Source organism: Paenibacillus sp. GXUN7292 (assembly GCF_050864975.1).
Classification (GTDB): Bacteria; Bacillota; Bacilli; order Paenibacillales; family Paenibacillaceae; genus Pristimantibacillus.
On sequence record NZ_JBOZWO010000047.1, the window covers coordinates 1 to 44,072 of the forward strand.

Here is a 44,072-nt window from a genome sequence, read left to right on the forward strand (position 1 = left end):
AATTTAACTGATGCATAATTTCCTAAACAAAAATAAAAAAGGATGCTCCGCAAACAGAGCATCCTCCTTTCACTTCGCGATCAGCTCGCTTCAGTAATTAGTTGAAATCTTTCATATTGTAAAATGCTGCTTTGCCGCCATATTGAGCAGTAGCGCCCAATTTGTCTTCGATGCGAAGCAATTGGTTGTACTTCGCAACGCGGTCTGTACGGGAAGGAGCACCTGTTTTGATTTGTCCAGCATTTGTAGCAACTGCGATATCAGCAATTGTGCTGTCCTCGCTCTCGCCAGAACGGTGAGAAATAACAGCCGTGTAGCCCGCACGTTTAGCCATTTCGATTGCATCGAATGTTTCAGTAAGTGTACCGATTTGGTTCACTTTAACAAGGATGGAGTTACCCACGCCTTGCTTGATGCCGTCAGCTAGACGCTCAGTGTTTGTAACGAATAGGTCATCGCCAACTAGCTGTACTTTGCTGCCAAGCTTGTCAGTTAGAAGCTTCCAGCCTTCCCAATCGTCTTCTGAACAGCCGTCTTCGATCGAGATGATTGGGTATTTGTCTACCCATGAAGCTAGCAAGTCAACGAACTCAGCAGATGTGAAGGATTTGCCTTCGCCTGCAAGCACGTATTTGCCATCTTTGTAGAACTCAGTGGAAGCAACGTCCATACCTAGGAATACGTCAACACCCGGCTTGTAGCCTGCGCGCTCAATCGCAGAGATGATAGTAGTAATCGCTTCTTCGTTTGAACCAAGGTTAGGAGCAAAGCCGCCCTCGTCGCCAACAGCAGTGTTAAGGCCTTTGTCATGTAGAACAGCCTTAAGGTTGTGGAAAATTTCAGCGCCGACACGAAGAGCTTCTTTGAAGCTTTCTGCTCCAACAGGCAATACCATAAATTCTTGAACGTCGATATTGTTGTCAGCATGCTCTCCGCCGTTGATGATGTTCATCATTGGAACAGGAAGAGTTTTTGCGTTGAAGCCGCCAAGGTAATTGTACAATGGAACGTCCAAAGCGTCAGCAGCAGCGCGAGCAACTGCCATAGATACTGCAAGAATAGCGTTAGCGCCAAGCTTTGCTTTGTTTGGCGTGCCGTCAAGCTCGATCATAGTACGGTCAATTGTTACTTGATCAAGAGCGTCAAGGCCGATAATTTCAGGAGCGATAATGTTGTTCACATTATCTACCGCTTTTTGAACGCCTTTGCCAAGGTAACGGGATTTATCGCCATCACGAAGCTCAACAGCCTCGTATGCGCCAGTGGAAGCGCCGGATGGAACGATTGCACGGCCTTTTGCGCCGGACTCAAGAGATACTTCTACTTCTACAGTTGGATTACCGCGGGAATCCAAAACTTCTAATGCGTATACGTCAACAATCATAGACATGTGGAAAACTCTCCTCTGCTCATTTTTTAGTATGTTTCTTACTTGATCAAAGTTGAACCAGTCATTTCCTCTGGTTGTTTCAGACCTAATAGCTCCAGCATCGTTGGAGCAATATCGGCCAAAATTCCATCTTCACGCAGCTCCAAGCCTGATTTAGTTACAATTAACGGTACCGGATTAGTTGTGTGCGCAGTATGCGGACGGCCATTCTCATCGAATACCATATCCGCGTTGCCATGGTCAGCAGTAATAATACATACGCCGCCTTTAGCCAGCACCGCTTCAACAACCTTGCCCATACACTCATCTGTAACCTCTACCGCTTTAATCGTTGGCTCAAGCATACCCGAGTGGCCTACCATATCCGGATTCGCAAAGTTCAGAATGATAGCATCATGCTTATCTGCCTCAATTTCCTTAACCGTAGATTCTGCCAGCTCATACGCGCTCATCTCCGGCTGAAGGTCATAAGTGGCAACCTTGGGCGAATTAATAAGTACACGTGTTTCTCCCGGAAGCTCGACATCGCGGCCGCCGCTGAAGAAAAAGGTAACATGCGGATACTTTTCAGTCTCTGCCGTACGCAGCTGAGTCATGCCATTTTGTGCAATAACCTCACCTAACGTATTATCCAGATTTTTCGGCGCATATGCGACATATCCGCCAATCGTTTCACTGAACTTGGTCAAGCAGACAAAATAAAGATCTGTCGGACGTCGGTCACCGCGGTCAAAGCCGCGGAAATCTTCATTCGTGAATACTTGCGATAATTGAATAGCACGGTCAGGTCGGAAGTTGAAAAATACTACAGCGTCGTTGGACTCGACAAGACCAACCGGCTGTCCATCCTCGCCAACGATTACAGTTGGCAATACAAATTCATCATAAACAGAATTGCTGTAGGATTCAACTACCGCTTGCACAGGGTCTTTGCTTGTTGGACCATCTCCGTATACCATTGCACGATAGGACTTCTCAACACGCTCCCAGCGCTTGTCTCGATCCATCGCGTAATAACGGCCTTGAACGGTTGCGATCTTGCCAATGCCGACCTCTGCGATTTTAGCTTGCAGCTGCTCGATATACCCTTTTGCGCTGTCAGGAGACACATCGCGTCCGTCCAGGAAAGCATGAATATATACTTCTTCAAGCTCTTCCTTTTTGGCTAGCTCCAGCAAAGCAAACAAGTGAGCAATATGGCTATGCACGCCTCCATCAGACAGCAAGCCGTAGAAATGCAGCTTTGTTCCCTTTTCTTTTACATGGCGCACTGCGCCAAGCAAAGTCTCGTTTTCAAAAAATTCGCCGTCGCGAATCGATTTGCTTATACGAGTCAGGTCTTGGTAGACGATGCGTCCTGCACCGATATTCAAGTGGCCGACCTCCGAATTGCCCATCTGACCCTCAGGCAGTCCGACCGCTTCGCCGCAAGCGGTCAGCGTTGTATTCGGATACTGGCTCATATAACGGTCATAGTTAGGCTTTTTCGCTTGTGCAACAGCGTTGCCAGTAACATCATTCCGAAGACCAAAGCCGTCCATAATAATTAATGCTACAGGTTTACGAGCGCTCATCTTACTTAGCCCCCTCGACTAATGCAATATAGGATGCAGGCTCAAGGCTAGCTCCTCCTACCAGTGCACCGTCAATATCGGCTTGGCCCATATATTCTGCTACATTGTTCGGCTTTACACTTCCGCCGTATTGAATACGAACAGCATCTGCAGTCGCTTGATCATATAGACCAGCTACTACGCCGCGAATGTAGCCGATCACATCCTGCGCATCCTCAGAAGTAGAAGATTTGCCTGTACCGATCGCCCAAATTGGCTCGTAAGCAATAACGGTCTTAGCTGCTTGCTCAGCAGACAAGCCTTTTAGCGCCGCTTCCGTCTGAACCTTGCAAACTTCTTTTGTTTGGCCAGCTTCGCGCTCTTCAAGCTTCTCGCCTACACAAACGATAGGCACTAAATCATGTTTGAAAGCTGCTTGCATTTTTTTATTTACAATTTCGTCCGTCTCAGCGAAGTAAGCACGACGCTCAGAATGGCCGATAATCACATACTTAACGCCAAGATCTTTCAGCATTACACCGCTGATTTCACCAGTAAAGGCACCGTTGTCTTCAAAGTGGACGTTTTGCGCGCCAATCGCAATGGAAGTGCCAGCAGCAGCTTCAACAAGTGCCGGCAATACAGTATATGGCGCGCAGATTACGCTCTCTACGCCAGCAACCTCTGCCTTGCCCTTTACTTCTGCGAAAAATGCTTTCGCCTCGGACACTGTTTTGAACATTTTCCAGTTACCTGCAATAATAGGTGTTCTAGTGCTCATGTTAATGCCTCCTTATAGCTATACTTTCTCTTACTTATCGTTAAGAGCGACTACCCCTGGCAATTGCTTGCCTTCCATAAATTCGAGGGAAGCACCGCCACCTGTAGAAATGAAATCCATTTTATCGGCAAGACCGAATTTCTCAGCCGCTGCAGCAGAATCGCCGCCGCCAATAACTGTGTAGCCAGAAGTTTCAGCGCAAGCGCGGGCAACAGCCTGTGTACCATGCGAGAATGGCTCAATCTCAAATACACCCATTGGACCGTTCCAAACAACAAGCTTGGAGTTTTTAATGATGTCCGCATAGAGCTCGCGTGTTTTAGGTCCGATATCGATGCCTTCCCAATCTGCAGGAATGCTGTCTACATCAACAATCTTCGTATTCGCATCTGCGCTAAAATCGTCTGTTACAACGATATCTACAGGAATAACAAAGTTTTTGCCTAGCTTCTTAGCCTTCTCAATAAATTCAAGCGCCAAATCTAGCTTGCTGTTGTCTAGAAGCGATTTGCCGATTTCATGGCCTTGCGCTTTGAAGAAGGTATAGGATAAGCCGCCACCGATAATAACATTGTCGGCGATTTCAAGCATTTTGTCGATAACTGCTATTTTATCTTTAACTTTAGAGCCGCCTACAATCGCTGTGAATGGACGCTCAGGATTGTTTAGTGCTTTACCTAATACTTCAAGCTCTCTCTCCATTAGAAGGCCTGATACTGCTGGCAAGTGATGAGCGATACCTTCAGTCGACGCGTGTGCACGGTGCGCAGCACCAAACGCATCATTAACAAACAGGTCTGCCAAGCTTGCAAAAGCTTTCGCCAATTCTGGATCATTTTTCTCTTCGCCTTCATAGAAGCGAACATTCTCAAGCAGCAATACATCGCTGTTGTTAAGACCAGCTACAAGCTTTTCCACTTCTTCGCCGATTGCTTCATTCGCCTTTTTAACAGGACGCGCAAGCAGTTCGGACAAGCGATGAGCAGAAGCTGTATGACGAAGCTCTTCTACTACTTGGCCATTAGGACGGCCCAGATGACTGGCTAGAATAATTTTCGCGCCTTTTTCGATCAAATAATTAATAGTTGGAAGCGTCTCGCGAATACGCTTGTCGTCTGTAATTTGTCCGTTCTCCAAAGGCACGTTGAAGTCAACGCGAACAAACACTTTTTTGCCTGCTAAATCTGCAATGTCACGAATACTTTTTTTGTTCAATGGAAAGCCCTCCCCGATCTTTGATTAGCCATTCTTTTTTTAGAAAAAAGGACGCCCTTCCATAATAGGAAGGAACGCCCCCAAGGTTTGCCGCGAAGGCGCAAACCGCAAACTAAAGCCCCGCAAGCGGAGCTTTAGTTCTGTAGCTTTCTTTCCTTATAGACCTTTGCTTGCGATATAAGCAGCTAGATCTACTACGCGGTTCGAGTAACCCCACTCGTTGTCATACCAAGAAACTACTTTAACCATGTTGCCTTCAACTACCATTGTGGACAATGCATCAATTGTAGAGGAAGCTGGATCTCCGTTATAGTCACTGGAAACTAGCGGCAATTCATTGTAGTTCAAAATGCCTTTTAGAGCGCCTTCTGAAGCATCTTTGAATGCAGCGTTAACTTCTTCAACCGTTACATTTACTTTCAATTCAGCAACTAGATCCGTTACAGAAACGTTAGGTGTAGGCACACGCATTGCCATACCGTTCAATTTGCCTTTAAGCTCAGGCAATACTAGAGAAACAGCTTTCGCAGCGCCAGTGGACGAAGGAATGATATTCTCAGCAGCAGCGCGAGCGCGGCGAAGGTCTTTATGTGGAACGTCAAGCACGGATTGGTCGTTCGTGTAGGAGTGAACAGTTGTCATCATACCTTTAACGATTCCGAATTTATCGTTCAATACTTTTGCGAAAGGAGCTAGACAGTTTGTAGTACAAGAAGCATTGGAAATAATTGTGTGAGCAGCTGGATCGTATTTGTCTTCGTTAACGCCGATAACCACTGTAATGTCTTCGTTAGTAGCAGGAGCAGAGATAATTACTTTTTTAGCTCCGCCTTGCAAGTGAAGCTCAGCTTTTTCCTTAGCTGTGAAAATACCAGTAGACTCAACTACGATTTCAACGCCTACAGATGACCATGGAAGATCAGCAGGGTTGCGCTCTGCAAATACTTTAATTTCTTTGCCGTTAACAACTAGCGCGCCTTCTTTTGCTTCAACAGTAGCATCTAGCTTGCCATGAGTTGTATCGAATTTAAGAAGATGTGCAAGCGTCTTTGTGTCAGTCAAATCGTTAACTGCAACAATTTCAACCTCTGGGTTGTTTAGAGCAGCACGGAATACGTTACGGCCGATACGTCCAAAACCATTAATACCTACTTTAACCATCTAAAATTCCTCCTAAGCTTGTACTTGATTTTAATATATTTCAAAACGCCGCAAAATCTTAAAAAAATTCGCAAGCGTCATGATAACAAATACCCTATTGTTTATCTTGCTGAATCAATTGAACAATTTCGAGTGCAGCAGCCTCATCAGTAACAAGGACATCATCATGACCAAATCGCATAATAGCTGCAATCGCCTCACTCTTGCTTTTGCCTCCAGCAACAGCAATCACTACTTCAGTGTTTACAATATCTTCTAGCCTTAGCCCTACTGTTTGCGTTTTGTGCACAACAGATCCAGTCCGGTCAAAATAATAGCCAAAGGCTTCAGCCAAAGCTTCTTCCGCTGCCATCGCAGCTATAATGGAGGCATCCACCCTGCGGCGGCGTGCCATAACTATAGCATCGCCTATCCCGTGTATGACAATACGGGCGCTGCGAATAACGGATACGATTTCCTGGATATTGGGCTCTTGCATAATAGAAGCAAAGGCTTCCTCCCCCAAATGGTCAGGAACGTGCAATAGCCTGTAATGGCCACCAGTTCGCTTGGCCATCGTCGATGCGAGTGTATTAGCCTGATAATCGAGGCTTTCTCCAAGGCCGCCTCTAGCCGGAACAAACCAATTGCTCTTTAGCGGTGAAGACGTTGTAAGCTGATTAGCTACCTGCGCCATCGTCGTACCGCCTGTAACGGCGATAACATCGTTAGGACGAAGCGACTGCCGCAAAACCTGACAGGCCGCCCGGCCAAGCTCTCGCTTAGTCTGCATAGAGGTTTCGGAGTTACCTGCCACTACAATAACTTGAGACAAGCCGAAATGCGTTCGTATCTCGTCCTCAAGCTCTGACAAGCCGAATAACGTTTTGTATAATGGTTCTAATTGTTCCAGCAACAGCTTTCCAGCATCGCTTATTCGCATGCCGCCAGCATCAATCTCCAGCAAGCCTTGCTCCTTAAGCCGATCCGTCTCTGCACGAAGCACACGCTCCGTCATAGAAAGTGTTGCAGCCAGCGCTCTGCGACCAATATGATCAGATAGCATCACCTGATGCAAAATCAAGTAACGCTTCCTCATAACATCTAGAAGTTCCGGCACAAGCTGCTGCTGCAGTTCAACGATCTGTCGCATTTCTCATCCTTCACTCCATCGATTCAGCCGGCATCCTAATTTAGATTCGACCATTAACATTATTGGAACCTGGACATTTATTGTCCCGCACCTTCAAAATAAGTCCCACTTACATTTTAACGAAAGAATATGTTTCCCGCAATAGCCGAAGTCAAATGTAAACGATTTCGACAGCATTTTTTTGCAATTTATATTTTTGCCTATCGCTTGATTAAAATGCAGGATTATCATATAATCATTTTTGCTACTGTTTTTATGCGCCCGTGGTCCAATGGATATGACGTAGGCCTCCGGAGCCTGAGATCTAGGTTCGATTCCTAGCGGGCGCGCCACTTATAATTGAACAAAGTCCAGCCTGCATCCCATAAGATGTTAGCTGGACTTTTTTAAAATTTTTCTAATGTAAATTAAACGAGAAACATTAATCTTGTAACGCAGTAACTTGATTACTATCGTTCTGAACAGCACCCAAATTGTAACCGTATTTGATATTCGATGTTGTTCCTTTGAACCAAATTCCTCTGCGGAAAGCTCCCGAGAGGATATTGTCCCTCACTATGCCCATCTTAGTCATGCCTGCAATAACGAGTGCATCAATGGCAGAGGTCGCTCCTCCAGTCAAAAAGTTTCCTGAAATTGACAAACCTTCCGTATCCGTAATCTCCATAACGTTTGCTGACATTCGGGAAGTTTGATTCCCTGTAACTCTAGCGTTGTGGCAAGTTTTAATTGAAAGAGCTTTGGTTGTATCGCTGATTTGGTTATCATCCACAATTAACCCCTGCAAGATTTCACAATCAATCCCATTCCCTCGTCCCTTTGTTATAACACTTCCCCTAATCTGAACATTATTACCGTTTTCTGCATGCACACTTTGCATTTGAGCCTCAGTAATCTGATTATTAAGGATCAGGCAATGACTGTTATTTTTAAGAATTACACCATTCTCGGTAGGCTTAAAAATCTGGTTGCCCTGTATAGTTACGTTTGTACAATCAGCTATATCTACCGCATCCTTCTTCATATAATTAATTGTATTATCGCTGATGGTAACCCGCTTTACATTTTTAATAATAATTCCGGAGTCTTCTGAAACGCTAAAAGTATTTCCGCTAATTTGCACATCCTCAGATGTAACATCTGTAGAGAAGATGCCAATCATAAACCGCCGGTTCGATGCAAAATAGTCAGGATAAACAGCCACCCCATTGATGAACTGGTTGTTTACGATAGTTAATCTGCGAAATGGTCCTGCCGCCCCGAATACCGCATGATTAGATCCATTAACGGCGTAAATCCCGCCGCCGCATTCATAAAAAAAGTTTTCGGCAATCAAAGTGTTAAGCCACTTATACGGACGTATAGCATAATAACGCATACCTTCAAAGGTGTTATTTCGAATCGTAATATTCTGATGCCACTTGCCTTCTTTATGAGTGTGACCGCCAATTCCAGCTGTCCATGCTTTGAACTCCACCGTAGTATTTATTCCTTGTTTGTTGAACGTATAAGTATTTCCCTTGCCAAAGTAACAATTTTGGATGGTGATATTTTTACAATGTGTATCATCATAAGGCAAAGCCCCTTGAATGCCGCTCGTTGAAGCATGATCAATTTGGATCGCCTCGACATACCAGCGATTATTCGCTATTTCCCGATAGCCATAAAATTTGCAACCGTCGATGACAACATTTCGGGACGAATTAATTTCAATGGCATGAGCATCGATGACATCATAAAATTCACAATTACGAAATGTCCAATCCGAAGCATGAGCGAACTGCAGCACATTTCCATCCTCATAACATAAGACAGACGGTTGAAGCCCAACAAACTCAAAGCGGGCATTTTCGAAAACAATATGGCCATTTCCGCTATAGCCCCCATTAGGCTGTCCATTATATTCATAGTTGTACAGCATCGTATTTCCATGATTTCGCCAGAACACTGCTCCTTGTTCGCAAATTACCGAAGTATCTCCATATACAACAAGCGCTTGTGACCAGACGTAGTCGCCTTGCGGAACATGAACAGTTACAGGAATCTGATTATCTTTTGACAGCCGAAAAACATTTCTGAATGCTTCGGTATCGTCCGTTTGTTTATCCCCTTTTGCTCCCCACCATTGCGGATATACCCCTTGACCATAGAAATCGCCTGTTACTCTCCCGGCACCGCCAAATATATGCCCAAGCCCTGCATTTACCTGGGAAAAAACATGCACAGTCACTCCTGCATCTGGAACCAGTATAGCCCCGTAGTCAAAAAACAAACGAACTCTTTTGGGAAACGTCAATGGGCTGCCGATTCGATAGGTACCAGCAGGAAAATAAAAGGTAGCTTCCGCTTGTTGGGCTGTGGATTGAATTAATAGATCAAGAGCAGCGGCATCATCGGCCAACCCGTCGGCAGCCGCATTATGCTCCTTCACATTGAACCAATCGGCCAAAACGCATAAACCAGCATTATAGTTGCCCTCTCCTTCTAACAGATCCCCATCCTCACCCTCTTGCTCAGCATAGGCTTTTATTCCCGCTGGAATCTGACTGGTAATTGCAGCACCCGCCATTACACCGATCGAAGCGATAAAACGTCTTCTACTAATACCACTAGCTGCAGATGCTTCTGCCTCCTTATTTAATAGCCGATCGCGCTTAGATTCTTCCACGGATATCCCTCCATTTTTATCGGAAACTCTACTTGTGATATCAGTCTCGCGCTATAAGGAACCCTCTGTCTTGCTTTCTCCCCTGCACATAGGAACGGTTTTCTATATACTCCGGATTAAATCCGTTTAAGCCTGACAAGTCTAACGAGTGGGTTGTCATTCTAGCTTCAACATCTGTAATCTCGAATAATTTATATTCAAATGGAGTTTCAATCAAAGAACTAGCCGATACATACGCTGCCTCTTCCGTTAAGCGAAGCGTATTGAGGTGATTATGTCCGGACAAGACGATTTTCAAATTCGCATACTTCCTGGTTAGATCTTCAATGGATTGGCGAAAGGACTCCGGCGCATCGTGAATGATCCGATCCAACCCGCTTTGCTTCTGGCTCATCCCAAAGACAGGACTATGTGTTACCAAAACATGCATCTTAGTAGGATTAGCCTGAACCACCTGTTCTAAGCGATTCAGTTGCTTTTCTGAGAACAACGGTTGTTGCTTCTGTCCCCAAAAATACTCTAACCCGCTCTCCCAATGGTTTGGCACAACATGAACGACACAGGAATCGCTCACAATTTCATAATGCGGCGAACCGCCAATAAACCACTTAGGCGTATGAGCCAACCATAGCTCTAGAGCATCTGGACGATCCAAGTCATGATTTCCCAAACATAAATAGAAAGGTACCGGAAGCTTTAGCAAGCTATAAACATGACGGATCAAATCCGCACGGCAGCTATCAACAAGATCGCCTCCATGGATAATAAAATCAGCAGAATGCCGATCTACTTCTTTTTGAATGGCCTGGATAATATCGGCCATTCGCTCGGGATAGGCCGGCTGCTGATGAAAACCAATTGGATTAGCACCAAAATGAGTATCTGTTATATAAAGAAATCTCAGCATAGAGGCCTCCTTGTCCTGAGATTCACAAATCTAGCGAGGATAAACGGCTTCGCGGTCCTTTGGACAGGCGCGTTTACCGTTGAAATATAAGAACAAGTATAAAGTAGTAACTTATACTTTCTTATATTTAAGAAAGGGGGGAATCCCCCCTTCATTAGTTACTTTTGTATCGTTCGTAGGCTGCTTTTTCAATCTCCATATATTTATCAAGTCCCATTTTCTTAACCGTATCCGTATATTTATCCCACTCGTCAAACGACATGTCGCCAGCAATCAGCTTAGCCTCTGTTTCGAGAATGAAAGTTTGGATATCCGCACCGACCGACGTCATGAATTCGGACTCCTCCTCCGTATAGGTAAACCTATTCCATATTTCTGTAGGCTTATAATCCGCTACCTTTTTCCCCGCTTCTATAGAACTAGATTGCATTGGGAAGTATTCCTCCTGGACGATTGCAGGGTAGCTCCCCCCGTTCCAGGTGAAGTATTTGGTTCTTGCCTGGGTCATCGTAAGACCGTTCGGATTGTTGGTAATATCCTCCACATACTCCAAGGATCCATCCGGCTTTTTCGTATACGTGACCCCCTCTATGCCCATAAAATAAAACAGAGCCCCTTCATTGCCGTAAAAATAATCCATCCATCTGACCGTCGCTTCCGGATATTTGTTCTTATTGGTTATGGCCATGGAACCAGGTTGAACTAAAGGCACTCCCACATGGGAGTATAGTTGATCGCCATGGGGCCCTTTAAGCGCCCCTAAACCGACGTAATGATCCAAGTTAAAGGCGGTACCCGCATTGTTCGTAATGGCTGAACCAAGGTTTCCTTCGGCTCCTTTGGCTCGGAATGCGGCGTCCTTAATCGTGAAGATTTCCGGATCGATCAGTTCTTCGGCATACAGCTTATGAATAAATTCCAGAACCTCTTTATATTTCGGATCGAGACGATAAAAGCGCAGTTGATCCTTGTCCGGGTCCATATCGATATACAAGTGTCCGAGCCCTCGGTTCCCTAGGCCCCATGACCCCTGAAACTGATACTTTATTACATTGACACTCGATCCACTGTACGGAATTTCATCCGCCTGACCATTCCCGTTCAGATCGGTCGTCTTAACCGCCTGCAGATATTTGTAAAAGTCCTCGATCGTTTGCGGCTCTTGCATATTCAATTGATCCAGCCACTTCTTATTAATCCATAGCGGCGTCCCGATCAAGACAGGCAAAAAGTCGGGAGAGTAGAAAGTTGGGAATGAATAGATATTACCGTCTGGCATCGTCAACCCTTTTCTTAAATCCGGGTACTGATCCAACAGCTTTTTAAAATTGGGGGCATATTGGTCAATAAGATCGTTTAATGGAATAAGCACTTTTTGCTGTGAGCCATATTTCATCAGATCGTTAGCACTGAGCCTGGCCGTATAGAACACATCCGGGTAATCCCCGCTGGCCAGTGCCAAATTGCGTTTTTCCGTCAAGCTCTCAAAAGGAACCAATTGAAAATTAACCTGAATGTTGGACTTTTTCGCATATTCTTGCCACACTAAGGTTTCCTCGAATTTATTGCTGTTGGTAGCATCCTTGCCTGTAAAAAAAGTAAGTGAAATAGGTTCCTTCACAATTGGGAATCCGCTTGGATTGAGATTACTGTCTGCTGCTGTTTCTTTTTCTTTTTCTTCGCCGTTAACCTTTTCCTTGCCTCCATCAACAATAGTTCCCGCTCCAGATGGAGATGGTGGTTTTGCCTCTTTGGCGCAGCCAGACAACACGATACTTAAAACCATCATAACCGATAACAACATTAAACCCCATTTGTTAGTATTCATATAAAAAGAACTCCTCCCAATTTCTCAATGTGAACATCAGCCTTTAAGCGCCCCAATCATTACTCCCTTTACAAAATACTTTTGCAAGAAAGGGTATAACATGAGCATAGGCAAATTTGCAACAACGACAACCGCATATTTCAAGGCTTCTATTTGTAACAAATAATTCGCGAGAGAATCATCGGTAGACGAAGTCATTTCATCCATTTGCTCTTGTATCAAGATTTCTCTTAAAAACAGCTGTAATGGATATTTACTTCGATCCGATAAATAGATAAGTGCGTTAAAAAATGCATTCCAGTGTCCCACTGCGTAAAACAAAGTCATAACCGCAATAATCGGCATAGATAAGGGCAGTACAATTCGAAAGAGCGTTTGAATATTCGAGCAACCATCAATGAAGGCTGACTCCTGAATTTCCAATGGAATACTAGTCTGAAAAAATGTTCTCATAATGACAATATTCCATACCGATACAGCTCCCGGAATAACCAATGCCCAAAGCGTATTCAACATGTGCAAATCCCGGATCAACAAATAGAGAGGGATCATTCCACCGCTAAAGAACATTGTAAAAACAATGCAAATTGTAATAAAGTTGCGCCCATGAAAATCCTTTCGTGAAAGAGGATAAGCTGCCATCGTTGTAAGAGCAAGATTCACAAGCGTACCAACGGCTGTGTACATGATTGTGTTTAAGTAACCGCTTATAATGTCCTGGTTCTCAAACACTCTTTTGTATGCATCAATTGTAAACCCCTTAGGCAACAACCAAATTTCACCCCGTAAAATGGCCATAGGATCACTGAATGAAGCGTTTAAAACATAGAGCAACGGATAAATAACAATAAGCAATATCAAGCCCAGGGCTGCATAAATCACTCCTTCAAAAACACGTTCTCCCCGGCTCTTATATACCATTCACATAAGCCTCCTTACCACAAACTAGTGTCATTAACCTTGCGCGCTATGGAATTGACCACAATCAGCATAAGGAAATTTATTACTGCATTGAACAAGCCTACGGCTGCAGAATAGCTGTATTGAGCCCCGATAATCCCCGCTTGATAGACATGGGTTGCAATCACAGCTGAAGCTTCCGCATTCAGCGAGTTCTGCATGAGAAACACTTTCTCGAACCCGACACTTAGAATTCTACCAACATTTAGAATAAGCAATATAATGATTGTTGGCGCGATAACAGGGAGATTAATACTCCATACTCTACGAAGACGACCTGCTCCATCTACTTTAGCCGCATCATGAAGCTGGGGGTCAACACCCGACAATGCTGCTAAATAAATAATTGAGCTCCAGCCCATTTGCTGCCATACTCCTGAGATGACATAAACACTTTTGAACCATCCCGGTGAAGTCATGAACTTTATTGGCTCGAAGCCAAACCATTGCAGCAGCTGATTAACGAGCCCGCTTTGTGGGGACAGAAATAAAAACAGCATTCCCACAATAACAACAGTGGATAAAAAATGTGGGGCGTAAGTAACCGTCTGAACTACTCTTTTAAATAATCTGGAGCGTACTTCATTAATCATTAACGCTATCAAAATAGGGACGGGGAAACCAACAACAAGCTCGTACAAGCCGATCCCCAAAGTATTCTTGATCAACCTCCAGAAATAATAGCTTTCATAAAAACGCACAAAGTGCTTCCAACCGACCCATGGACTACCGCCAATTCCTTTGGTCGCAATAAAATCCTTGAAGGCTATTTGGACACCATACATCGGATAATATTCGAAAATAATAAAATAAACGAGTACTGGAAAAATCAGCAAATATAAATCAAGATTTCTGCGAACCTTTCTTTTCAATAAATTTTTCAACTCCAATCTTCACCCCCTTCTACTGGCTTCAGGGCGATTATATATCGAGCAGAAACTTAAGCCTATTTACCTTTCACTCATTTATTAACACTTTTATCAGTTAGTCAAAAAAATGATAACTATAGAGAAAAAAGGCAACCTATTTTTATCGTTTCACTTGAAAGACTGCTGTTGCTTTCAATTTCACATGATACAATAGAAAAAAACTTTCGAGGGTGTTGTTCAATTGTCCACTCGCATTAAGACTAGAAATTCTTTGTTCATCCAAATATTTGCCGGATTTCTCGCTGTCATCATATTGCTGTCTTCACTCCACTGGATTTCATTTTCTATATTAAAAAATGATACCAAGGGTGAATTGATCAAATACAACCGTCTGCTGCTGCAGAATACGGTCAAGGAATACGAGAGGGTGTTTACATCCGTAAAAAGCAATCTTTACAGTCTTTATTACGACCCTAAAGTGGCAGCTGCCAATGTCAAGCTAGCCTTGCAAAGGATGGATCGAATTGACTATATGAAAGAAGGGCAAATCATTAACGAAATCGAAAATCATGTTTCTGATCGCGCATTGTATTTGGACAATATACTTATTTATTTCAATCAATCTTCCATTGTTTTGGATAAAGGGGGCAGGTCCAATGCGGAGACGTTATTTTTGAGCGATTATAAAAGCTCCATCTATTCTTATAGCTTTTGGCAGGGGCAATTTGTTGAAGGCTATACCTATCGATTGCATCCCAGTAGCGAATTTTTAATTATTCCTGGATCTATTAGAAGTCTTTTGCCTATTTCCATTAAGGAAACACCCAAATATCAAATTATCGCGTTACTCGATACAGATCGAATGCTGCAAGCATTTCACAACTTGCCTGATGTCGAATTTATGATAATGGATAAAAATAAACAACCTCTCTTTCAAACAACAAGTGATTTTCCCGAGTCCGTGCTAAATAAATTTGAAGGAGCGGATGGAGAAGTAGAGCAAGGCCAATATTACTATTTCTCACAAAAAGGAAATGAAAGCGCATTATCATACATCGTTAAGATGCCTACATCAATCGTATCTGCACAAATGAAGAAATTTAACCTCAACTTACTGTTGGCTCTTGGTCTGTCTATTGGAGCCGGGATTGTCTGCTCCCATTTTTTCAGTAGAAGGCTTTACCGTCCAGTTAAGCAAATCATCACAGCAGTCCAGCACTCAAAGCTGAAGGGACTCGGAAGTACAATTAGCGAATTTAATTTGATCCATGACAAAATTCATTCCCTGATTAAAGAAAGAAACGATATTCAAACCGAGCTGATCAATAAAAAGTCGCTGCTGACTAATTACGGATATATGAATAAATTGAAAATGATCCGATCGGACTTAAGCGATTTGCAGGATTTCATTCTAGCCAACCGAAAATTTCGAATTATTCTTTTTCATTTACAATTCCGGCATGCTTCGTTAAAGGAGCTCAATATTTCTCTTGACGATGTGTCTTACTACTTAAGGGAATACATAAATTTGGTGATGAGTGACAGTTTTCCGGGTTCACATACCTTTCAAATTGAAAGCAATCAAATATTATCGATAATTTTTGACGACAAACCGATAGACACTTTACAAGAAACGATGCTTCCCTTGAAGAAAGTGTGGGACGGAGATTCACAGTATTACCTGATCTCTATAGCTATGAGCTCTATCTACGCGTCCGCCGCAGAATTCAGCAAAGCTTATAATGAAGTGCTGGAGAAAGCGGGTCAGGCCAAGCTGCTGTCGGAAACTCAATTTATTTCTGATCTCCGTCCGCTAGTTAATCATGCCTATGTATTAGAAAAAGAAAAAGAATTTGATCTTAACTTGCGCGAAGGTAATATACTCGAATCTAAAGAATCGCTGAACCAAATGCTGCGATATTTGCATCAAAAGGAAGAGAGCGCTGACAATATCAGAAAGTTCGCCAAATCCATATTGGAGAGGATATTCCAGCAAGCTGCTACGTTTGATCAAAAAGTAAACTTGGCTGAGCACCGTATAGATTTAAAGGAGACCGAGGAATGTTTCACCATCGAAGAAATAAGTCATTTGATGGAACCGCACATTGTCCGAGTCACTTCCTTAATCCGCTCTGTAAAAAATGAGCAAAACGATTTGGCGAATCGTGCGGCCGACATTATGGAGGCAAGCTATGCAAAGGATATTTCATTGGATTCGGTAGCAGAATCATTAAATATCTCAAGCAATTATTTGTCTATTTTGATGAAAGAAAAAACAGGTATTAACTTCAGCGAGCATCTAAACAATGTGCGAATTCGTAAAGCCAAGGAATTGCTCGAATCTACCAGCCTTAGTGTTCAAGATGTAGGAATACGAATTGGCTACCGCAACGTTACATCTTTTATCCGTATGTTCAAAAAAGTTACCGGCCTGACACCGGGCGATTATCGCAAACAGATTAAACTTCAGCCTTTCCGTTAAAGCAATAAGCTTAAGCTTATAATCAAGAAATATCGACACAGTCATCCTTAAAGGACATACGGTTTCTACGCGAAATATAAGAAAAAGTTTGCAGTGAAAACTTATAAAGTCTTATATATTAAAAGGTTAAAAGCGCATTTATCGAATTCCTTGACCATCTTTGACTTTTACTTTTCAATCCGTTATTATATGATTACGTTATTTAATTGTTCAACTGAATGAAGGAGGAGTTGTTAATATGAATTTTGTACCTATGGTTATCGAGCAAAGCAATCGAGGTGAGCGATCATATGATATATACTCCCGTTTGCTGAAGGATCGTATTATTTTCCTTGGCTCTGGCGTGAACGATGTAGTTGCTAACTCTATTATTGCTCAGCTGCTATTCCTCGCAGCAGAGGATTCTGAAAAGGATATTTCGCTATATATTAATAGCCCTGGCGGTTCAATAACAGCTGGTATGGCGATCTACGACACTATGCAGTTCATCAAGCCTGACGTATCGACCATTTGTGTTGGCATGGCTGCTTCAATGGGCGCATTCCTGCTTACTGCCGGAGCTAAAGGCAAGCGCTTCGCGCTGCCAAACAGCGAGGTCATGATTCACCAGCCGCTCGGCGGCGCTGAAGGACAGGCAAGCGATATTGAAATCCGTGCAAGACGCATTCTCAAAATGCGCGACAAGCTCAACAACATTTTGGCAGAGCGCAGCGGCCAGCCTCTTAGCCGCATCGAGCAGGATACAGATCGCGACTATTTCATGAGTGCTCAAGAAGCGCTGGATTACGGCCTGATTGATAAAGTTATCGAAAAGGTTTAAGCGAAGAGCTGTAACTTACATCAAGCAGCTGCAAAATAGCCCGGATCATGCTTTCCGATGGGAGCCTGATTCGGGCTATTTTTATGTGTAAGAGGTGGCGCGTACCGATCCTGTATTAATTTTCATATACAATTGTGTTTTTCGGGGCATTTTTGCGTATTCTGTATGAAAATTCATATACAATTGGCCACTTTCAGGGAGAGCACCGTTTTCAGGTAACGCCAACCGCTACTGTATGATGTTTCGGATACAATTATTTGTACAATTGTTTTCTTCGAGTCATGAGTTTTTTCAACAACCCGATGGAATACAGTTAGTTTGGAAAACAAACACATACTTTTCAACTACATAAGCTCACTGGCCAACAAGAAGATAACCCTCTCTAATGGTCTATCAAATCGGTATCAATCTACCGCAACTACCCATCAAGTCGGTATCGACCTACTCCAACTACCCATCAGTATCGATCTACTCCAACTCCCAATCAAGTCGGGTATCTATCTAATCAACTGCTACTCAAGTTTCAAATATCTATCTACTCCAACAGCCATAGGCGTGACGTATGCATGGTTCTATCCTTCAATAAAACGGTTCATTCTAAGGCATGAATGCACTGCGTGCCATCTCGTATAAAATTGTTTTACAGCACAGCATCCTCACTGATGCTTATAATTTGTGATTTTTATCACTTCTGCTTCAATATGACGATGCTATGCTTGCAATACAGATCATGACAGCTGCCAGATGCACTACAACACCGCATTACAGGCACCGTTATTGAACTGCTAATATGCTCAAGGAGGTGAGCTTATGGAAATCGTTCCATTAGAGAAAGTAGAACAGCTCGCCATCAAAAAGTGGAACGTATATAAGCACAATAAGCTTCATTACATCGCCCGTTCCATGCTTGCCAGTATGTTTATCGGTTTTGGCGTTATCGTAGCCTTCAAATCAGGCAGCTTCTTTTATAACGTCGGATCCCCTTTAACCTATCCAATGGCGGCGCTGACATTTGGAGCTGCCATTATTCTGATAACGTACGGCGGCGGCGATTTGTTTACAGGCAATACGTTTTATTACACCTACACATCGCTGCGCAAAAAAATTTCATGGCTTGAGACAATCAAATTATGGGTAATTAACTATTCAGGTAATTTACTCGGCGCACTAGTATTCGCTTTTCTCATATGGACGACGGGTTTGTTCGACTCGCCGACCGTCAACGGCTTTCTGCTGGATGTCGTAAGCAATAAAACCAATGCTTCTACTAGCGAGTTGTTCTTCCGTGGTATATTATGTAATTGGCTCGTATGTCTTGCCTTCTTTATCCCGATGGGGCTGAAGGGTGACGGACCAAAAATGTTCGCGATGATGCTGTTCGTATTTTGCTTCTTCATATCGGGCTACGAGCACAGTATCGCCAATATGTGTACGTTTGCCATCGCTTTTGTATTAAACCAGCCGGGTACAATATCGATTCAAGGTGCGCTGCATAATCTCATACCTGTCACTATCGGCAATATTATCGGCGGCGGCCTGCTGATGGGCTGGATGTACTACTATGTCAATAAACCTTATTTAAAAGAAATGGAAAAGGTGGAGGAGCAAGATGAAAAAAACTAGAATCGTTGTTATCGGGACAGGGGCTGTAGGCTCGACTACCGCATATACTTTATTGCTGCGCAATCGCATGGACGAATTGGTGCTAATTGATTCCAATGCAGGCAAAGCGGCTGGCGATGCGCTCGATATGAACCATGGCATGCCTTTTGTTGGAGGGGCTAAAGTGTGGGCCGGTACATATAAGGACTGTGCTGGTGCAGATATAATCATTATTACGGCAGGCGCCGCTCAAAGGCAGGGCGAGACGAGGATCGATCTTCTGAAACGAAATGTCAGCATATTTGACAGCATTATCGAACAAATACTGCCTTATAATCAAGATGGCATTCTGCTAATTGCTTCCAATCCGGTTGATATTATGAGCTACTTTTCATTGAAAAAATCGAACTGGCCGGCGCACCGCGTCATCGGCTCAGGCACATTGCTTGACAGCGCTCGCTTCCGCTACCTAATAGGCCAGCATTTGCATATTGATCCGCGCAGCGTTCACGCTCACATTATAGGCGAGCACGGAGATTCAGAGCTGCCGGTTTGGAGTCTGGCCAATCTGGCCGGAACAGCCATTGAGCTTAGCAATGAGGTAAAAGAAGAACTGTTCGTCCAAACAAGAGATGCAGCCTACGAAATTATCGAAGCCAAAGGAGCAACCTATTACGCGATCGCACTCGCGCTGGATCGGATTTGTACAGCTATTCTGCAGGATGAAGGTGCGGTGCTTAACGTATCTACCCTGCTGGACAACTACTATGGCGTCTCAGACGTTTATCTTGGTGTTCCATGTGTCGTAGACCGCAGCGGCATCCGCAAGGCTCTGGAAATTAAACTAACCGAGCACGAACAGCAGCTCTTCCATAAATCAGCAGACAAGCTTAAAGAAATTATTAAAAGTATAGAGATGTAGGATATAATTAAGTACAGCAGTTGACAACTAGTCAGCTGCTTTTTTTATAGCCAGGTTATTATAAATTTGAACGCAAAAAAAGGAAGCTGTCCTCGCGAGTTACAACCCTTCGCGAGACCCTTCCATCCCCTGCCTGCAGCCCTCGAAAGCTGCAGATAGTTATTATTGGTTCTCGAGCTCTTCTTTGCTTACAAGAGCGACTAAAGCGTTTACAGCCTGTTCTGCGTCCGAACCTTCTGCACTTATGGATACTTCAGTACCTGAGCTTATCGCAAGGCTCATAATACCCATAATAGATTTAGCATTCACTTTTTTATCGTCTTTTTCTACGAAAACCTCGGAGGAAAATTTATTCGCTTCTTGTACGAATAACGCTGCTGGCCTTGCATGAAGTCCCGTCTTTAGACGAACAACAACTGGAAGCCTTGTCATGGAATCATAACCCCCTCTATTTTACTATTTCACATAGCATCATCACAAAAAGTCACATATTCATTATTATAACATTTTACATGCCGTTGCACTAGGCAAAATTCAACTGCCTCTTATTTTTTCGGCAAGCTCGTCAATTTTGCGCAATCTGTGATTAACGCCGGACTTGCTCACCTTAACTTTCAGCAGCTCTCCAACCTCTGTCAAATTCAAATCGGGGTGCTGCAGCCGAATTTCTGCAACCTCTCGCAGCTTCTCCGGCAAGCTATCCAATCCAATCTCTTTTTGTAGAAGCTTAATATTGTCAATCTGCCGTACAGCCGCACCGATCGTCTTATTCAAATTAGCTGTTTCGCAATTTACGATGCGATTGACAGAATTGCGCATATCCCGCATAATGCGTACATCCTCAAATTTGAACAACGCTTGGTGCGCGCCGATAATATTAAGCAGCTCGATAATTTTCTCGCCTTCCTTGATGTAAAAGACGAAGCCTTTTTTGCGTTCGATGCATCTTGCATTCAGATTAAACGTGTTGGCCAAATCAACAAGCGAAGCGCAATGCTCTGCATACATCGACGATATTTCCAAATGATACGATGAGCCCTCCGGGTTGTTAACGGAACCTCCTGCAAGAAACGCCCCCCGCAAGTATGAACGCTTGCAGCAAGGCTTGCGCAGCATTTCTTCATCAATACCGGGATTAAATAGAAATCCTTCCGAAACGATATGCAAATCCTTCAAGATTTCTTGTACTTTGACAGGAATACGTACAATATATACATTATTTTTTTTCAATCGCATTTTTTTGCGAACAAGCAGCTCTACATGCACATCAAAATGCTTCTTCAGCAGTGTATATATTCTGCGTGCAATCGCAGCATTTTCTGTAGAGATGTCAAGAACGACTTTACGGCTGGAGACGCTGACTGATCCATTCATTCTGATTAGCGCTGAAAGCTCTGCGCGCTCGCAGCAGCTATCTGATTCAATCATGGTCAGCTCTTTTTTTGTCTGGGCCGCAAAAGACATCGTTCATCACCTCTTTCTCAACATCCAGTTTTCCACCAGCTTATAGATATGATGGCTTAGCCTCTCGGCATCATGCCTTAGGAAGGTGCGGAACAAAACTAAACGGTCTGCAATTACCTTATAGCCTCTGCGAGTAACCTCATCCATATCCAGATGGACAGCTCGTGCTCCTTTTTCAGCATACTTGCTCTCTACCTGCGGTGGAATTTCTCCATCATTTACAATAACATAATCAAACAAATGATGCCCGATATGAGCATGTATAGCGTCCAAATGATTGCTTACCGTATAATTATCGGTCTCACCCGGCTGAGTCATAACATTGCATACGAACAGCTTGACAGCCTCAGATTCGACAATTGCCTGAGCCAGGCTCGGCACAATCAAATTCGGGATAATACTCGTGTATAAGCTCCCTGGGCCTATTAAAATAGCATCCGCCTGTACGATCGCTTCTACCGCTTCCGGCAATGCTTCTACATTTTCCGGCTCTAGGAAAACACGCTTGATCGCTTGCCCGGCTTTTGGGATATTTGACTCGCCCGTTATAATCGTTCCGTCAGCCATCTCCGCCTTCAATACAATCGCGCTGGCCGCAGCCGGCAGCACCCGGCCTCTTACCGCCAAAACCCGGCTAAGCTCCCGTACGCCCGTTACGAAATCTCCCGCGATATCGGTCATGGCCGCCAGCATCAGGTTGCCCAGGCTATGTCCTGCAAGACCCGTGCCATTCTGAAAGCGATACTGTAACACTTCCGTTAGCAAAGGTTCTGTATCCGCAAGCGCCATAAGCACGTTGCGGATATCGCCTGGCGGCGGTATTTGCAGCTCATTGCGCAGAATTCCTGAGCTTCCGCCATCATCAGCAACCGTGACGACAGCCGTTATATCAAGCGGTTTCTCTTTCAGGCCGCGCAGCATAACGGATAGTCCTGTGCCTCCGCCGATGACGACAATTTTGGGACGCTCCATGATTTGCTCTCTAATGCTAATAGCCTCCCCTCATTAATGCTTATCGCGCTCGCTGTCGCGATGGCTGACACGCACACGTTCAGTATCACTGCTCCCAAGGATGCGCCCCAAGTATTCAGCGATCGCTACTGATCGATGCTTGCCGCCAGTACATCCAATACCTATCACAACCTGGCTCTTGCCTTCCTTGCGATATAAAGGAATTAGAAACTGAAGCATATCAATGAGCTTAGCTAAAAACTGCTGCGTCTCCGGCCATTTCATCACATAGTCATAGACGTCAGGATGCTGGCCCGTATTTGGTCGAAGCTGCTCAACGTAATGAGGGTTAGGCAAAAATCGTACATCAAATATTAAGTCCGCATCTATCGGCATCCCATATTTAAAGCCAAAGGAGGTGACGTTAACCGACAGGCTGCTGTGCTCCATATTTGTAAATCTGGCAATTATGCGTTCCTTTAGCTGCAAAGGCTTCAGCTTGCTCGTATCAATGACCTGAGAGGCAGAGCCCTTCAAATCCTCAAGCATGCGGCGTTCATGCTTTATACCGTCAAGCGGCATGCCGTCCTGTGCAAGCGGATGGCGGCGACGGCTTTCCTTGTAGCGCTGCACAAGCACTTCGTCGGTAGCATCAAGAAACAATATTTCGCAGCTGATTGTATTATGATCCTTTATATAAGCAAGCGATTCCGAAAGAGCGGTAAAAAACTCCCGGCCCCGTAAATCAATAACAAGTGCTACTTTACCTATTTTACCATTAGACTGCTCAATTAATTCCGCAAACTTCGGAATTAGCACAGGCGGTAAATTGTCCACACAGAAAAACCCTAAATCTTCAAGGCTTTGGACAGCAATCGTCTTGCCCGCCCCGGACATTCCTGTAATGATTACAAGCTTTGCCAAAGTTGCTGCCGTTTCCATGAATCACACCTACTATCCTCTTAAAATAAGACCTGCTGCACCAACGACCCCCGCATTGTTTCCTAGTACTGCCGGTACGATGCTTACGCCTTCCTTAGCTTGATCAAGCGCATATTTTTCGTATACCTCGCGTATTTGGTCAAACAGGAAATCCCCTGCCTTCGATACGCCGCCGCCAATAATGAAATATTGCGGATTCAGCACGATCGACATCATGGCCATCGACTTGCCCAAATAGTAAGCCGCGCGGCTGACGATGCGAGCCGCCACCTCATCTCCTGCTTTGGCAGCATCAAAAACATCCTTAGCCATAATCTCTTCCACTTGCGACAAAGATGTCCGGTCGCCGCGCTCTACAGCATCCTTAGCCATACGAATAATTCCGGTCGCTGAAGAAACGGACTCCAGGCAGCCCATCTTGCCGCAGCCGCATTGAATGGCTTCCAGATCCGGAACAATGGCGATATGTCCAAGCTCACCGGCCATTCCGTTATAGCCCTCAACAATCTTGCCGTCAATAATAATGCCGCCGCCTACACCAGTACCAAGCGTATAGCATACGCAGTGGTTTACGCCTTTGCCAGCTCCTGCCCATGCCTCGCCAAGCGCAGCCACGTTGGCGTCATTATTAATTTTAATTACTTTTTGCAGCTCCTGCTCCAAAAATTGCTTTAAATTTGTATCCACGATGTTCAGATTAGCTGAATATTTCACAATCCCGTTTGGAATGTCTAGAAAACCAGCAATCCCAACACCTACTCCATCAACTAGCTCCCAATCAAGATTAGCTTCCTGTACAACTAGTCTCGAATAATTGGCAATATTATGTAGGATAGTGTCCGTTCCTTTACTCGTTTCTGTCGGTCCTTCATAAGTATGCAGCAATTGGCCTTCTCCATCGCAAACACCTACTTTAATCGAAGTACCGCCGACATCGACTCCAACGTAAATCTTTTCAGACATTACTTATCCACCTCATTAATAAAGTTAAAGTTCTCTGTTCCAACTATAAGCGTTGCGCTTCCATCGGTCAAGACAACCGGCCTGCAGTGCCAAGCAAGGGAGCTTTGCACAGCTTTGCATCAGCTTCCTGCAATGCTTATTTTCAAGAAGAAGCGCTGCGCTTCCTTGGCTAAGAATGTGCCGTTTCTCGGTGAAAAATAGGAATAGGTATAAGGTGAAAACTTATCCTTTCCAATTTTTGAAAAAAAGCTATGCCTTCCACCAATCAAGCTTAGCAGGCATAGCTTTGTTCCAGTGATACATAAAAGTGTCGTTATTATAGGCTTTCCAAATATCTTTCGCAATCGAGTGCAGCCATACATCCGCTGCCCGCCGCTGTTATAGCCTGACGATACTTGTTGTCTTGAACGTCGCCGCAAGCGAACACGCCTGGCACATTCGTCTCAGAGGAGCCTGGCTTCACTTGGATATAGCCAACTTCGTCCGTATCAATTTGCCCCGCTAGGAATTTCGTATTAGGCGTGTGGCCGATAGCCACAAATACGCCGTCTGTCTCTATAAGCTCATCCTCGCCAGTAGCATTATTGCGCACTTTCAACCCTGTCACGCCCATACCCGTCGCCACGACTTCAAGCGGAGTACGGTTAAGGCTCCAGCTGATCTTTTCATTTGCGCGAGCGCGGTCCTGCATTATTTTGGAAGCACGCAGCTCGTCACGGCGGTTTACAATTTCTACATTAGAAGCAAAGCGTGTCAAGAAGTTAGCTTCCTCCATAGCAGAGTCTCCTCCGCCGATAACAACGATTTTTTTGCCGCGGAAGAAGAAGCCGTCGCATGTTGCACAAGTGCTTACACCTTTACCTACGTTATCCTTCTCACCAGGTATGCCCAAATATTTGGCCGATGCTCCAGTCGAAATAATAAGAGATTCGCCCACGATTTCGCCCTTGCCTTCTACTTGCAGCTTGAATGGACGCTCCGACAGATCAACACTGTTTACCCAGCCCGTTATAAATGTAGCGCCAAAGCGTTCCGCTTGCTTGCGCATATTAGCCATTAATTCAGGTCCTAGAATACCATCCGGAAAACCTGGAAAGTTTTCTACATCAGTCGTCGTTGTCAATTGTCCGCCTGGCTCAGGACCTTCTATAATTAGAGGATTCATATTTGCGCGAGCTAGGTAAATTGCAGCCGTTAGTCCCGCTGGACCTGTTCCAACAATAATCGATTTGTACATATCGTTCACCTCAATACTTATTCTGGAAAGCAGATTTATTGTTCCTCATCCTGAGCTAGCTCATGAGAGGCAAATACCGAGCTTATCGACTTCATCTTTTCTTTAATGCCAACCGTCTCATCAATCAGCTTAACATAGCGGCTAATCGTTGATATAGAGACACCATATCGCATGGATACCTCGTGATAGGAAATCGCCTTGCGGTGCATTTTGGCCGTTAAATACTCAAGTGCTGCCGCCCAGCTCTCAAGCTTCGAAAGCTTTGGAATATCCGGGTAAAGCCGAGACAAAAACTCAGTCCATAATGTCATCATATCATGCTGCTGCACAAGATCATAATGCTTGCTCATGTGGTGAATAGCGGTCTGCGCTACCTTCTCCCACTGCTCTTCCCAAATAGGGAGCTGGGACGGGATACGGTTAGGGCCGACAACCGTTTCCTTGCCGTCAAGCACCACTTTGATCTGTTCCTGAACACCTAGCGTCCTTAAGACAAAAATCGCTATTTTTTTCAAATAGTCATCCTCGTCAGGCTCTGCCAGAAATGAGCGCAGTACATCCTTGACTTCCTCATCGCCAATCATCCCAAAGGCTTGAATAACCTGCAGCTTCGTATTCATATCCCCGTGCCGCAATGCCCAGAAAAAGGACGATCGAACCAATGGATCACTCTTCATATGATCGGGAATGCCTTCCGACGACTTTTCCCAAAGCTTGAACTGCTCTTCGAATGGCAAATGGTAATGATAGCTAAGCGGGGCGGAAAGCTTGCCTTGCTTAACGAGCTCAAGCTGCTCCATGAAATAGTGCGGAATCGTCGAAGCTGGATCCAGCTTTCTGGTCTGCTTCCACAATCGCTCTGCTTCGTTAAAGCGTCCAATATTGCAGGCGGCAACAGCCGCATAATGGTATAGACATGGATCCTGGCCCAGCTCATGCTTTTTGAGCAGACGGGTAAAATGACGGTAAGCAGCACTATGCTCTCCTAAGATGCCCATCGTTGTAGCCAGTTTAAACACATGCTCCTCATGGAAAGGCTCTGTTTTTATCAATAATGACACGAGCGGCTTTAATTGCTCTTCATCGCCGTCATGCTGGTAAAAAATCGATAGATTGCATAAGGCATGCAAATTGCCGGCATCCATAGAAAGCACTTCATGGACGCTATCCAAAGCCTTATCAAATAACCCCATATAGTAATAGGCAAGAGCCAAATTATTGCGGGCTGCAAAAAAATCCGGCTGTGCTGCCACAATATCTTCCAACATACGAACAGCTTCGTTGAATCTGCCTTCCTCAAGCAGCATGCGCGCTTGATCATGCTCTACCATGCCGGCTCGTGATTTGATCTTCTTAAGCTTGGTTGGACGCTCCAGCTCATAATGAAGAAGCTCCATCATTTCCTCTGCTTCATCCAAATAATGCCCTTCGTCATCCTCTTGCAAATAATCAATTAATGCTGATTCCGCCTGCTCGAACATCTCCATATTGGCATAATTATTAGCCATGTAGAAGTGGCATTCGGTCATAGAAGGATCAAGCTCCTCCATAATCCAATCCAAGATTTCATTTGATTCCTTGTAATTGCCCATTTCGGAAAGAATACCAGCCATATTGCAGTGGTTTACAGGATTATTTGGTTCATATTCTACCGCACGCCGAAAATATTTCAGCGCTTTTTCATAGTGAAATCGATCAAGTGAGCGAACTGCCCTTTCAAAAAAAAACGTAGCGTCCCAATTTACCGGGATAACATTCGTTTTCTTACTTATCGCAACGTGATTTTTTCTTGCCAAGACTTTAGGCACCTCCCTCATTGCGCTTGATTCGATTATACCATAGCGCAGTCTATCCTAGCATGCTATTCCTTATGGAAAGCAGAAACGCCTTCAGCGTCTTAATTAAATCGAGAAAGCGGACAGCTTAATGGCTGCCCGCACATAAATTCGTTATATATCGAAGCGACTAAATCGTTCATTGGCTGCTTCTTATATTTTAAAATTAAACGCCTCTGTTTTTGAACAACGTACTAATGGAGCCTCCGTCCAAAATAATGCGAGTCGCTTCGGCCAGCAATGGCGCTACTGACAAGACTTTAAAGCGTCCGGAAGCGGACGGTGGCAACAAAATTGTATCTGTTACAATAACTTCCTTAATGCTAGGATGGTCTAGACGCTCAATAGCTGCATTCGAAAATACAGGATGCGTCGCGCATACATATACATCCTCTGCTCCGCGGTCTTTAAGACCTTGGACAACGTTGACAATAGTAGATCCTGTGTCGATCATATCCTCAATAATAATTGGAGTTTGACCTTCAACATCACCGATAACATGTGTAATGGAGGATTCATTGTGCGCAGGACGTTTTTTAATCATAATTGCAAAAGAAGTATCCAAATAGTTAGCCAGCTTCTCAGCAGTGGAAGCACGGCCGGCATCCGGTGAAACAACAACCGGATTTTTTATATTTTTCGATTTCAAATAATCGCTTATAAGATCAAGTGCAGTCAAATGATCTACCGGAATATTGAAAAAGCCTTGAATTGCAGGTGCATGCAGGTCGATCGTCATTACGCGATTCGCACCGACAGTCGTTAAAACATCAGCCAGCATTTTCGCAGAAATCGGCTCGCGCGGAGCTGCTTTGCGTTCCTGACGAGCGTAGCCATAGTAAGGCATGATTACATTGACCGTTCTGGCGGAAGCGCGCTTCGCTGCATCAATCATAACTAGCAATTCGACAAAATGTTCGTTAATCGGATGGGAAAAAGACTGAACAAGAAATACATCACAATTCCGAATAGTTTCCTCATAGTGAACATAAATCTCGCCACTCTTGAATCGAGACAGCTTAATCGCTCCCAATGGAAGACCAAGCTCCTCACTTATTTTCTTAGCCAATACCGGATTTGACGATCCTGAAAATATACGCACCTTGTCGCTTAACATGATACCCTCCTGAGCGTTTCAACCAATTAATTTCAAGCTACTCGTCCTATTATACATCGTATTTACGAATTTTCAAAAAACAAATATAATTATTTTTCGACAATCATATGACAGTGTTATCTCATCTTATTCGTGGTCGGTTTCCCGTAACGTGCCGATAACTCTTTCATAAGCTCGTCAAGCGGCAGGTTTTGCTGGCGCAGCAGCACCATCAAATGAAAAATCAGGTCGCTTGCTTCGGAGCGAAGCTCGTCATTATCATCGTTTTTAGCGGCAATAATTACCTCTGCAGCTTCTTCGCCAACCTTCTTCAAAATCTTATCCAAGCCTTTGTCAAACAAATAGGACGTATAGGAGCCTTCCGGACGTTCAGCATATCTTGCAGCAATAGAGCTCTCTACCTTGCCCAGCATCGCGAAGCGATCATTGCCCTCAGCCGCTTCAAATTGTCCTTCAGAGCCTTCCACCTCAATAGAGTTTGTAAAACAGCTATAGCTTCCTGTGTGGCACGCTGGCCCCTTCTGCTTTACTGTCACAAGCAATGTATCTCCATCGCAATCATAAGACATCGATACGATTTGCTGCGTATGCCCGCTCGTTGCCCCTTTATTCCAAAGCTCGCCGCGCGAACGGCTCCAAAACCAGGTTGAGCCCGTGGACACCGATTTGTGCAAAGACTCTTCATTCATATAGGCAAGCATAAGAATATCCTTGCTCTGGGCGTCTTGTACGATTGCAGGAACAAGTCCGTTCTCATCCCATTTGATCTCATTCATCCAAGCAGCCATTAGCGCACCTCAATCCCTTTTTTTTGCAGATCAGCCTTAACCTCGCCGATCGTCATTTCCTTGTAATGGAATATCGTTGCAGCAAGGCCGGCATCCGCATGCCCGTTCTCGAACACATCGTAGAAATGCTCAATTTTCCCCGCTCCGCCCGAAGCAATAACCGGTATGCCTACAGTATCCGAAATAGCTCTCGTAAGCTTCACATCAAAGCCGTCCTTCGTCCCGTCGGCATCCATGCTGGTAAGCAGCAGCTCGCCTGCTCCAAGCCGTTCTGCCTCCTGCGCCCATTTCAAGGCAGACATGCCTGTTCCCTGACGGCCGCCATGCGTATATACTTCCCAATCCTGCCATTCCTCATTGAACTTGGCATCAATGGCTACGACAATGCACTGTGAGCCGAACGTGCGCGCACCTTCCTCAATCAATGAAGGATTTTTGACAGCGGCCGAATTAATACCAATCTTATCAGCACCTGCACGAAGCAGACGCTTCATATCCTCTACCGTTGAAATACCGCCGCCAACTGTAAAAGGGATCGAAACCTCGCTTGCTGTACGCTTTACTACTTCCAGCATCGTTGCGCGGCCTTCTACTGTTGCCGATATATCAAGAAATACAAGCTCGTCTGCGCCTTCCTTGTCATACGCCGCAGCCAGCTCGACCGGGTCGCCCGCATCGCGCAAATTAACAAAGTTGACTCCCTTAACGACTCTGCCGTCCTTCACATCAAGACATGGAATAATTCGTTTCGCCAGCATCAATCATCTCTCCCTTATGCAATCTCTATTTGTCGCCTGTCAATTTTAAGAAATTGTGTAGCAGCTGCATCCCCGGCTTGCCGCTTTTTTCGGGATGGAACTGCATGCCGAACACATTGCTTCTGCCGACAATTGCCGTAACATCGCCATAATAGTCTGTTTTTGCGAGCAAATCGCTGGCCGTCTCTGGCAGCACGTGAAAGGAATGGACAAAGTATACATGCTCCTCAGCCATATCTGCAAAAAGAGGCGAAGCGGAGTCCAGCAGCGCCAATCGGTTCCAGCCCATATGCGGAACTTTGAAATCGCCTTTGAACCGCACAACCTTGCCCGGCAATAAGTTCAATCCTTGATGAGTGCCATATTCCTCACTCTCGCCAAATAACAGCTGCATGCCTAGGCATATGCCCAGCAGCGGCTTTCCAGAGGCTGCATAGCTTTTTACTGCCTGGTCAAGGCCGCTGCTTTGCAAATTATGCATAGCGTCTCCGAATGCGCCTACGCCGGGCAATATCGCCCCGCTTGCGCCGGCAATGACATTCTTGTCGGCAGTAACAACTGCATCATAACCAAGCCGTTCAACAGCCATGCTTACACTTTGCAAATTGCCCATGCCATAATCAATTATGGCGATCATCCTACAACAAACCTTTCGTTGAAGGCACGCCCTGCACCCTAGGATCAATACTCGTCGCCTCATCCAGAGCACGCCCAAGCGCTTTAAATACCGCTTCAATCATATGATGCGTATTTTTGCCGTAATGAACGATAACATGAAGCGTCACCCGCGCCTCAAGCGCAAATTTCCACAAAAACTCGTGAACAAGCTCAGTCGTAAAGCTTCCAACATTTGCAGCTGGGAATTCAGCACGAATTTCTAGATGCGGACGATTGCTCACATCGATAATAACTTGTGCCAACGACTCATCCATCGGCACAAATACGCTGGCATAACGCCTAATGCCTCGTTTATCTCCCAATGATTCACGCACCGTCTGACCCAGGCAAATGCCGATATCCTCTACCGTATGATGGTCATCTACATCCACATCGCCATTGGCGTCAACATGCAGATCGAATTGTCCATGCTTCGCAAACAGATCCAACATATGATTCATGAAAGGAACATCTGTTTCGAGCTTTGTATCACCAGTACCATCTAAATTAAAAGAAAGCTTGATATCCGTCTCGCTTGTTGTTCTGGATACGGATGCTTGACGAGTTTTCAATTCTGTCATCGTTTGTTGACCTGCCTTTTCTCGTATTATATAAGTTTCTCGAAGAGTATCTATTAGCAATAAAATGGTACAAAGCTGCGAGCAAAATTGGACTTACGACCGCTGTTGTATTCCAGTTTTTTCGACTTCCTAAGACATTTCATGGATAAAACTGCAATACAAAGGCGGCCACTATCGTTTCTTCAGTTCCAATCTTGCTCTCCGCTTTGCCCTTTCATTGCTTCCTGAGAATTGCCACTTGGCGACACTCTCTCTCGTTCTAATTGCCTCTTTCCTTCTCCAATCTTATCTCAACTGCGCGGGCATGCCCCTCTAAGCCTTCATGGCGGGCAAGCGTCATAATTTTCTCGCCGCTTGCTAAAAGTGCTTCCTTGCTATAGTATATCAAACTCGACTTTTTCAAGAAATCATCCACATTGACTGGAGATGAAAATCTAGCCGTGCCATTTGTTGGGATAATATGATTAGGACCTGCGAAGTAATCACCGACTGGCTCGGAGCTGTAGGCGCCCAAGAAGATCGCACCCGCATTTTCAATAGAACCAAGCAGGCTCATCGGATTATCTGTCATAATCTCCAGATGCTCTGGCGCGAGCTTATTGACTACCTGAATTCCCTCTTTTAGAGATTGTACTAGAAGAATTGCGCCGTACTGGTCAATGGAGCTTTGAGCGATAGACTTGCGCGGCAATACGGACAGCTGGCTCGCAACCTCAGCCTTTACTGCCTCTGCCAACGAAGGGGAAGGTGTCACTAATATGGCGGAAGCCATCTCGTCATGCTCAGCCTGCGACAGCAAATCTGCTGCCACATAGGCAGGATCAGCGCTGTCGTCAGCAAGTACGACAATCTCGCTAGGGCCTGCGATACTGTCAATATCGACTACACCATATACAGAGCGCTTGGCCAATGCAACATATATATTGCCTGGGCCGCAAATTTTATCGACAGGGGCAATTGTTTCTGTACCGTAAGCTAACGCAGCTATTGCCTGGGCCCCGCCAATGCGATACATTTCTTTCACGCCAGACTCAGCAGCTGCAACGAGAATATACGGATCAATACCTTGCTTTCCGCCTGTTGACGGAGGCGTCACCATTACAATTTCTGGAACGCCGGCAACTTGCGCCGGTATTACATTCATAAGCACAGAGGACGGATATGCTGCTTTGCCGCCAGGCACATAGACGCCCACGCGCTTTAACGGGCGCATGATTTGTCCTAGAATCGTGCCATCCTTCTCCATATCCATCCACGAGTTGCGCATCTGCTTCTGGTGGAAACTGCGGATATTGACTGCTGCTTCACGAATGGCGATCAAAAAATCCTCATCCACCTTTTCATATGCCGCATTGATTTCTTCCGCAGTTACGCGAAGCGAAGCAGCTTCAAGCAGAACGCCATCAAATTTGTTTGTGTAGGCGAGCAGCGCTGCATCACCCTGCTCCTTAATATCTGTTACGATCTGGGCGACAGCCGCATTTTGCTCCGGGCTGCCGTATTCCACTTCCCGCTTTAATCCGAATTGATCGGGACGCATAATACGCATGGTTCACTCGCTCCTTTCCAGGTTTAAACTATTTATTTTTTAGCAGCAAGCGTCTCTTGCAGACGATCGCAAAGCGATTGAATGCTGTCATTTTTCAAACGGTAGCTCACACGATTGGCTATAAGCCTGCTCGTAATGCCAAATATAGCTTCCATTTCGATGAGCCCATTCTCGCGCAGCGTCTGCCCTGTTTCAACCATATCCACGATGCGGTCTGCCAGCCCGATCAAAGGAGCTAGCTCGATGGAGCCATTAAGCTTAATGACTTCAACCTGCTGGCCCTGCTCGCGGAAGTATGCAGAGGCTACGTTAGGATACTTTGTAGCAACGCGCGGATTCATCGTTGGCTTCCAGTCGGGAAGTCCGATAACGGACATGCGGCATTTGGCTATTTCCAGATCGAGCAGCTCATAGACATCCTTTTTCTCCTCCATGAGGACATCCTTGCCGACAATCCCTATATCTGCTGCGCCATACTCCACATAGGTCGGCACATCCACCGGCTTCGCCATAATAAATTCCATATTTGCATCCGGAAGCTCTATAATCAGCTTGCGCGTATCATCATAATCCGTTGGAATCGGAATGCCCGCTTCGCGGAAAAGCTTAGACGCTTGTTTATATATACGCCCTTTGGGCATTGCAACCTTCAATATTTCCTTTTCGCCATTCGACATGCTAGCGGCCTCCTTCTTCTGCGTCGGCAAATACTAGCACAGAAGCAAAGTCCATGCCTTTATACCGGACAGGCTTTCCATGCTTGCTTTGTGCCAGCAGCTCATGATCAACAGCCTGTACCCGCTCCGTGACTACTGTCGAGCCGCTGCTGCGCAGCTGCTGTGCTTTGCGTATCGCCTCATCGCGTCCATGCTGATCATACACGATTAATGTGCGCTGCACCTCTTGCTCTGCCTCCGAGCTCAGCAGCTCAATTAATCTCGTCGTTTTAAGGGCAAAGCCGGTCGCTGCTGCCGGACGTCCAAATTGTGTCAGCAAATTGTCATAACGCCCGCCGCTTACAACCGGGAAGCCTAGATCGGCAGCATAGCCCTCGAAGGTCATTCCTGTGTAGTAAGTAAAATCTCCAATCATCGTCAAATCAATAAGTACATGCTCGCATACGCCGTATGCCTGCAACGCATCCCAAATATCGCAAAGATGGACAATAGCAGCTCTGGCTGTCTCATCCTTGCTGATTTGCAACGCTTGGTCGCAAATTTCTTGTCCGCCGCGCAAACGCAATATTCCTTCAAGCTCTTCTTGCAGCTGCTCATCCAGCTCCAGCTGGCGCAGCTGCTCTCTATAGCCGACATAATCGCGGCTCAGCAAGCTGCTCTTCAGCGATTCCTGCGCCTCTACGCGACCTGGCAGCGATGCTGCGAATAAACTGTTCATAAAGCCGACATGGCCGATCGCAATTTTGAAGCGTTCAATACCTGCTGCCTTTAGAGAAGCGATAGCCAGCGCAACAACCTCAGCATCTGCTTCTGCCGAGGAATCTCCTACCAGCTCCACCCCTGTTTGAAAAAATTCTGCCTCGCGGCCCGCTTCCTCTTCAATCGAACGGAATACATTAGCATGATAGGACAAGCGAATCGGGAATTTTGTTTCTTTCAGCAAAGAAGAGACTACCCGCGCTATCGGTCCCGTCATATCGGAACGCAGCACCATTGTAGTCCCGCGATTGTTAAGCAGCTTGAACAGCTTCTGGTCAGACGTTGTGCTCGCTGTTCCGACCGTATCATAGTACTCCATAGACGGCGTAATGATTTGCTCATAGCCCCAGCCCTGCATGCAGGCCAGCACTCTCGATTCGATATAGCGCAGCTTTTGTACCGCATTAGGAAGATAATCTGTCAGCCCAAGCGGCTTTTCAAACATTTTTGGCTTACTCATCTATTTTCACCTACTATTACTTTAATGTGTTAAAGCGTTAACTTGTTAATATATTAGCAAAATAAAGATATTTGTAATACTATCATGAAACAGCTTGCTCCGTCAACTTGCAGCAGACGGCATATCCAAGGTTTGGCGTTGGGTTGCGGGGTGATTTGAGCGCATATAAAAATGACCCCGCCATCCATCCTGCATGAGGAAGGCGAGGTCATCTCCGTACTAGTCCTTACAAGATAGGTATTCTTCGATCATCCTTGCTGCTTATTGCTGCGCTCGATGGTCCTTATAGGGTTGCCTCCTACAAAAGCGCCTGCCGGAACATCCTTATGAACGACAGAGCCGGCTGCAATAACCGCATGATCACCGATCGTAACACCTGGCAAGATCGTCGTATTTGCTCCTATCATCACATTGGAGCCTATACGCACATAGCCCAGCCTGTATTCTTTAATTAAATATTCATGTGTAAGTATCGTTGTATTATAGCCGATTATGGTGTTGTCTCCAACCGAAATACGCTCTGGAAAAAAAACATCGACCATAACCATTAGCGCAAAGGCCGTATGCTCCCCAACTTTCATCCTCAGCAGATTGCGATAAATCCAATTTTTCCAAGAAAGAAACGGGCAATATCGGGCCAGCTGTATCCATATAAAATTCCATATCGCTTTGATGCGGCTCACCGTGGAATAAACCTGCCACAACGAGTTTGGACCTTCTACCGGAAAGCGTTCTACATCCCGCAAAAGCTGCTCACTCCATTCCGACTAGTGCATATAGATCACGCATATCGTCAATGACATGCGCAGCTCCTGCAGCATGCAGGATGCGAGCTCCTTTAAGCGACCACGATACACCTACCGAAATAGCGCCCGCCGCATTGGCCGACTGTATATCCACTACACTGTCGCCTACCATGAGTGTTGAGGAGGGATCGGCATTCAGAAGGTCTATCGCCCTAGCTACAGGCTCAGGATGTGGTTTAGGATGCTTCACATCGTCTATCGTCACTACGGCGTCGACGTAATCAGCAAGGCCAGTAAAAGCAAGTCCCCGCTCAGTCGTATACCTCATCTTGGTTGTCACTATGCCAATTTGGATGCCCTGCTCATGCATGCGCTTGATAACCTCTTGCACATTGTTGAATAAAGTGACGAATTCATCATGAAGCCGTAAATTCACTTCGCGATAAGCTGCTACCAGCTCTGTTACATCCTCATAGCCCGAAAACTTTTTCATCTGCTCGGTCAGCGGCTCACCCATGCTTGGGATAATATGCTCTCTGCCAAAGCCTTCAGGCACTACACCCCGCAGCGCTTCGAGAAAGGAAGTAATAATAAGCTCGTTCGTGTCTAATATCGTTCCATCAAGATCAAACAATACTGTTTTTATTTCAGACATTATTTACTCCTTACCAGCTTGCACAGCCTCTCCGTTTCTTTCCGGTTTAGTCGTTACGATCGGATCATTATAGTAAGTATTTGCCCAGCCTTTCACACGGCGGACAATAATAAATATGATCGCAGCAATAATCAGCAGCAAAGCAAGCAGCTGGGATATTCTTATATTTCCATACGCAGGATCCAAGTACCCCTGTCCCTCGAATACTAAAAGCATTGGCGACCATAGCGCATCCATAAACGATGCCAGCCATTTCGGCCCCATAAAGGCCAAGCTGTCGATGCGAAGCGCTTCGATAAAGAAGCGGCCAATTGAATACCAAATAAAATAAGTTGCCATCAGCTCGCCAGTGCGTAAAAATGATCTGCGGCGCAGTATGAACAGAATAACGAGCCCTACTAAACTCCACAGCGACTCATACAAAAATGCCGGATGGCGGAAAGCGCCAGCTTGAATCGCATCATCCACAATAAACATTTGATCCACAATAAAGGATGGAATATGTAGCGTATTGCGCAAAAACTCTTCACTTACTGGACTTCCGTATGCTTCCTGGTTCATAAAGTTGCCCCAGCGTCCTATCATCTGTCCTGCCAGCAACGACGGCACACAAATGTCTACTATGCGCCAAAAGCTGTAGCCTTTATAGCGGGAATAAATAATTCCGCAAATAAATGCGCCGATAATGGCTCCATAAATGGCTATGCCGCCCTGCCAAATTTTAAATATGTCCCAGAAATTCCCCTTGTAATCTTCCCATTTGAAAGCGACATAGTAGATCCGTGCTGCAATTATGGCAGACGGCGCTCCGAACAGCAGCAGATCCATAAAGAAATCCGGTTTGATTCCGAAGCGTTTACCTTCCTGCACAGCTAGCAGCAAGCCGACCAAAGCGGCTGTTCCAAGAATAATTCCATACCATCGCACTGGCAGCGTACCGATGTGGAATGCTATCGAATCAATAGCTAATGTATGCATCTTAGCAATCTTCCCCTTGTATTTTATTGTAACTAGAAATACTGCTTTCTAATCGTTACCTGACTTCAAAAGGATCAATCATAATCATCCATATCATCTGCAATTGTTTCAGTCAGCTTATTCGTAAATTGCAGCGCTGCATTATATCCCATGCGCTTCAATCGGTAGTTCATCGCGCCAACTTCAATAATAACAGCCAAGTTTCGGCCTGGTCTAACAGGCACTGTTACTAGCGGAATGTCGGTATCGATAATTTTTGTCTTCTCTTCATCAAGTCCAAGCCGATCGTATTGCTTCTCCGGCTGCCAATTTTCCAGCTTGATAACCAGCCCTATTCTTTTATTCGTGCGAACTGCTCCTGCTCCAAACAATGTCATCACATTGATGATGCCGAGTCCTCTAATCTCCAGCAAATGACGGATTAATTCCGGTGCGGTTCCATGTAAATGCCCATCGGATGTTTGTCTAATCTCAACCGCATCATCAGCGATCAGCCGATGGCCGCGCTTGACAAGTTCCAGCGCCGTCTCGCTCTTGCCGATACCGCTTCCGCCTGTAATCAGTATGCCTATACCGTATACATCAATCAGTACGCCGTGTATTGTGGCAGTCGGAGCTAGCTTATGCTCCAAAAAGCCTGTAATGCGGCTGGACAGTATAGTCGTGGCAATCCCGCTGCGCAGTACAGGGGTATTCGTCTCATTAGCTTGTCTGATCAGTTCTTCGGGCGGCTCTAAATTTCGTGTCAAAATAATACATGGGGTATCCTCATGACATAATCGAACCATCCGGTTCATTCGCTCTTCGCTATCAAGCATATTCAAAAAGGATACTTCCGTTCTTCCAAGCAATTGTACCCGCTCGCTCGGATGGTAATGGAAGTAGCCTGCAAGCTCTAATCCCGGCCGGTATAAATCATCTACCGTAATAGCACGCTTCATACCTTCTTCGCCAGCCAATATTTCTAGGTGGAAATGCTTGGCAAGCTCTGAAACCTTTACTTTTTTTCTAGACACTGCGTGGGCCTCCTTCATGTCGCTAACCTTGCTACATGCTACTCATTTCAAAATTATCCAGTGTATTCATCGTAAAGGAAAAAAGCTCCGAACGCAACGTTTGGAGCGATGAAAGCAAAAAAGAACCGCTGAAACGTTCAGCGGCTCTTCCTTATAGGATAATGGCAAGTATTAGTTCTCAAAAATGTTAAGCTCGGACTCAACATCGAACAAATGAGATTTGTTCATATCAAGTGCAAGTTTTACGCTAGCGCCATCACGGATAGTGGAACGGCCGTCTACGCGTGCAATTACAGAATCACTGCCGATACCGTTTAGGTATAGGTACATTTCGTGACCAAGGTTCTCAGCAACCTCTACGTTAGCATTAACGATAGTGTTAGGAGAAGCCTCTAGGAATACTGGCTCTTCATGCAAGTCTTCTGGACGAATGCCAAGAACAACTTCTTTGCCGATGTAGCCTTTGGAACGCAATGTAGCTGCGCGGCCTTCAGGAACAACTACGTCTACGCCAGTTGTTTTGAAGTGAACTGTTCCGCCCGCTTCAGACAAAGTACCTTTGATGAAGTTCATGGAAGGAGCACCGATAAAGCCAGCAACGAACATATTAAGCGGGTGGTTGTATAGCTCCTCTGGAGAAGCTGTTTGTTGAATGAAACCGTCTTTCATAACAACGATACGGTCACCCATTGTCATAGCCTCGATTTGGTCATGCGTTACATAGATCGTTGTAGTTTCCAAACGCTTAGTCAATTTGCTGATTTCTGCGCGCATCTGTCCACGAAGCTTGGCATCCAAGTTGGAAAGCGGCTCATCCATCAAGAATACTTGCGGCTCACGAACGATCGCACGGCCTAGAGCAACACGCTGACGCTGACCACCGGACAAAGCCTTAGGCTTACGGTCAAGCAAATGCTCGATATCTAGAATTTTAGCAGCTTCACGAACACGCTTGTCGATGTCTGCTTTTTTGAATTTACGAAGTTTAAGTCCGAACGCCATGTTTTGGTAAACGTTCATATGCGGATACAAAGCGTAAGATTGGAAAACCATCGCGATGTCGCGGTCTTTAGGAGCTACGTCATTAACTAGACGGTCGCCGATGAACAATTTACCTTCCGAAATTTCTTCCAAGCCTGCAATCATACGAAGAGTAGTCGATTTACCGCAGCCAGACGGTCCTACCAATACTAGAAACTCTTTGTCCTTAATATCTAAGTTAACATCTGTTACTGATGCTTTGTCTGAACCTGGGTATTTTTTGTAAATTCCTTCTAAACGTACGCCTGCCATTTTATTTCCCCCTAAAAAGAATTTCGATATGCTTCTATCTTATCCCACAGCAGGGCCAATGACTATGCACATACTTTACAAAAAATCTAATTTCTTTTCGTAACTTTGTACAAAAGCAAAATTATTTTGACTAAAACAGCATCGCGGAACAGTCGTACATCAAGTCCCGTTTCTTGTTTCAGCTTATCCAGACGGTATAATAACGTATTTCTATGGATATATAATCTTTTTGCAGTTTCGCTGACATTGCAATCAAGCATAAAAAATGCTTCCAGTGTAGCAAGCATTTCAGCCTCAAGGAATAGGTCGCCTTTTTTTAACGATTGCTCCAAATATTTGGCGCGCTGCGCTTCAGGAATCGCATTGACGATCCTTTCCAATTGCAGCATCCATGGCAAATGAATGGAGGTGCCGACGTGAAACTTGCGGCCCAAATTAATAGTCTCGCGTAAAAGCAAAACCGTCTCGACCATGCTGTTGGCCGGCGAAATTGGCGGAGCTACTGCCAGATGGCAATCCTCGAGCCACTCGCTGACCAGCATTTCATTGAGGCCATGTGCGATTGATGCCAGGCTTTCCTCCAAGGACTCCTCCTGATCGCTGTCATAGGCATCCTCTTCATCGCGCAGCAGTGATACAGGTCCCCATATAAGCCACTCTTTGTTTTTGAGCGGAATGAGCAAGATGTCGTCCGCAAGAAAAGAGCGAAGCAGCTTATCGAGATCCATATATGTAGCTTGAAGCTCATTAGAAGTGTTAGATTGCTCCATTACAAGCAGAAGCGGAATCATCTCCGCGTACATCCGGCTCCCCATAACGAGATGATCAGGCAGCGAATGCGCTGGCTCCACTGAGGCCAGCTGCTTGAGCAGCCATTCACTTATTTGCATTGCAGCTCTTTCAGTTTCCGATAAATGCTCGTTGCTGTTCAAAGACTGCTCTGTACATGCCTGCTGTATAAGGCAGCTGATTAGCTCTTTCTCGGTTGCGCTTAGATCTGCACGTGGTATTACTATCAAATCCAACTGCTCATCGTGAGCAGCGACTACAAAACGAGCGCTATTTTCATATTCAGCGTAATCTCCAGCTTCGGGCTTGCCGGTTGTCAAAGCCTTGTTGCTCGTCCTATCTGACTGTGCTTGAACATTCTGCCACTGTTCGAGCGAGCAGGAACTAACTTGTATCGAACAGTTCAATATCGTCTGTAAAGCATTTATCCATTCCGTCTTGCTCATGTTCGATCTCCACTCTCCATACTAAATAGCGTTGTGTTTGTCATTGCATTGTACCACAATAACGCCGCTAATTCAGCCTGTTACAAGCAAAAGGATAATAGAAAACAAAGCAAATATGGCAGCTATAAGATACAAAAAGGAAACTGCTTGGACCTGGGTTAAGCCCCATCGAAGCAAAAAGTGATGCGTATGCATATTATCTGCCTGATGCAGAGCTTTGCCGGATAAAAGCCTTCTGGTCATTACATATAACGTATCTGCAATTGGCAAACCTAGCGCGAGAAGCGGTATAAGCAAGGATATGGCGGTAGCTCGTTTAGAGGTCCCGTGAACAGCAATAACGGCTAACAGGTAACCAAGGAAGGTAGCTCCCGCATCCCCCATAAAAATCCGCGCCGGATAAAAGTTATGCAGCAAAAATCCGACTGATGCCCCAACGGCTATAATAGCCAGCACGGCTGTTTCTAGTTGGCCTTGGATAACTGCGGCAATAAAAAGCGTAAGCGAGGACACGATGCTGACGCCGGAGGCCAGCCCATCAATGCCATCCATAAAGTTGAGCATATTTATAAGCGCGAATATCCATATTGTAGTCATCAGCCAAGCAAGCCACGGGGAAAAAATATAGTATTGATTATTGAGAGGAGATGTAATCCCTGTAATCATAATATTGTACAGCGATGGTATGGAGGCAGCCCCCAAATATAAAATAACTCTCGGCCATACCGGAAAATCCTTGCCCTGCGCTTTCCAAGCATCATCACATAATCCAACAATCGTTAAAATGCCGCCGCCCAATATAACGGACAGGCTCAAAGGAGTAATGCCATTTACAACTAATAATGCTATTACACAGCCTCCATATATTGCGGCTCCGCCCATTAATGGAATTGGCTGATGGTGAATTTTTCTTTTATTAGGCCGATCGACGAATCCAACCTTCAGTGCAAACCGCCGTAAAGGCGGCACGGCAAAAAAGACAAGCAGAAAACTGATAAGTGCAGCTGCTACATATATCACGACTGATCCTCCCTATCCGCTCAATATCATATTAATTGATGCCGTTCACTCACTGCCCGTGCAGTTTTGGAGAATGGTAAATCGCACATTTCTGCTATGACATACAGCTTGAATTTTCAGAAGTCTGGCATTAGCCTCAAACTTTTGGAAGCTTATACAGATTCCTTCCTTAATATGACCCAACCAGGGGAATAACATGAATGATTTTAGTAAAAATATTGTCTGCAGCAAGCCGCTTAGCTCAATTCAACATTTTATATACATATATTGAAAAAGTTTGTTTGACCGTCTACTTTTTTCATGGTACGCTACAAAACAAGAGGCAGGATACTTACGATATTTTATTTGAGTTTGATTGTGATCAGGCCTAATGTTGATTGCTACTATTATTGTTGCAGCTTGCTGCAGATCGCTATATCTTGCTTGCTTCCTACTTCTATGAAGTTAAAGACAATATTAAGGAGATATGAAGATGTCAGAAATAGTTGTTATATCTGGAAGTCCCAACGCAACATCCCGGCTTAATGGTATGATTGATTTTGTAAATAAGCAGCTTGAGGACAATGGCTTCTCAACAAAAACAATTACGGTTGTTTCGCTGCCGGCAGAGGATCTGGTTCACTCCAGATTTGGCAGCCCTGCTATTGTTGAGGCGAATAAACTGGTGGAGGAAGCAAATGCTGTAATTATTGCAAGCCCTGTTTATAAAGCATCCTACACAGGCGTGCTCAAGTCTTATATCGATTTGCTGCCGCAAAAAGGCTTTGAGGGCAAGCTGATTGCTCCATTATTCATTGGCGGATCGCTGGCGCATCTGTTATCTATTGACTACTCCCTTAAACCGGTGCTGTCCACGATGGGCGCCAAGCATTACGTCAACAGCGTTTACGCCACTGACTCGCAAATTACTAGAATTCAAGACGGCACAAGCGATACGAAATTTGATATTCATGATGACTTGAAGGAACGGCTATCTGCTGCCGTACAAGAGCTTATTCAAGAGTTGAAGCTGCGCAAGCAATTTTTTCAAGGATAATAGCTTTCTAATTCCAATAACTGCTATAGAAAAGAAGCAAGCGCAACCTGTTGCATAGGTCATGCTTGCTCCTTTTTTATATGGCAGCTGGGCTGCTTAGTGGTCAGACATTCCGCTATTATGCAGGAAATCGCCTTTTTGAGGCGGTAAAGTGACAGTCGTTCCGTTATTGATCCGCTAATGGCATAATAAGTGCCGCTTAGAGCCGAATAGCGGAATATGTGACCGCGAAATTGAAAAATCTGCGATTTTAAGTCCAATATCGGAACGTGTGACCATGTCGCATAGATCCTTCAAAAAGTAAACACAAAAAAAGAAGGGTTTCCCCTTCCCTGCATTTTTAAGTTAACCAGTAAAACTGGTGAGCCATGAAGGACTCGAACCTTCGACTCCCTGATTAAAAGTCAGGTGCTCTACCAACTGAGCTAATGGCTCATAATAATGAGTTAATGGTGGAGGGCGATGGATTCGAACCACCGAACCCGAAGGAAGAGATTTACAGTCTCCCGCGTTTGGCCACTTCGCTAGCCCTCCATGTAAAGCTTCTCTGTCGAAACAGAAAAAAATAAAGTGGTGGCTCGGGACGGAATCGAACCGCCGACACGAGGATTTTCAGTCCTCTGCTCTACCGACTGAGCTACCGAGCCTTACTTTATATAAATGGCGGAGCTGACGGGATTCGAACCCGCGGTCTCCTGCGTGACAGGCAGGCATGTTAGGCCTCTACACCACAGCTCCAGATTTAGATGGTGGAGGCTAACGGGATCGAACCGCTGACCCTCTGCTTGTAAGGCAGATGCTCTCCCAGCTGAGCTAAGCCTCCATCTAAATAAAGAAAAAAATAATTTGGTAGCGGCGGAGGGGATCGAACCCCCGACCTCACGGGTATGAACCGTACGCTCTAGCCAGCTGAGCTACACCGCCAAACTATAACACCGATTATGTATATCTCCAGCATGATCGGTGACATGCTAGTAGATCAGGTAGCGGCATCGCCAAATGCCTGCACACAATCTCATTGCGTCAACAAAGCTTGTCCATTGAAGCAATAAAGCTTGAGCCCTG

Annotated in this window: 38 protein-coding genes and 7 tRNA genes; 6 read left to right on the top strand and 39 right to left on the bottom strand. The window is 45.1% G+C overall.

Annotated elements, in window-relative coordinates; translation table 11 throughout:
- Positions 1 to 97: 97 nt before the first annotated feature.
- The 6 genes from eno to ACRRU2_RS25025 form a co-directional block, all read right to left on the bottom strand.
- Entirely contained in the window at positions 98 to 1,390 is a 1,293-nt protein-coding gene (eno, locus tag ACRRU2_RS25000; RefSeq protein ID WP_331701967.1) for a phosphopyruvate hydratase, read from the bottom strand.
- Positions 1,391 to 1,428: 38 nt separating this feature from the next.
- The gene (gene gpmI, locus ACRRU2_RS25005; RefSeq protein WP_331701968.1) at positions 1,429 to 2,964 is read right to left on the bottom strand and encodes a 2,3-bisphosphoglycerate-independent phosphoglycerate mutase; all 1,536 of its coding nucleotides are present in this window, start codon (positions 2,962 to 2,964) and stop codon (positions 1,429 to 1,431) included.
- 1 nt (position 2,965) lies between these two features.
- Positions 2,966 to 3,724, bottom strand: coding sequence for a triose-phosphate isomerase (gene tpiA / locus ACRRU2_RS25010; RefSeq protein WP_331701969.1), 759 nt, complete (start codon positions 3,722 to 3,724; stop codon positions 2,966 to 2,968).
- Positions 3,725 to 3,754: 30 nt separating this feature from the next.
- Positions 3,755 to 4,939, bottom strand: coding sequence for a phosphoglycerate kinase (locus ACRRU2_RS25015; RefSeq protein WP_331701970.1), 1,185 nt, complete (start codon positions 4,937 to 4,939; stop codon positions 3,755 to 3,757).
- Between the two features lie 156 nt (positions 4,940 to 5,095).
- On the bottom strand, positions 5,096 to 6,100 hold the full coding sequence (gap, locus tag ACRRU2_RS25020) for a type I glyceraldehyde-3-phosphate dehydrogenase (protein WP_331701971.1): 1,005 nt from the start codon (positions 6,098 to 6,100) through the stop codon (positions 5,096 to 5,098).
- Between the two features lie 94 nt (positions 6,101 to 6,194).
- On the bottom strand, positions 6,195 to 7,232 hold the full coding sequence (locus ACRRU2_RS25025) for a sugar-binding transcriptional regulator (RefSeq protein WP_331701972.1): 1,038 nt from the start codon (positions 7,230 to 7,232) through the stop codon (positions 6,195 to 6,197).
- 257 nt (positions 7,233 to 7,489) lie between these two features.
- On the opposite strand from ACRRU2_RS25025, the gene ACRRU2_RS25030 reads away from it, so the two are divergent.
- Positions 7,490 to 7,564, top strand: a tRNA-Arg gene (locus ACRRU2_RS25030).
- Positions 7,565 to 7,653: 89 nt separating this feature from the next.
- On the opposite strand, the gene ACRRU2_RS25035 is transcribed toward ACRRU2_RS25030, so the two are convergent.
- The 5 genes from ACRRU2_RS25035 to ACRRU2_RS25055 form a co-directional block, all read right to left on the bottom strand.
- Positions 7,654 to 9,900 carry a right-handed parallel beta-helix repeat-containing protein gene (locus ACRRU2_RS25035; protein ID WP_432505864.1) on the bottom strand — a complete coding sequence of 749 codons (2,247 nt, stop codon included), beginning with the start codon at positions 9,898 to 9,900 and terminating at the stop codon, positions 7,654 to 7,656.
- 40 nt (positions 9,901 to 9,940) lie between these two features.
- The gene (locus tag ACRRU2_RS25040) at positions 9,941 to 10,807 is read right to left on the bottom strand and encodes a metallophosphoesterase family protein (protein ID WP_432505866.1); all 867 of its coding nucleotides are present in this window, start codon (positions 10,805 to 10,807) and stop codon (positions 9,941 to 9,943) included.
- 154 nt (positions 10,808 to 10,961) lie between these two features.
- Positions 10,962 to 12,635, bottom strand: coding sequence for an extracellular solute-binding protein (locus ACRRU2_RS25045; RefSeq protein ID WP_331701975.1), 1,674 nt, complete (start codon positions 12,633 to 12,635; stop codon positions 10,962 to 10,964).
- Between the two features lie 36 nt (positions 12,636 to 12,671).
- The gene (locus tag ACRRU2_RS25050) at positions 12,672 to 13,556 is read right to left on the bottom strand and encodes a carbohydrate ABC transporter permease (RefSeq protein WP_331701976.1); all 885 of its coding nucleotides are present in this window, start codon (positions 13,554 to 13,556) and stop codon (positions 12,672 to 12,674) included.
- Between the two features lie 14 nt (positions 13,557 to 13,570).
- Entirely contained in the window at positions 13,571 to 14,485 is a 915-nt protein-coding gene (locus ACRRU2_RS25055; RefSeq protein ID WP_432505869.1) for an ABC transporter permease, read from the bottom strand.
- A 220-nt stretch (positions 14,486 to 14,705) separates the two neighbouring features.
- Between ACRRU2_RS25055 and ACRRU2_RS25060 the strand changes: the two genes are divergently transcribed.
- From ACRRU2_RS25060 to ACRRU2_RS25075, 4 genes are all read left to right on the top strand, one after another.
- On the top strand, positions 14,706 to 16,946 hold the full coding sequence (locus tag ACRRU2_RS25060; RefSeq protein ID WP_432505871.1) for a helix-turn-helix domain-containing protein: 2,241 nt from the start codon (positions 14,706 to 14,708) through the stop codon (positions 16,944 to 16,946).
- 238 nt (positions 16,947 to 17,184) lie between these two features.
- Complete coding sequence (clpP, locus tag ACRRU2_RS25065; RefSeq protein ID WP_331701979.1) at positions 17,185 to 17,766, top strand: ATP-dependent Clp endopeptidase proteolytic subunit ClpP; 582 nt, start codon at positions 17,185 to 17,187, stop codon at positions 17,764 to 17,766.
- Positions 17,767 to 18,576: 810 nt separating this feature from the next.
- On the top strand, positions 18,577 to 19,389 hold the full coding sequence (locus tag ACRRU2_RS25070; RefSeq protein WP_331701980.1) for a formate/nitrite transporter family protein: 813 nt from the start codon (positions 18,577 to 18,579) through the stop codon (positions 19,387 to 19,389).
- On the top strand, positions 19,376 to 20,290 hold the full coding sequence (locus ACRRU2_RS25075) for an L-lactate dehydrogenase (RefSeq protein WP_432505873.1): 915 nt from the start codon (positions 19,376 to 19,378) through the stop codon (positions 20,288 to 20,290). The genes ACRRU2_RS25070 and ACRRU2_RS25075 overlap by 14 nt, the downstream gene beginning before the upstream one ends.
- A 162-nt stretch (positions 20,291 to 20,452) precedes the next feature.
- Here the strand turns inward: ACRRU2_RS25075 and ACRRU2_RS25080 are convergent, their stop codons facing one another.
- The 22 genes from ACRRU2_RS25080 to ACRRU2_RS25185 form a co-directional block, all read right to left on the bottom strand.
- Positions 20,453 to 20,722, bottom strand: a complete 270-nt coding sequence (locus tag ACRRU2_RS25080; protein ID WP_028609180.1) for an HPr family phosphocarrier protein — start codon at positions 20,720 to 20,722, stop codon at positions 20,453 to 20,455.
- 102 nt (positions 20,723 to 20,824) lie between these two features.
- A complete protein-coding gene (gene whiA / locus ACRRU2_RS25085; protein WP_331701982.1) occupies positions 20,825 to 21,754 on the bottom strand; it encodes a DNA-binding protein WhiA in 930 nt (309 codons plus the stop codon).
- A gap of 6 nt (positions 21,755 to 21,760) precedes the next feature.
- Complete coding sequence (locus tag ACRRU2_RS25090; RefSeq protein ID WP_331701983.1) at positions 21,761 to 22,726, bottom strand: gluconeogenesis factor YvcK family protein; 966 nt, start codon at positions 22,724 to 22,726, stop codon at positions 21,761 to 21,763.
- A 33-nt stretch (positions 22,727 to 22,759) separates the two neighbouring features.
- A complete protein-coding gene (gene rapZ / locus ACRRU2_RS25095) occupies positions 22,760 to 23,647 on the bottom strand; it encodes an RNase adapter RapZ (protein ID WP_331701984.1) in 888 nt (295 codons plus the stop codon).
- Positions 23,648 to 23,659: 12 nt separating this feature from the next.
- Positions 23,660 to 24,610, bottom strand: coding sequence for an ROK family glucokinase (locus tag ACRRU2_RS25100; protein WP_331701985.1), 951 nt, complete (start codon positions 24,608 to 24,610; stop codon positions 23,660 to 23,662).
- Positions 24,611 to 24,926: 316 nt separating this feature from the next.
- Complete coding sequence (gene trxB, locus ACRRU2_RS25105; protein WP_331701986.1) at positions 24,927 to 25,847, bottom strand: thioredoxin-disulfide reductase; 921 nt, start codon at positions 25,845 to 25,847, stop codon at positions 24,927 to 24,929.
- 35 nt (positions 25,848 to 25,882) lie between these two features.
- The gene (locus ACRRU2_RS25110; RefSeq protein WP_432505877.1) at positions 25,883 to 27,643 is read right to left on the bottom strand and encodes a tetratricopeptide repeat protein; all 1,761 of its coding nucleotides are present in this window, start codon (positions 27,641 to 27,643) and stop codon (positions 25,883 to 25,885) included.
- 205 nt (positions 27,644 to 27,848) lie between these two features.
- Positions 27,849 to 28,799, bottom strand: coding sequence for a ribose-phosphate diphosphokinase (locus tag ACRRU2_RS25115; RefSeq protein WP_331701988.1), 951 nt, complete (start codon positions 28,797 to 28,799; stop codon positions 27,849 to 27,851).
- 116 nt (positions 28,800 to 28,915) lie between these two features.
- Positions 28,916 to 29,587 (bottom strand): bifunctional phosphoribosyl-AMP cyclohydrolase/phosphoribosyl-ATP diphosphatase HisIE, encoded by a 672-nt coding sequence (gene hisIE / locus ACRRU2_RS25120; protein ID WP_331701989.1) that lies wholly within the window; start codon positions 29,585 to 29,587, stop codon positions 28,916 to 28,918.
- On the bottom strand, positions 29,587 to 30,345 hold the full coding sequence (gene hisF / locus ACRRU2_RS25125) for an imidazole glycerol phosphate synthase subunit HisF (RefSeq protein ID WP_331701990.1): 759 nt from the start codon (positions 30,343 to 30,345) through the stop codon (positions 29,587 to 29,589). The genes hisIE and hisF overlap by 1 nt, the downstream gene beginning before the upstream one ends.
- A gap of 25 nt (positions 30,346 to 30,370) precedes the next feature.
- Positions 30,371 to 30,982, bottom strand: a complete 612-nt coding sequence (hisH, locus tag ACRRU2_RS25130) for an imidazole glycerol phosphate synthase subunit HisH (protein WP_432505880.1) — start codon at positions 30,980 to 30,982, stop codon at positions 30,371 to 30,373.
- A 1-nt stretch (position 30,983) separates the two neighbouring features.
- Positions 30,984 to 31,583 carry an imidazoleglycerol-phosphate dehydratase HisB gene (gene hisB / locus ACRRU2_RS25135; RefSeq protein WP_432505882.1) on the bottom strand — a complete coding sequence of 200 codons (600 nt, stop codon included), beginning with the start codon at positions 31,581 to 31,583 and terminating at the stop codon, positions 30,984 to 30,986.
- A 259-nt stretch (positions 31,584 to 31,842) separates the two neighbouring features.
- Positions 31,843 to 33,132: a histidinol dehydrogenase gene (gene hisD, locus ACRRU2_RS25140; RefSeq protein WP_432505884.1), complete on the bottom strand. Its 1,290-nt coding sequence runs from the start codon at positions 33,130 to 33,132 to the stop codon at positions 31,843 to 31,845.
- Between the two features lie 32 nt (positions 33,133 to 33,164).
- Positions 33,165 to 33,809 carry an ATP phosphoribosyltransferase gene (gene hisG / locus ACRRU2_RS25145; RefSeq protein WP_331701994.1) on the bottom strand — a complete coding sequence of 215 codons (645 nt, stop codon included), beginning with the start codon at positions 33,807 to 33,809 and terminating at the stop codon, positions 33,165 to 33,167.
- 1 nt (position 33,810) lies between these two features.
- On the bottom strand, positions 33,811 to 35,028 hold the full coding sequence (locus tag ACRRU2_RS25150; protein ID WP_432505887.1) for an ATP phosphoribosyltransferase regulatory subunit: 1,218 nt from the start codon (positions 35,026 to 35,028) through the stop codon (positions 33,811 to 33,813).
- A 248-nt stretch (positions 35,029 to 35,276) separates the two neighbouring features.
- Positions 35,277 to 35,774 carry an acyltransferase gene (locus ACRRU2_RS25155; protein WP_432505889.1) on the bottom strand — a complete coding sequence of 166 codons (498 nt, stop codon included), beginning with the start codon at positions 35,772 to 35,774 and terminating at the stop codon, positions 35,277 to 35,279.
- 7 nt (positions 35,775 to 35,781) lie between these two features.
- Complete coding sequence (ppaX, locus tag ACRRU2_RS25160; protein ID WP_432505891.1) at positions 35,782 to 36,429, bottom strand: pyrophosphatase PpaX; 648 nt, start codon at positions 36,427 to 36,429, stop codon at positions 35,782 to 35,784.
- Between the two features lie 3 nt (positions 36,430 to 36,432).
- Complete coding sequence (gene lgt / locus ACRRU2_RS25165) at positions 36,433 to 37,407, bottom strand: prolipoprotein diacylglyceryl transferase (RefSeq protein WP_331701998.1); 975 nt, start codon at positions 37,405 to 37,407, stop codon at positions 36,433 to 36,435.
- A 74-nt stretch (positions 37,408 to 37,481) separates the two neighbouring features.
- Positions 37,482 to 38,423 (bottom strand): HPr(Ser) kinase/phosphatase, encoded by a 942-nt coding sequence (gene hprK, locus ACRRU2_RS25170; RefSeq protein WP_331701999.1) that lies wholly within the window; start codon positions 38,421 to 38,423, stop codon positions 37,482 to 37,484.
- 171 nt (positions 38,424 to 38,594) lie between these two features.
- Complete coding sequence (locus tag ACRRU2_RS25175) at positions 38,595 to 39,716, bottom strand: ABC transporter ATP-binding protein (RefSeq protein WP_331702000.1); 1,122 nt, start codon at positions 39,714 to 39,716, stop codon at positions 38,595 to 38,597.
- 86 nt (positions 39,717 to 39,802) lie between these two features.
- Positions 39,803 to 40,951, bottom strand: a complete 1,149-nt coding sequence (locus tag ACRRU2_RS25180; protein WP_432505894.1) for a PucR family transcriptional regulator — start codon at positions 40,949 to 40,951, stop codon at positions 39,803 to 39,805.
- A 72-nt stretch (positions 40,952 to 41,023) separates the two neighbouring features.
- Positions 41,024 to 41,971 carry a glycosyltransferase family 4 protein gene (locus ACRRU2_RS25185; RefSeq protein WP_331702002.1) on the bottom strand — a complete coding sequence of 316 codons (948 nt, stop codon included), beginning with the start codon at positions 41,969 to 41,971 and terminating at the stop codon, positions 41,024 to 41,026.
- Between the two features lie 472 nt (positions 41,972 to 42,443).
- On the opposite strand from ACRRU2_RS25185, the gene ssuE reads away from it, so the two are divergent.
- Positions 42,444 to 43,007: an NADPH-dependent FMN reductase gene (gene ssuE / locus ACRRU2_RS25190; protein ID WP_331702003.1), complete on the top strand. Its 564-nt coding sequence runs from the start codon at positions 42,444 to 42,446 to the stop codon at positions 43,005 to 43,007.
- Between the two features lie 359 nt (positions 43,008 to 43,366).
- Here ssuE and ACRRU2_RS25195 read toward each other — a convergent pair.
- The 6 genes from ACRRU2_RS25195 to ACRRU2_RS25220 all read right to left on the bottom strand — a co-directional run bounded on the left by ACRRU2_RS25195 (position 43,367) and on the right by ACRRU2_RS25220 (position 43,931).
- A tRNA-Lys gene (locus ACRRU2_RS25195) sits at positions 43,367 to 43,442 on the bottom strand.
- Positions 43,443 to 43,457: 15 nt separating this feature from the next.
- Positions 43,458 to 43,541 (bottom strand) — tRNA-Tyr (locus tag ACRRU2_RS25200).
- 37 nt (positions 43,542 to 43,578) lie between these two features.
- Positions 43,579 to 43,654, bottom strand: a tRNA-Phe gene (locus tag ACRRU2_RS25205).
- Between the two features lie 14 nt (positions 43,655 to 43,668).
- Positions 43,669 to 43,745: transfer RNA gene (locus tag ACRRU2_RS25210), tRNA-Asp, on the bottom strand.
- A 9-nt stretch (positions 43,746 to 43,754) separates the two neighbouring features.
- Positions 43,755 to 43,830, bottom strand: a tRNA-Val gene (locus tag ACRRU2_RS25215).
- A gap of 24 nt (positions 43,831 to 43,854) precedes the next feature.
- Positions 43,855 to 43,931 (bottom strand) — tRNA-Met (locus ACRRU2_RS25220).
- Positions 43,932 to 44,072 lie beyond the last annotated feature (141 nt).

Excerpts from the sequence above, each read along its gene's own strand:
- eno (WP_331701967.1), bottom strand. The coding sequence starts at position 1,390 with ATGTCTATGATTGTTGACGTATACGCATTAGAAGTTTTGGATTCCCGC.
- gpmI (WP_331701968.1), bottom strand. The coding sequence starts at position 2,964 with ATGAGCGCTCGTAAACCTGTAGCATTAATTATTATGGACGGCTTTGGT.
- tpiA (WP_331701969.1), bottom strand. The coding sequence starts at position 3,724 with ATGAGCACTAGAACACCTATTATTGCAGGTAACTGGAAAATGTTCAAA.
- gap (WP_331701971.1), bottom strand. The coding sequence starts at position 6,100 with ATGGTTAAAGTAGGTATTAATGGTTTTGGACGTATCGGCCGTAACGTA.
- ACRRU2_RS25025 (WP_331701972.1), bottom strand. The coding sequence starts at position 7,232 with ATGCGACAGATCGTTGAACTGCAGCAGCAGCTTGTGCCGGAACTTCTA.
- ACRRU2_RS25040 (WP_432505866.1), bottom strand. The coding sequence starts at position 10,807 with ATGCTGAGATTTCTTTATATAACAGATACTCATTTTGGTGCTAATCCA.
- ACRRU2_RS25045 (WP_331701975.1), bottom strand. The coding sequence starts at position 12,635 with ATGAATACTAACAAATGGGGTTTAATGTTGTTATCGGTTATGATGGTT.
- ACRRU2_RS25050 (WP_331701976.1), bottom strand. The coding sequence starts at position 13,556 with ATGGTATATAAGAGCCGGGGAGAACGTGTTTTTGAAGGAGTGATTTAT.
- clpP (WP_331701979.1), top strand. The coding sequence starts at position 17,185 with ATGAATTTTGTACCTATGGTTATCGAGCAAAGCAATCGAGGTGAGCGA.
- ACRRU2_RS25070 (WP_331701980.1), top strand. The coding sequence starts at position 18,577 with ATGGAAATCGTTCCATTAGAGAAAGTAGAACAGCTCGCCATCAAAAAG.
- ACRRU2_RS25075 (WP_432505873.1), top strand. The coding sequence starts at position 19,376 with ATGAAAAAAACTAGAATCGTTGTTATCGGGACAGGGGCTGTAGGCTCG.
- ACRRU2_RS25080 (WP_028609180.1), bottom strand. The coding sequence starts at position 20,722 with ATGACAAGGCTTCCAGTTGTTGTTCGTCTAAAGACGGGACTTCATGCA.
- whiA (WP_331701982.1), bottom strand. The coding sequence starts at position 21,754 with ATGTCTTTTGCGGCCCAGACAAAAAAAGAGCTGACCATGATTGAATCA.
- ACRRU2_RS25090 (WP_331701983.1), bottom strand. The coding sequence starts at position 22,726 with ATGGAGCGTCCCAAAATTGTCGTCATCGGCGGAGGCACAGGACTATCC.
- rapZ (WP_331701984.1), bottom strand. The coding sequence starts at position 23,647 with ATGGAAACGGCAGCAACTTTGGCAAAGCTTGTAATCATTACAGGAATG.
- ACRRU2_RS25100 (WP_331701985.1), bottom strand. The coding sequence starts at position 24,610 with ATGTCTGAAAAGATTTACGTTGGAGTCGATGTCGGCGGTACTTCGATT.
- trxB (WP_331701986.1), bottom strand. The coding sequence starts at position 25,847 with ATGTACAAATCGATTATTGTTGGAACAGGTCCAGCGGGACTAACGGCT.
- ACRRU2_RS25115 (WP_331701988.1), bottom strand. The coding sequence starts at position 28,799 with ATGTTAAGCGACAAGGTGCGTATATTTTCAGGATCGTCAAATCCGGTA.
- hisIE (WP_331701989.1), bottom strand. The coding sequence starts at position 29,587 with ATGGCTGCTTGGATGAATGAGATCAAATGGGATGAGAACGGACTTGTT.
- hisF (WP_331701990.1), bottom strand. The coding sequence starts at position 30,345 with ATGCTGGCGAAACGAATTATTCCATGTCTTGATGTGAAGGACGGCAGA.
- hisH (WP_432505880.1), bottom strand. The coding sequence starts at position 30,982 with ATGATCGCCATAATTGATTATGGCATGGGCAATTTGCAAAGTGTAAGC.
- hisB (WP_432505882.1), bottom strand. The coding sequence starts at position 31,583 with ATGACAGAATTGAAAACTCGTCAAGCATCCGTATCCAGAACAACAAGC.
- hisD (WP_432505884.1), bottom strand. The coding sequence starts at position 33,132 with ATGCGTATTATGCGTCCCGATCAATTCGGATTAAAGCGGGAAGTGGAA.
- hisG (WP_331701994.1), bottom strand. The coding sequence starts at position 33,809 with ATGTCGAATGGCGAAAAGGAAATATTGAAGGTTGCAATGCCCAAAGGG.
- ACRRU2_RS25150 (WP_432505887.1), bottom strand. The coding sequence starts at position 35,028 with ATGAGTAAGCCAAAAATGTTTGAAAAGCCGCTTGGGCTGACAGATTAT.
- ppaX (WP_432505891.1), bottom strand. The coding sequence starts at position 36,429 with ATGTCTGAAATAAAAACAGTATTGTTTGATCTTGATGGAACGATATTA.
- lgt (WP_331701998.1), bottom strand. The coding sequence starts at position 37,407 with ATGCATACATTAGCTATTGATTCGATAGCATTCCACATCGGTACGCTG.
- ACRRU2_RS25175 (WP_331702000.1), bottom strand. The coding sequence starts at position 39,716 with ATGGCAGGCGTACGTTTAGAAGGAATTTACAAAAAATACCCAGGTTCA.
- ACRRU2_RS25180 (WP_432505894.1), bottom strand. The coding sequence starts at position 40,951 with ATGAGCAAGACGGAATGGATAAATGCTTTACAGACGATATTGAACTGT.
- ssuE (WP_331702003.1), top strand. The coding sequence starts at position 42,444 with ATGTCAGAAATAGTTGTTATATCTGGAAGTCCCAACGCAACATCCCGG.